Source organism: Solibacillus sp. R5-41, assembly GCF_002736105.1.
Lineage (GTDB): Bacteria > Bacillota > Bacilli > Bacillales_A > Planococcaceae > Solibacillus.
This window is the reverse complement of record NZ_CP024123.1, coordinates 2,200,830-2,258,500: the sequence shown is the minus strand read 5'-3', so window position 1 is coordinate 2,258,500 and position 57,671 is coordinate 2,200,830. Positions and strand designations below refer to the sequence as shown.

Annotated in this window: 68 protein-coding genes, 1 pseudogene and 1 other annotated feature (1 of these 70 only partly in view); of the genes and pseudogenes, 58 read left to right on the top strand and 11 right to left on the bottom strand. The window is 34.6% G+C overall.

The window, feature by feature from the left end:
- Nucleotides 1–136 precede the first annotated feature (136 nt).
- The 6 genes and pseudogenes from CSE16_RS10930 to CSE16_RS10905 form a co-directional block, all read left to right on the top strand.
- Complete coding sequence (locus tag CSE16_RS10930; RefSeq protein ID WP_216641119.1) at nt 137–1,045, top strand: hypothetical protein; 909 nt, start codon at nt 137–139, stop codon at nt 1,043–1,045.
- A gap of 276 nt (nt 1,046–1,321) precedes the next feature.
- Nucleotides 1,322–1,948 (top strand): GyrI-like domain-containing protein, encoded by a 627-nt coding sequence (locus CSE16_RS10925; RefSeq protein ID WP_099423929.1) that lies wholly within the window; start codon nt 1,322–1,324, stop codon nt 1,946–1,948.
- Nucleotides 1,949–2,185: 237 nt separating this feature from the next.
- Nucleotides 2,186–3,097, top strand: coding sequence for a hypothetical protein (locus tag CSE16_RS10920; protein WP_157764796.1), 912 nt, complete (start codon nt 2,186–2,188; stop codon nt 3,095–3,097).
- Between the two features lie 405 nt (nt 3,098–3,502).
- A complete protein-coding gene (locus CSE16_RS10915; protein WP_099423927.1) occupies nt 3,503–3,958 on the top strand; it encodes a hypothetical protein in 456 nt (151 codons plus the stop codon).
- Between the two features lie 68 nt (nt 3,959–4,026).
- Nucleotides 4,027–4,353, top strand: a complete 327-nt coding sequence (locus CSE16_RS10910; protein WP_099423926.1) for a hypothetical protein — start codon at nt 4,027–4,029, stop codon at nt 4,351–4,353.
- 145 nt (nt 4,354–4,498) lie between these two features.
- Nucleotides 4,499–4,650 (top strand): annotated as a pseudogene (locus tag CSE16_RS10905) (IS6 family transposase); the annotation flags it as partial.
- A gap of 8 nt (nt 4,651–4,658) precedes the next feature.
- Here CSE16_RS10905 and CSE16_RS10900 read toward each other — a convergent pair.
- Nucleotides 4,659–5,258 (bottom strand): TetR/AcrR family transcriptional regulator, encoded by a 600-nt coding sequence (locus CSE16_RS10900; protein ID WP_099423925.1) that lies wholly within the window; start codon nt 5,256–5,258, stop codon nt 4,659–4,661.
- A gap of 101 nt (nt 5,259–5,359) precedes the next feature.
- Here CSE16_RS10900 and CSE16_RS10895 point away from each other — a divergent pair, with 101 nt between their 5' ends.
- The 10 genes from CSE16_RS10895 (at nt 5,360) to CSE16_RS10845 (ending at nt 15,820) form a co-directional block, all read left to right on the top strand.
- Nucleotides 5,360–6,046: a CoA transferase subunit A gene (locus CSE16_RS10895; RefSeq protein ID WP_099423924.1), complete on the top strand. Its 687-nt coding sequence runs from the start codon at nt 5,360–5,362 to the stop codon at nt 6,044–6,046.
- Nucleotides 6,033–6,674 carry a 3-oxoacid CoA-transferase subunit B gene (locus CSE16_RS10890; protein ID WP_099423923.1) on the top strand — a complete coding sequence of 214 codons (642 nt, stop codon included), beginning with the start codon at nt 6,033–6,035 and terminating at the stop codon, nt 6,672–6,674. The genes CSE16_RS10895 and CSE16_RS10890 overlap by 14 nt, the downstream gene beginning before the upstream one ends.
- A 17-nt stretch (nt 6,675–6,691) precedes the next feature.
- Nucleotides 6,692–8,002 carry a GntP family permease gene (locus CSE16_RS10885; protein ID WP_099423922.1) on the top strand — a complete coding sequence of 437 codons (1,311 nt, stop codon included), beginning with the start codon at nt 6,692–6,694 and terminating at the stop codon, nt 8,000–8,002.
- A gap of 18 nt (nt 8,003–8,020) precedes the next feature.
- Nucleotides 8,021–8,986 carry a 3-hydroxyacyl-CoA dehydrogenase family protein gene (locus CSE16_RS10880; protein WP_099423921.1) on the top strand — a complete coding sequence of 322 codons (966 nt, stop codon included), beginning with the start codon at nt 8,021–8,023 and terminating at the stop codon, nt 8,984–8,986.
- Entirely contained in the window at nt 8,979–9,725 is a 747-nt protein-coding gene (locus tag CSE16_RS10875; RefSeq protein ID WP_253896066.1) for a 3-hydroxybutyrate dehydrogenase, read from the top strand. Before CSE16_RS10880 ends, CSE16_RS10875 begins: the two co-directional genes overlap by 8 nt.
- Nucleotides 9,726–9,734: 9 nt before the next feature.
- Entirely contained in the window at nt 9,735–10,919 is a 1,185-nt protein-coding gene (locus tag CSE16_RS10870; RefSeq protein ID WP_099423919.1) for a thiolase family protein, read from the top strand.
- A gap of 936 nt (nt 10,920–11,855) precedes the next feature.
- Nucleotides 11,856–12,338 (top strand): DUF2975 domain-containing protein, encoded by a 483-nt coding sequence (locus tag CSE16_RS10860; protein WP_099423918.1) that lies wholly within the window; start codon nt 11,856–11,858, stop codon nt 12,336–12,338.
- A gap of 11 nt (nt 12,339–12,349) precedes the next feature.
- Entirely contained in the window at nt 12,350–12,565 is a 216-nt protein-coding gene (locus tag CSE16_RS10855) for a helix-turn-helix domain-containing protein (protein ID WP_099423917.1), read from the top strand.
- Nucleotides 12,566–12,613: 48 nt separating this feature from the next.
- Entirely contained in the window at nt 12,614–13,861 is a 1,248-nt protein-coding gene (locus CSE16_RS10850) for a DUF4153 domain-containing protein (RefSeq protein WP_099423916.1), read from the top strand.
- A 465-nt stretch (nt 13,862–14,326) separates the two neighbouring features.
- Entirely contained in the window at nt 14,327–15,820 is a 1,494-nt protein-coding gene (locus CSE16_RS10845) for a serine hydrolase domain-containing protein (RefSeq protein ID WP_099425815.1), read from the top strand.
- Between the two features lie 20 nt (nt 15,821–15,840).
- Here CSE16_RS10845 and CSE16_RS10840 read toward each other — a convergent pair whose 3' ends face one another.
- Complete coding sequence (locus CSE16_RS10840) at nt 15,841–16,248, bottom strand: tyrosine-type recombinase/integrase (RefSeq protein WP_256376326.1); 408 nt, start codon at nt 16,246–16,248, stop codon at nt 15,841–15,843.
- 337 nt (nt 16,249–16,585) lie between these two features.
- On the opposite strand from CSE16_RS10840, the gene CSE16_RS10835 reads away from it, so the two are divergent.
- The 19 genes from CSE16_RS10835 (at nt 16,586) to CSE16_RS10745 (ending at nt 32,665) form a co-directional block, all read left to right on the top strand.
- Nucleotides 16,586–17,020, top strand: coding sequence for an NUDIX domain-containing protein (locus tag CSE16_RS10835; RefSeq protein WP_099423914.1), 435 nt, complete (start codon nt 16,586–16,588; stop codon nt 17,018–17,020).
- Between the two features lie 98 nt (nt 17,021–17,118).
- Entirely contained in the window at nt 17,119–17,283 is a 165-nt protein-coding gene (locus CSE16_RS21375; RefSeq protein ID WP_157764795.1) for a hypothetical protein, read from the top strand.
- A 677-nt stretch (nt 17,284–17,960) separates the two neighbouring features.
- Nucleotides 17,961–19,910: a lipoteichoic acid synthase gene (locus CSE16_RS10830; RefSeq protein ID WP_099423913.1), complete on the top strand. Its 1,950-nt coding sequence runs from the start codon at nt 17,961–17,963 to the stop codon at nt 19,908–19,910.
- Nucleotides 19,911–20,220: 310 nt separating this feature from the next.
- Nucleotides 20,221–20,388, top strand: a complete 168-nt coding sequence (locus CSE16_RS10825) for a helix-turn-helix domain-containing protein (RefSeq protein ID WP_099423912.1) — start codon at nt 20,221–20,223, stop codon at nt 20,386–20,388.
- A 197-nt stretch (nt 20,389–20,585) separates the two neighbouring features.
- Entirely contained in the window at nt 20,586–20,984 is a 399-nt protein-coding gene (locus CSE16_RS10820; RefSeq protein ID WP_099423911.1) for a DUF1963 domain-containing protein, read from the top strand.
- 201 nt (nt 20,985–21,185) lie between these two features.
- Nucleotides 21,186–21,458, top strand: a complete 273-nt coding sequence (locus CSE16_RS10815) for a YesK family protein (RefSeq protein WP_099423910.1) — start codon at nt 21,186–21,188, stop codon at nt 21,456–21,458.
- A gap of 745 nt (nt 21,459–22,203) precedes the next feature.
- Entirely contained in the window at nt 22,204–22,710 is a 507-nt protein-coding gene (locus CSE16_RS10805) for an RNA polymerase sigma factor (RefSeq protein WP_099423908.1), read from the top strand.
- Entirely contained in the window at nt 22,697–23,713 is a 1,017-nt protein-coding gene (locus CSE16_RS10800) for an anti sigma factor C-terminal domain-containing protein (RefSeq protein ID WP_099423907.1), read from the top strand. Before CSE16_RS10805 ends, CSE16_RS10800 begins: the two co-directional genes overlap by 14 nt.
- A gap of 270 nt (nt 23,714–23,983) precedes the next feature.
- Nucleotides 23,984–24,397 carry a hypothetical protein gene (locus CSE16_RS10795; protein WP_099423906.1) on the top strand — a complete coding sequence of 138 codons (414 nt, stop codon included), beginning with the start codon at nt 23,984–23,986 and terminating at the stop codon, nt 24,395–24,397.
- Between the two features lie 294 nt (nt 24,398–24,691).
- Complete coding sequence (locus CSE16_RS10790; protein ID WP_099423905.1) at nt 24,692–25,348, top strand: CPBP family intramembrane glutamic endopeptidase; 657 nt, start codon at nt 24,692–24,694, stop codon at nt 25,346–25,348.
- A gap of 437 nt (nt 25,349–25,785) precedes the next feature.
- Nucleotides 25,786–26,190, top strand: a complete 405-nt coding sequence (locus CSE16_RS10785) for an HIT family protein (protein ID WP_099423904.1) — start codon at nt 25,786–25,788, stop codon at nt 26,188–26,190.
- A 43-nt stretch (nt 26,191–26,233) separates the two neighbouring features.
- Entirely contained in the window at nt 26,234–26,533 is a 300-nt protein-coding gene (locus tag CSE16_RS10780) for a hypothetical protein (RefSeq protein WP_099423903.1), read from the top strand.
- A gap of 122 nt (nt 26,534–26,655) precedes the next feature.
- Entirely contained in the window at nt 26,656–27,129 is a 474-nt protein-coding gene (locus CSE16_RS10775) for a hypothetical protein (protein WP_099423902.1), read from the top strand.
- A 171-nt stretch (nt 27,130–27,300) separates the two neighbouring features.
- A complete protein-coding gene (locus CSE16_RS10770; protein ID WP_099423901.1) occupies nt 27,301–27,897 on the top strand; it encodes a DUF6891 domain-containing protein in 597 nt (198 codons plus the stop codon).
- Nucleotides 27,898–28,030: 133 nt separating this feature from the next.
- Nucleotides 28,031–28,588, top strand: a complete 558-nt coding sequence (locus CSE16_RS10765; RefSeq protein ID WP_099423900.1) for a cysteine hydrolase family protein — start codon at nt 28,031–28,033, stop codon at nt 28,586–28,588.
- A gap of 391 nt (nt 28,589–28,979) precedes the next feature.
- Complete coding sequence (locus tag CSE16_RS10760) at nt 28,980–29,780, top strand: putative protein N(5)-glutamine methyltransferase (RefSeq protein ID WP_371514650.1); 801 nt, start codon at nt 28,980–28,982, stop codon at nt 29,778–29,780.
- Nucleotides 29,781–30,070: 290 nt separating this feature from the next.
- On the top strand, nt 30,071–31,207 hold the full coding sequence (locus CSE16_RS10755; RefSeq protein WP_253896261.1) for a DUF6688 domain-containing protein: 1,137 nt from the start codon (nt 30,071–30,073) through the stop codon (nt 31,205–31,207).
- 297 nt (nt 31,208–31,504) lie between these two features.
- Complete coding sequence (locus CSE16_RS10750) at nt 31,505–31,942, top strand: GNAT family N-acetyltransferase (RefSeq protein ID WP_253896064.1); 438 nt, start codon at nt 31,505–31,507, stop codon at nt 31,940–31,942.
- A 285-nt stretch (nt 31,943–32,227) separates the two neighbouring features.
- Nucleotides 32,228–32,665, top strand: a complete 438-nt coding sequence (locus CSE16_RS10745; protein WP_099423898.1) for a replication initiation and membrane attachment family protein — start codon at nt 32,228–32,230, stop codon at nt 32,663–32,665.
- Between the two features lie 154 nt (nt 32,666–32,819).
- Here CSE16_RS10745 and CSE16_RS21565 read toward each other — a convergent pair whose 3' ends face one another.
- Nucleotides 32,820–32,993, bottom strand: a complete 174-nt coding sequence (locus CSE16_RS21565) for a hypothetical protein (protein WP_172954379.1) — start codon at nt 32,991–32,993, stop codon at nt 32,820–32,822.
- A gap of 276 nt (nt 32,994–33,269) precedes the next feature.
- Between CSE16_RS21565 and CSE16_RS10740 the strand changes: the two genes are divergently transcribed.
- Nucleotides 33,270–33,689, top strand: a complete 420-nt coding sequence (locus tag CSE16_RS10740) for an NUDIX hydrolase (protein ID WP_099423897.1) — start codon at nt 33,270–33,272, stop codon at nt 33,687–33,689.
- Here CSE16_RS10740 and CSE16_RS22055 read toward each other — a convergent pair.
- Nucleotides 33,675–33,809, bottom strand: a complete 135-nt coding sequence (locus CSE16_RS22055; protein ID WP_256376285.1) for a hypothetical protein — start codon at nt 33,807–33,809, stop codon at nt 33,675–33,677. The genes CSE16_RS10740 and CSE16_RS22055 overlap by 15 nt on opposite strands.
- A 427-nt stretch (nt 33,810–34,236) precedes the next feature.
- Here CSE16_RS22055 and CSE16_RS10735 point away from each other — a divergent pair, with 427 nt between their 5' ends.
- The 20 genes from CSE16_RS10735 (at nt 34,237) to CSE16_RS10645 (ending at nt 49,631) form a co-directional block, all read left to right on the top strand.
- Nucleotides 34,237–34,857 (top strand): cysteine peptidase family C39 domain-containing protein, encoded by a 621-nt coding sequence (locus CSE16_RS10735; protein ID WP_099423896.1) that lies wholly within the window; start codon nt 34,237–34,239, stop codon nt 34,855–34,857.
- Nucleotides 34,858–35,167: 310 nt separating this feature from the next.
- Nucleotides 35,168–35,359, top strand: coding sequence for a sigma factor (locus CSE16_RS21875; RefSeq protein WP_371514474.1), 192 nt, complete (start codon nt 35,168–35,170; stop codon nt 35,357–35,359).
- A gap of 47 nt (nt 35,360–35,406) precedes the next feature.
- Nucleotides 35,407–35,544: an RNA polymerase sigma factor gene (locus CSE16_RS21870; protein ID WP_253896063.1), complete on the top strand. Its 138-nt coding sequence runs from the start codon at nt 35,407–35,409 to the stop codon at nt 35,542–35,544.
- On the top strand, nt 35,541–36,860 hold the full coding sequence (locus tag CSE16_RS10725; RefSeq protein WP_157764794.1) for a DUF4179 domain-containing protein: 1,320 nt from the start codon (nt 35,541–35,543) through the stop codon (nt 36,858–36,860). Before CSE16_RS21870 ends, CSE16_RS10725 begins: the two co-directional genes overlap by 4 nt.
- A gap of 146 nt (nt 36,861–37,006) precedes the next feature.
- Nucleotides 37,007–37,224, top strand: a binding site (T-box leader).
- A gap of 43 nt (nt 37,225–37,267) precedes the next feature.
- On the top strand, nt 37,268–38,941 hold the full coding sequence (argS, locus tag CSE16_RS10720) for an arginine--tRNA ligase (RefSeq protein ID WP_099423894.1): 1,674 nt from the start codon (nt 37,268–37,270) through the stop codon (nt 38,939–38,941).
- Nucleotides 38,942–39,345: 404 nt separating this feature from the next.
- A complete protein-coding gene (locus tag CSE16_RS10715) occupies nt 39,346–40,332 on the top strand; it encodes an alpha/beta fold hydrolase (RefSeq protein ID WP_099423893.1) in 987 nt (328 codons plus the stop codon).
- Nucleotides 40,332–41,003: a response regulator transcription factor gene (locus CSE16_RS10710; RefSeq protein WP_099423892.1), complete on the top strand. Its 672-nt coding sequence runs from the start codon at nt 40,332–40,334 to the stop codon at nt 41,001–41,003. Before CSE16_RS10715 ends, CSE16_RS10710 begins: the two co-directional genes overlap by 1 nt.
- Nucleotides 41,000–41,995, top strand: a complete 996-nt coding sequence (locus CSE16_RS10705; protein ID WP_099423891.1) for a HAMP domain-containing sensor histidine kinase — start codon at nt 41,000–41,002, stop codon at nt 41,993–41,995. The genes CSE16_RS10710 and CSE16_RS10705 overlap by 4 nt, the downstream gene beginning before the upstream one ends.
- Before the next feature lie 344 nt (nt 41,996–42,339).
- Nucleotides 42,340–42,600: a metal-sensitive transcriptional regulator gene (locus CSE16_RS10700; RefSeq protein WP_099423890.1), complete on the top strand. Its 261-nt coding sequence runs from the start codon at nt 42,340–42,342 to the stop codon at nt 42,598–42,600.
- A gap of 63 nt (nt 42,601–42,663) precedes the next feature.
- Entirely contained in the window at nt 42,664–43,140 is a 477-nt protein-coding gene (locus CSE16_RS10695; RefSeq protein ID WP_099423889.1) for a DsrE/DsrF/DrsH-like family protein, read from the top strand.
- Nucleotides 43,141–43,151: 11 nt separating this feature from the next.
- A complete protein-coding gene (locus CSE16_RS10690) occupies nt 43,152–43,493 on the top strand; it encodes a rhodanese-like domain-containing protein (RefSeq protein ID WP_099423888.1) in 342 nt (113 codons plus the stop codon).
- A 181-nt stretch (nt 43,494–43,674) separates the two neighbouring features.
- Nucleotides 43,675–43,971 (top strand): rhodanese-like domain-containing protein, encoded by a 297-nt coding sequence (locus CSE16_RS10685; protein ID WP_099423887.1) that lies wholly within the window; start codon nt 43,675–43,677, stop codon nt 43,969–43,971.
- 90 nt (nt 43,972–44,061) lie between these two features.
- Nucleotides 44,062–44,622, top strand: a complete 561-nt coding sequence (locus tag CSE16_RS10680) for a sulfurtransferase TusA family protein (protein WP_099423886.1) — start codon at nt 44,062–44,064, stop codon at nt 44,620–44,622.
- A 28-nt stretch (nt 44,623–44,650) separates the two neighbouring features.
- Entirely contained in the window at nt 44,651–45,046 is a 396-nt protein-coding gene (locus CSE16_RS10675; RefSeq protein ID WP_099423885.1) for a DsrE/DsrF/DrsH-like family protein, read from the top strand.
- 73 nt (nt 45,047–45,119) lie between these two features.
- Nucleotides 45,120–46,247, top strand: coding sequence for an MBL fold metallo-hydrolase (locus CSE16_RS10670; protein ID WP_099423884.1), 1,128 nt, complete (start codon nt 45,120–45,122; stop codon nt 46,245–46,247).
- Nucleotides 46,248–46,413: 166 nt separating this feature from the next.
- A complete protein-coding gene (locus CSE16_RS10665) occupies nt 46,414–46,641 on the top strand; it encodes a sulfurtransferase TusA family protein (protein WP_099423883.1) in 228 nt (75 codons plus the stop codon).
- Between the two features lie 60 nt (nt 46,642–46,701).
- On the top strand, nt 46,702–47,487 hold the full coding sequence (locus CSE16_RS10660) for a sulfite exporter TauE/SafE family protein (protein WP_099423882.1): 786 nt from the start codon (nt 46,702–46,704) through the stop codon (nt 47,485–47,487).
- Between the two features lie 86 nt (nt 47,488–47,573).
- Nucleotides 47,574–48,023 (top strand): nucleoside deaminase, encoded by a 450-nt coding sequence (locus CSE16_RS10655; RefSeq protein ID WP_099423881.1) that lies wholly within the window; start codon nt 47,574–47,576, stop codon nt 48,021–48,023.
- A gap of 257 nt (nt 48,024–48,280) precedes the next feature.
- Nucleotides 48,281–48,784, top strand: a complete 504-nt coding sequence (locus CSE16_RS10650; protein ID WP_099423880.1) for an RNA polymerase sigma factor SigV — start codon at nt 48,281–48,283, stop codon at nt 48,782–48,784.
- Nucleotides 48,777–49,631: an anti-sigma-V factor RsiV gene (locus CSE16_RS10645; RefSeq protein WP_099423879.1), complete on the top strand. Its 855-nt coding sequence runs from the start codon at nt 48,777–48,779 to the stop codon at nt 49,629–49,631. Before CSE16_RS10650 ends, CSE16_RS10645 begins: the two co-directional genes overlap by 8 nt.
- Nucleotides 49,632–49,730: 99 nt before the next feature.
- Here CSE16_RS10645 and CSE16_RS10640 read toward each other — a convergent pair whose 3' ends face one another.
- The 4 genes from CSE16_RS10640 to CSE16_RS10625 form a co-directional block, all read right to left on the bottom strand.
- Nucleotides 49,731–50,114, bottom strand: coding sequence for a VOC family protein (locus tag CSE16_RS10640; protein ID WP_099423878.1), 384 nt, complete (start codon nt 50,112–50,114; stop codon nt 49,731–49,733).
- A gap of 486 nt (nt 50,115–50,600) precedes the next feature.
- A complete protein-coding gene (locus tag CSE16_RS10635; protein WP_099423877.1) occupies nt 50,601–50,915 on the bottom strand; it encodes a DMT family transporter in 315 nt (104 codons plus the stop codon).
- Complete coding sequence (locus tag CSE16_RS10630) at nt 50,915–51,253, bottom strand: DMT family transporter (RefSeq protein WP_099423876.1); 339 nt, start codon at nt 51,251–51,253, stop codon at nt 50,915–50,917. Before CSE16_RS10630 ends, CSE16_RS10635 begins: the two co-directional genes overlap by 1 nt.
- An 11-nt stretch (nt 51,254–51,264) precedes the next feature.
- Complete coding sequence (locus CSE16_RS10625) at nt 51,265–51,825, bottom strand: TetR/AcrR family transcriptional regulator (protein WP_099423875.1); 561 nt, start codon at nt 51,823–51,825, stop codon at nt 51,265–51,267.
- Between the two features lie 113 nt (nt 51,826–51,938).
- On the opposite strand from CSE16_RS10625, the gene CSE16_RS10620 reads away from it, so the two are divergent.
- Together CSE16_RS10620 and CSE16_RS10615 are read left to right on the top strand one after the other, a co-directional pair.
- Nucleotides 51,939–52,493 carry a DNA-3-methyladenine glycosylase I gene (locus CSE16_RS10620; protein ID WP_099423874.1) on the top strand — a complete coding sequence of 185 codons (555 nt, stop codon included), beginning with the start codon at nt 51,939–51,941 and terminating at the stop codon, nt 52,491–52,493.
- A 372-nt stretch (nt 52,494–52,865) separates the two neighbouring features.
- A complete protein-coding gene (locus CSE16_RS10615; RefSeq protein ID WP_099423873.1) occupies nt 52,866–54,704 on the top strand; it encodes a GTPase in 1,839 nt (612 codons plus the stop codon).
- 183 nt (nt 54,705–54,887) lie between these two features.
- On the opposite strand, the gene yfkAB is transcribed toward CSE16_RS10615, so the two are convergent.
- The 3 genes from yfkAB to CSE16_RS10600 all read right to left on the bottom strand — a co-directional run.
- Entirely contained in the window at nt 54,888–55,997 is a 1,110-nt protein-coding gene (gene yfkAB / locus CSE16_RS10610; RefSeq protein ID WP_099423872.1) for a radical SAM/CxCxxxxC motif protein YfkAB, read from the bottom strand.
- Nucleotides 55,998–56,217: 220 nt separating this feature from the next.
- Nucleotides 56,218–56,955 (bottom strand): DUF4184 family protein, encoded by a 738-nt coding sequence (locus CSE16_RS10605; RefSeq protein ID WP_099423871.1) that lies wholly within the window; start codon nt 56,953–56,955, stop codon nt 56,218–56,220.
- A gap of 510 nt (nt 56,956–57,465) precedes the next feature.
- On the bottom strand, nt 57,466–57,671 hold the 3' portion of the coding sequence (locus tag CSE16_RS10600; RefSeq protein WP_099423870.1) for a right-handed parallel beta-helix repeat-containing protein. It continues 1,732 nt past the right edge of the window; only the last 206 of its 1,938 coding nucleotides appear in the window; its start codon lies off the right edge, out of view — the gene reads right to left on this strand; it ends in the stop codon at nt 57,466–57,468.

Here is a 57,671-nt window from a genome sequence, read left to right as displayed (position 1 = left end):
TTTAGAAATCCATTGTGAAATGTTATTTGAAAAATATCTAAAATGAACCTTTCGAAAACTACTATATCAATCCCAACGAAAACGTACTACAAAATGTAGGATAATACTCAAATAATAATAGTGGAGGAAATAATCTATGAACTATCAAATGAATGATAAACTACTAAAAATATTAAAAAAAGTTTACAACAAAAAGAGATATGATAAAGACGAAAAAGGTTATTATCGTGAAATTGATCATGGAGATGAATGGGATAATGAAAGAGCTGTTTATATTTTTTCAACAAATATTTTAAAAGATGAGGAAAAGATATATTTGGAAGAAAGTTCTTATCCATTAAAAGAGATTGAGCATTTTACTCACGATAAAGTGATTGATGAATTTAAGATATTAACCAAAAATTTCAATGTAACGATGGATAAAGCACTTCAAGCTTATGTAGCAGGTATGAATAGTTTTCCAAGGGGAAGACAACCAATATTAAGCTATCTTTATGCCCATCAGTGTAAAAATCATACCTACCTAAGCGAAACAGATTACTGTCAAAAATGCAGTGTTAAAAAAGAAAAATACTTAAATGTGGGAGAAGTGTTATTCAGTTATTATTATGGTGGTTCATGGAATGAAGGTGTTGAATTAATGTTGATAGAATTAAGAGAGTTTTCACAGCTAGATGTTCCAACCCCAACAGAAGATGATATCGTAATCTTTAGAAAGTTAATAGATATAATCAGAAATGCCCCTCAAGGAGAAACGCCAGGAAAGTTAGAACAGCGAATAAAATCGGAAAAGGTATTTCCTAAGTTCAGTAAATATAGTGTTCGTGGGCAGCTCTTATCCTTAGCAGAACTTGGAATAATGCCAAATGATTTTTATCCGCCAATGGTTGATAGATTCGTAGATCCCTTTGAAAGAATGAAACTTTATGAGAAGGCAAAAGGCTCCCCACGTTCCGATATTATACTTCCACTAGCTGCTTGGCGTGGAGAGTATGGAATTGATGAAGAACGATTAGATAAATATTTCGGAAAGTATAGTAAATAATTTTAGCTAGGAAGAATAAGAGAAGTTTTTACGAATCGGATTTTAATCTTAAAACTAGATGGCGCGCTAGGTTATCTTCTAAAAAGGCGTAATAAGGAATGTGAAGTATTGTACTTAAAGTAACGGGTGCTTTATCTGAACAAGGCTGCCTTTAGGGTAGCTTTTTCTTATTGAATAAACGAGGCAGTTTAATACAAAAAGATGGTTTATTTAGAAGGACGTTGTAAGTAGTACTCATACATAATGAAAATCATATAGAGAAGGGAACACAAGCTAATGAAATACGAATGGAGAAAACAAGAGAAGAATTTATATATCCCAAAACAAAAACCTGAACTTGTAACAATTCCAGAACAGAAATTTTTATTGATAAAGGGAAAAGGCAATCCAAATGAGCATGAATTCGCTGAGAAGATAGGTGTTCTTTATTCTTTGGCTTATGCGGTCAGAATGATGCCGAAGCAAGGATATACTCCAGATGGTTATTTTGAATATACTGTATATCCATTAGAAGGCATTTGGGATTTAACTGAAAAAGGAAGAAAATTAGACTCATTAAATAAAGATGAATTATTATATACTATTATGATCAGACAACCAGATTTTGTAACAAAAGAAATAGTAGAGAGAGCATTTGAAAACGTAGAAAAAAAGAAACCACATCCATTCTTGCATGATGTAACGTTCGATATAGTTCAAGATGGTTTATCTGTACAAATGCTTCATATTGGTCCATATGATGACGAACCACAGAGTTTTGAATTGATGAATGAATTCATTAAAAATAATAATCTTGAAAGAACTTCATTACAACATAGGGAGATATATCTTTCAGATTTTAGAAAAGTTGCACCTGAAAAATTAAAAACAGTTTTGAGATATAATGTTAAGTCAATAGAATAGTGGAAACTTTTAACTCTTTCGGGGCAGTTTAGTTGAAAAAGGATTTTCACTTTTAATTAAGAATTTAAAAATAAGAGTGGATACTGTTATGCAGCTAAAATATAAACAATGCAATTTGCTGATGTTCTTTTTTATACTTTTAGTACTACAATTCATAATAAAGAAAGGGCTGATTCGTTGAGCATTTATGAGAAATTCAATCATTTACTTGTAGATGAAAAGCACGAGGAAATCTTAATGCTATTAGAAGTATTTCGTAATAGCAGAACACTCACAGTTGAAGAAAAAGCATGGGTATATTGGAACATTTCCGATAGACTTGCTATCATGCGTAAACCCCGCCAAGAATATGAGATTCACTGTGAATTTGTTAAATGGGGAAAGATAGCTTTAGCACCTGATAAACTGCACTGGTTTGTTTCGGATAACACACAATCTTTAACATTATCATTAGGTAATTATTTTGAAGAATGGTATGACTGGTACTTATATGCATGTGAGCATTCTTTAAGAAACGAAAGTAACAGAGGAGTAAGATTTGAAAGTCATCGTGCAGCAGTCTCTTCTCTTTTAATGTTGAAGAAGTTTTCAAGCATTGACGTCCCCCTTATTAATATGTTGGACTTGATACAAGAGGACAGTGAATGGGAAAACAATCCTTTTGCAGAATTAACCTATTATTCGTTTCTATTAGATAAAGCTTCTAAACTAGAAGAACAAGAATTGATCAAAGAGTCATCTGAAAAAATTGCTCATTTGATTAATCATAAGCTCTTAGAAATACTCGATGATTCAATTATTCCAATGGAGAGTGATCCCTTTGTTTTAGGTAGTTGGGAGCAATTAAACACGTCCCGTCTTACAAAGCGTTCTATTACAATAGCTTTAAATAATTTAGGTTGTACATTAACCAAACTTAAAATGCATGAAGAAAGTGTTAGAATATTTAACTTAGCTATACAGTATAAGCTTAAATTTAATGAATATGGATTGTCTTTATATCTTTTATCAATCTGGAGCCTTCATAATTGTAGTTTAAAAGTGGTGAAAGCTTGGAAGAGAAATGGAGGGAAAATTTCGAATATAAACGAGTTACTACTAATTGCACCTGAATTGAAAAATGTAGATTGGGATATTAGAGCTTTGTGATTTTCATTTCAAGGGAGAGCGAATCTTAAATATGTTTCTGCCAGTCTTACTCCGTTAGAAATGACTTTTAGAGTATCTATGAATCATAGATACTCAATAAATATCTTCCGTTAAAGGGCGCGATTGTTGAATAAGCTTTACTTCCCTTTTTAAACTAACGAGGGCTTTACTTGAAGATCATTGTGTTGCTTATGCAGCTCTTTTTTCTTATTGAACTAACACAGCAGGATAGTTCAATAAGCATAACTAGATTTTTGTTAACTCATTATGGTAAATGCATTAATAATTAGAGCTTATGTTCGTATCGGACGTTTTAAAGTAAAGGTGGATTTTACTTAAATAAGTATAGAAACTTTTAATCTCTCACATGGGGTTTAAAAGTAAAACTAATGGGAGGTGGAGGTTATGAAAAAAGAAGTCGTCGTTTTACTAAGTATGTTATTTGGATTGATTGTTTCGGCTATCGTATCCATTTCGATTCTTTTCGCAACTAAATTCTTTACGGGAGGCGTTATGGATTTTGGAGCAGATAAATGGATGTACATGACATTAACGATCCCTGTCGTAATTGGGTTTGGTGTGTTGGGTGCATATTTTTACAACCATGCAAATCTAAGTAATAAACAGATGTGGAAGATTACTCTAATAAGCGTACTCGCTATTAGTTTGCTTAGTGGAACTGTTGGTACGATTATCAGTGATGTATTGATTTATGGCAGCGAAGGCGTAAATTTTGATGGGCGCATCATTTGGGGTGTATTATATTCGATTTTTGCATTACCGATTACCTTATTTATTGGTAAATTACTCATCGAAATATTGGCGGAATTCGTTGCATCGGTGAAGAAAAAAGATGCTTGAACAGCATCTAAACACACGAACTAATTATTGTAAAAAAAGGAATTCGAAAAATTGAACGGGGTGAAAAAATGTATTGGGAGAGTTTACCGAAATTATTTTGGATAATTTACTATTTATTTTTAATAACGACGCTTGGAACAGCAATTTTTAATGTTATTCGAATGAAAATGATAAGTTTGTCCGTTATTACTATCGTTTTTACAGTAAGTGTTCCGATAATTAGCTTTGCAAACAGTATTGGGAGAGAAAAAGGAGTTAACGAGTTTGAACATTTAGTTACTCAATTACAACAAGGTTCTTTCTGGTCTATTTTTGTAATCATCGCTTTTTTATATCTTCTTGTTTGGTGGGGTATGTTTTTAATCAAAAATGTAAAAAAGGAAGTGTCTTATTAAGCAAACTGGTGCTTCGTATGGTTCTGGTGCAAAAACTTCAAGACAATGGCAATTAAAATCTAAATCTTGGACATACTGATACTATTACTCTAAAAAAGGTGAGTGATCAGTATCGAAAAGCAAAATGTATTCAAGTGGCAACATTATCAGGAATATCGTAGAGCAGGGTCATCGCTTTATTAAAAAACGAATTCGCCCGATGCTTGGATAGAGGCTATGCACATGATCAAAAAAGGACAGACTCTCCAAGGGGAAAAGTCCGTCCAAAATCAAAAAGAATTCATCCATCAACTGTAGCTAAGTTTTCATTTGTAAGCTTTTACTATTTGTTGAATGAGAGGAGTTCCGGTTTCTACTAAAGATTGATTATCATATTTAAGTCCCCAATAATAAATAGTTCCCATTAAAGTTTGGATAATCACTTGGAAAAATTGTTTTTTTGAAACAATTTTTTTTAATGATCCATCCTTATTTCCATCCTCTATAATTTCTAAAATAATTTTAAAAAGTTTTCGATCTTCGTTTGTAAAAAATGTATGCTTTTGGTCAACAATCGCTGCAGAATATATAACCCTCATTAATTCCTTTCCCATCTCTTTTTCAATGCTCGCATAAACGGATAAACAAAATGCTTCTAAACGATCAATTGCCAACTGGTGTTCTAATCTAATTTGAGAATATATATTTACATAGCTTTCATCCATTTCCATAAAGCGCATCATAAAAATACTAGACTTCGATGGAAAGTGTTGATAAAAGGAACCTTTAGAAGTATCACTTTCTTTGACAATACGATCAACAGAAATTTTATCATAGCCATACTTTTCAAAAAGAGCTAGTGCAACAGTCATTATATGCTGTTGTTTCTGAATCCCGCTCTCAGTTTTATTATCGGTATTGTACATATTATCTCCTTTAAGTGTTTATTTTGTAAAAAATAATTGACTTACTATAATTACCATTATATCATTAGACTACAGTCTGGTCTATGGAGGGGATGAGAATAATGAAAAAGCTTAGAAAGCCAGAAGAGTTATCTATACTTTTTGAAGACTCTATGCGTTTACTTGTTGGGGGCTTTGGTATTTCCGGCACACCACTAACAGTTTTAGACGCCCTTGCTAAATTTGAAGCAGGTAACTATGAAGTTGTTAGTAATAACCTAGGGGACAGTGGAAAAGGATTACACAAAGTTTTTATGGCTGGGAAAATCGACAAAGCTATTGGATCCTTTTTCACAATTAATAAAGAAGCCATAGAAGCATGGTCAAAGGGAGAATTAAAAATTGAGCTTTTACCTCAAGGTACTTTAGCAGAAGCAATTCGTTGTGGAGGCGCTGGCATTGGTGGTTTTTATACCCCAACAGCATTAGGTACTAAATTGGCCGAAGGAAAAGAAGTACGTGAAATTGACGGTGTTCGCTACTTATTTGAAAAAGCAATCAAAGGGGACATAGCATTAATAAAAGCGGATAAGGCGGATAAAGCAGGTAATCTAGTTTACCATTCAACAGCACGTAACTTTAATCCAATGATGGCAACAGCAGCTAAAATTGTTATTGCTGAAGTTGATGAAATTGTTGAAATTGGCGAAATTAGCCCAGAAGAAATTGTAACTCCACATATTTATGTAGATTATATAGTGAAAAGTAAATATGTAAAGCAAGGAGGGAGTTACATTGAAGCTAGATAATAGAGAACTAATTGCTAAAAAAATAGCAGAAGAATTACAAGATGGAGATGTTGTGAATTTAGGGGTAGGAATTCCAACTCTCGTAGCAAAATATATTGAAAATCACAATGTTTATTTGCAAACTGAAAATGGTTTAATTGGGATGGGACCACCGCCAGATAAAGATAACATTGATATTGATCTAATTGATGCTAGTAAATCACCAGTAACAATTACACCTGAAGCGGCATATTTTGATAGCGCATTTTCTTTTGGAATGATTCGTGGAGGACATGTAGATGTAGCAGTTTTAGGGACGTTAGAAGTAGATTGTTATGGGGAGATTGCCAACTGGGCTGTGCCAAATCAACCAATTTTAGGAGTTGGTGGAGCGATGGATTTAGTTGCAGGTGCAAAAAAAGTAATCGTTGCTAGTACCTTGTTTACAAAAGACGGTTCATCAAAATTAGTAAAAAAACTAACATTAGACTCCAGTGGAGAAAGAAAAGTTGATCAATTCGTAACAGAATATGCAAATTTCATGTTTCAAGATGGCGAAGTGATTGTAAAAGATATTTACGGATCATTGAGCTTTGAAGAACTTGAAGAAAAAATTGGTTTTCCTTTAAAACTAAAAATAACTAAATAAGTTAGGGAGGATTAGCTATGTGGAGTTTAATTACAATCGTTATCTCATTAATACTACTAATTGTATTAGCACTTCGTGGTTATAGTATCATTATTATTGCTCCAGTTGTCAGTTTGTTTGTAATGGTAACAAATGGATTTCCAATATTAGAAACATTCCAAGAAACATATATGTCCGGATTTATAAATTATGTAAAAAATTACTTCCTTATATTCTTATTTGCCGCAATATTCGGAAAGTTGATGGATGATAGTGGTGCTGCTCGTCAAATTGCTAACTTACTACTAAAAGTTGTTGGTAAAGATAGCAAATATAAAGTATTAGTTGCAATAATGATTATTTGTGCATTTTTAACATATGGTGGCATTAGTCTATTCGTAGTTATTTTCGCAGTATTACCGATTGCTAAGCCCCTGTTTAAAGAATTAGAAATTCCTTGGCATCTGTTTATGGCTCCATTCTTTACTGGGATAGGAACATTTACAATGACGATGTTACCAGGTACACCATCTGTTCAGAACATCATTCCGACTAAATATTTAGGTACAACTGTAACAGCTGCCCCATTATTAGGAATTATCGCTGCGGTATTTGTTATTGCGATTAACTTATGGTATATGAAGTATGCATTAAAACGCTCTGAAGCAAGAGGCGAAACATATTCTGGTATGAAAAACCCTGATAACGATGAAAAAGGAAGTATTAAAGATATTTATGAAGGGCGTAAATTACCGAATCCAATTATTAGTTTAATCCCACCTATTGCTTTATTAGTCATTTTAAATTTATTTGAAGTTCAAATTATCTATACATTAATGGGAGTTGTTGTATTAACTACAATTTTATTCTGGAAATATATCGAAATCAAAAAAGATACAATTAATAATGGTGCTACTTCAGCAATATTACCAATTATTAATACAAGTGCAGATGTTGGTTACGGTTCAGTAATTGCGATTACAGCAGGCTTCACAATATTTAATGATGCTATGGCAGATATTCCAGGAAGCCCATTAATTTCACTATTTATCGCGACTACTGCATTGGCTGGTATCACTGGTTCATCAAGTGGTGGTTTAGCAATTGCTATGGAAGCTCTTTCCCAAACATATTTAAACCTAGGATTAAATCCAGAAGCTATGCACCGAGTGGCTTCGGTCGCCTCTGGAGGATTAGATTCATTACCACATAATGGTGCTGTAATTACGATTTTAGTAGCTTCTAAATTAACTCATAAGGAAGCATATAAGCATATTTTTGCAGTATCAGTAATTGCACCACTAATTGCTTCGATTCCAATGTTAATTGCTGCAGTTTTATTATACTAATTTTTGGGAGGTAACAGCATGGTGGAAAATGTAGGTGTTATCGGGTCTGGAACAATGGGATTCGGAATTGCGTTTCAATTCATAACAAATGGTACGCAAGTTACTATTCAAGACATTCGTAGTGAAGCGTTTGAACTTGCTAAAGAAAAGTTAAAGACGTACTTAACAATCTTTCGTGAAGAGGGCGTTTTATTTACTGATACTGAAGAAGTAATTATAGATCGCTTAAAATTTACTACAAAGATTGAAGATTTAAAGCATTGCAATTTAATAATTGAATCAGCGACTGAAAATTTAGAACTGAAACAGAAAATTTTCAAACAATTGGATGAAGTTTGTGATGAAAAAACAATTTTAACGTCAAATACATCAAGTTTAAAATTATCGGAAATTACTAGGGATATTAGTGAATCAAGAAAGCAACGTGTTCTTTTAACTCACTTTTTTAATCCTGCTCATATTGTACCTTTAGTTGAATTATTAAAAGCACCTGAAACATCACAAGAAGTATATAACGAAGTAGATACTTTTATGAAAAAAGTAGGTAAGGTGACGATTGAAGTTAAAAAAGAAGTACCAGGTTTAGTTGCAAACCGTATTCAAACAGCACTTGCAAGAGAAGCTCTTGCGTTACTTGAAGATGGCATTGTATCAGAGCAAGATTTAGAGAATGCAATTTTTGCTGGTCCAGGTTTTAGATTCTCAACTAGTGGATTATTGAAAATAATGGACTTTGGGGGTTTAGATGTTTGGAACATCGTTTTAGATCAGTTACAACCTGTTCTAGAATCTAATATCCGTTCATTTGAAGTTTTAAAAGACAAAGTACAAGCTAATAAATTCGGAGTTAAAACGTCTCAGGGCTTCTTTGAATACCCAGGTAAAAGCTTGGATAGCTACGTGGTCGAAAGAGATCGTTCGTTAGTACAGCAATTAAACACTTTCAAAAAAATATTTAATGCGAAGGAGCATGAGCATGCGTAATGTTTTAATTACAGGTGCAGCAGGTGGTTTAGGTCAAGCGATGGTAAAAAAATTCATAGATGAAGGTGATTATGTTTTCGCTGCTGATTTGGCTATCGATGAATTAAATAAATTGGTAGAAGCATTTCCTGGAAAAGTAACTGCTGTTGAACTTGATGTAACAAGTGCCCAATCAGTACAAAATGTAATTGATTCCATTTGTAAGAAACAAGAGTTACATGTCGTTGTTAATAATGCCGGTTTACAACACAGAGATAAGATTGAAGATTTCCCAGAAGAAAAGTGGGATTTATTGCAAAATGTAATGTTAAAGGGTCCATTTTTAATGACTAAATACGTATTCCCATATATGAAAAAACAAAATTACGGAAGAATTGTAAATATTTCTTCTGTGCATGGTGAGATGGCTACACCTGAAAAAGTAGCTTACGTTGCTGCTAAGCATGGGGTTATTGGGTTAACGCGCGTTGCAGCACTTGAAGGAGCTGCCCATGGTATTACGGTTAATGCAGTATTACCGGGACCTGTAAAAACGCCATTACTCCAAAAGCAATTAAATGATTTAGCTGAAAATAAAGGTATGTCTGAAGCAGAAGCATTAAGTGAAATTGTTTATCCTAGGCAAGCAATGGAACGCTTCATCACAGCAGAAGAAATTGCAGATGGTGTTTATTTCATTTCATCAAAACATGCAACAGGTATTACGGGTGAACTGTTAAATGTTTCGGGTGGAATGTAAAGGAGGAATATTATGACAGCTTATATTATTAGTGGTAGTCGAACTGCTTTTGGTACATTTGGTGGTTCATTAGCGAATACAACCGATATAGATTTAGGTGTAGTTGCAACAAAAGAAGCAATTAATCGCTCGAAAATATCTACTGAAGATATAGGTGAAATTGTCTTCGGTAATATTATTCAAACAAATGAGTCTTCGGCATATTTAGCTAGACATATCGGCTTAAAGAGTGGATTAGCTTACGAAAGCTCAGCATTAACTGTTAATCGTTTATGTGGATCTGGTCTACAGGCTATTGTAACAGTTGCTAAAGAAATTAATTTAGGAACATACGATGTTGGTGTGGCTGGGGGTACTGAAAATATGAGTCAAGCGCCCCATGTTTTACAGGGTACACGCTTTGGGTCTCCTAATAAGGCGCCTAACGTAGTAGATATGCTTTGGTCCACTTTACATGATACTGTAGCTGGTTGTGGCATGGGGATGACAGCTGAAAATTTGGCTGAAAAATACTCAATTTCACAAGAAGAACAGGATCAATTTGCATTTGAATCACATAAACGAGCAGCAACAGCTCAGAAGTCGGGTAGATTTGAAGAAGAAATTGTACCTGTAACAATCAAAAGGGGTAAGAAAAGTCTAGAATTTAAAGAAGACGAACATATTCGAGCAGAAATATCCGTTGAAAAATTAGCTACATTAAAGCCGGCATTTAAGAAAGATGGTACAGTTACTGCTGGTAATTCGAGTGGAATCAATGATGGTGCAGCAGCAGTTGTCATAGTTTCAGATGCGTATTTACAACAGCATCAGTTAAAACCATTAGCAAAAATTGTAGCATCTGCAACTGCAGGTGTTGATCCGACAATTATGGGAATTGGTCCAGTTCCAGCAATTCAAAAGCTATTAAAGCAAACAAATTTAACAACTGATGACATCGGGTTGTTTGAATTAAATGAGGCGTTTGCTGCACAGTCTTTAGCTGTCATAAAGGAGTTAGGGTTAAACAGTAAAATTGTGAATGTAAACGGAGGTGCTGTAGCTTTAGGTCATCCAGTAGGAGCAAGTGGTGCTAGAATTGCATACTCACTCTCATTAGAGATGCAAAAACGAGGTGTAAAATATGGTGTCGCTAGTCTTTGCATTGGCGGTGGTCAGGGTATCGCAGTACTTTTAGAAAATCCTTCAGTGTAAAAATATGTGTTTCTCAAATAATTCCCCAAAAGGTACTGGTGCAAACACTTGAAGAAAATATAAAAAAGTGAATGATTTCTAGTGACCCCTGGTCTTAAGGAACTAATCCAAACAGTTGATGGATGAGTTCTTTTTGATTTTGGACGGACTTCTCCCCTTGGAGAGTCTGTCCTTTTTTAGAGTAATAGGATCAATATGTCCAAGATTTAAAGTTAATTGCCATTGTCTTGAAGTTTTTGCACCAGAACCCTTTACTGGATATAGCGTAACTAACGGTTAAGAGTAATAAAGGGTATAACTTCCAAAAAAAATGGAGGGCTATTTGTCATGCTCAAAATAGTATAACATAAGGTTAATTAGAAAGATGTAAAATCAAAAAACTGCATCCATTTGGATGCAGTCTTATTTTTTTCTTAACAGTTTATCTCCAAGAGGGATTCCAACCACAACAACCAAAACCGTTAGAATTACCAGGGCTTTAAAAATAAAATACGCAATTTGATCAAACATCGTAACTCTCCTCTTTTCTTAATAATTCTTACGTTATATTCTGTAATTATCCATCTCCTATAGTTTAGTTTACTTCATTACAACTTATGTATGCAGTCGTCACTTTTTATATTTTGTGATCTTCAACATTAGGGCGCGATTGTTTAATAAGCTTCGCTGTTCTTCTTCAACAAACGGGACAGGTTAGTTTAACAAGATTATGGCTTTTAATAGTAATTTTTATTTGTTAAGGGGAGGTTAGTTGTACAAGTTATAAATTTAATGGTTTAAAGTTATAGAGCATTTCTTTGAATGAGGAATGCTTTTTATTTTTGCTTATTACAAAAAAATACAATAAAAATTTTATAATAATCAATAAAAATTTATTGAAAAACGATAAATTATATATTAGAATCAAAATAAGAATAAATAAGTGAGGTGCTTTTTATGGGAAAAGTAACAACGTTATTTTTAAAAATAGCTGTTATTCTTTTAGGAGTCCCAGTTCTTGCTCTGTGCATCTTTTTTGTGCCTGAGATGGCGAATTTTGCAGCAAAATTGCTACCAGAGTTTGCTTTTATAAAACATTTTGTTTTCAGCGCTTTTGATGCATCGGCGATACCTTTTTACTTTGCTTTGTATCAGGCTTTCAAACTCTTACGCTATATTGACAAAGATAAAGCTTTCTCAGATTTATCTGTAAAAGCTTTAAAGAAAATCAAATACTGTGCCATCACAATCAGTATTTTGCATGTGCTAGTTTGGCCGCTCTTCTTTATCTTTGCGGAAGTAGACGACGCACCAGGAGTTGTTTTTGTCGGATTAGTTGTTCCTTTTGCTTCGATGGTTATTGCAGTCTTTGCGGCTGTTCTGCAAAAACTTTTACAAGAAGCAATTAATATCAAATCAGAGAATGATTTAACGGTCTGAGGTGAATAACAATGGCAATTATAATCAATATTGATGTGATGTTAGCAAAAAGGAAAATGAGTGTAACAGAACTTTCGGAGAAGGTTGGAATAACAATGGCGAACCTTTCTATATTGAAAAAGGGGAAGGCAAAAGCGATTCGATTATCCACTTTAGAGGCAATTTGTAAGACTTTAGAATGTCAGCCTGGAGATATTTTAGAATGCAAATTTGACGAGGACAGTTAAACATTGTGGAGGAAACTAAATAAAACAATTATTAGGGGAGGTATAAGGATGGACATTAACAATTTGATTATTGAAAATATTAATAACCCTCATGAGCTGGAGAGAATGTATAGAAACGACCCGAAAGCTTTTAAAAAGTCATTCTCACACGCATGGGAACAAAATCCTGATTCTCAGGTTCTTGGTATTTGGTATGAAAGATTGCATTTCAAGGAGACGGCAAATACAGAAAAATCTACCTTGCTTCAAAAAGGTTTCTTATTCATGGGCATATTATCTATTCTAGCCGGAATAAGCACCAGGATTATTTTCCATTTCGTCGAACAGGGAGCAATTGCTCCAATTAACCTGGCTTTTGGTATCATTCCCTTTATTGCTGCCTATTTTGTTTACAATAATACTCCGAAAAAAAGTGTTATTTATTCCATTGCAGCGTTGTTCATAATTTCTGGGATTTATCTTAATATGCTACCATTAAATTATAAAGACAGTATTATCCTTGCTTATTTACATCTTCCTATATTCTTATGGGTATTGGTAGGGCTTGCATTTACAGGAAATGAATATTCAAAAGGTAGTACAAGATTAGCCTATATTAAATTTAATTTGGAATATTGTATTCTATACGCCAGCATGGCAGTTAGCGGAATGGTACTAGCAGCATTAACCATGCAGTTATTTAGCTTTGTTGGTCTGGATATAGAAGAGTTCTATTTTAGTAATGTCGTTTTATTTGGTGCTGCCGCTCTTGCTATTGTGGCTGCATACCTGGTATCAATGAATCTTAAACTTGCTAAGAATATTACACCATATATAGCTAAAATTTTTAGTCCTCTTGTCCTGGTCACATTGTTGGTCTATCTTATAACGGTTATATGGGTCGGAAAAAATCCATTCTTGGACCGCAATTTCCTGATAGCCTTCAACGGTATACTCCTTGGTGTATTGGCCGTTACGATATTTTCCATTATCGAGAGCGACTCAGACGAGAAAAAGAACATTTCAGATTATATAAATTTTGCCTTAATTGTTCTTGCGCTTATCATTGATAGTGTGGCTTTGTCAGCCATCGTGTTCAGACTTTCTTCTTATGGAATTACGCCTAATAGACTTGCTGTTTTAGGAGTAAACATACTTATCTGGGCAAATCTAATTTGGATTATGCTCTCCTATATGCGTTTTCTACAAAACAAATCTGGACCTTCAACTATCCAAGATGCAGTTACTAAGTATTTGCCGATCTACGGACTTTGGGCAGCTTTCGTTATATTTACTTTTCCTTTAATTTTTAATTAGAAAGGCTCTGTATGTAACGAAAAGCTAATCTTCTATATCTTATAAAATCCTTAAAGCCGAAATTATGCAACTTTTTTCCACAAAGTTGCATAGTTTTGGCTTATTTTCATTATTAAAGTAAAAAGAGGTTATTCAAACTAGAAGACATATTATATTGTTGCAACTGGATTCTTTAAAATATGTCCAGTTTCTTGTGCTAAACGAAAAAGGACTTCATGAAACGTATTTGATAGGCTAAACTTAGGTATTAATTTTGAGTTTGATATAGATTAAATGTGAAAAGATGTACTTACACTAAAGTACATAATTTTATGGATATATCCTTTACTTCTACCTAAGACTAAAGTGACGAGAATGTAACATTAATCATCACATTGTAACAGTAATCGATGGTATATCTTATTTCAGTTTAATATATTTAACCTATAGTAAGGGGGAACGAAAAAGTTGAAAAAAATAATTTTAATGATTGCTATAATAATTTTATCACTAAATGCTTTGATTCCAGTAGTCCACGCAGACTCAAATGATAAAATTCAAAAGATTGAACGATTTGTTGAAGAACAAAAGGAGATTAGTAAAATTCCTGGGATATCGTTAGTAATAGTAGAAAAGGGGAAAATAGTTTATCAAAAAGGGTTTGGATATGCGGATGTAAAGGAGAAAACTCCGGTAACTTCTCATACCTTATTTGAACTGGGATCGACCGCGAAGGCATTTACTGGTCTAGCTATTTTACAATTAGAAGAAAAAGGGTTGTTAAAACGAACTGACGATGTTAGAAACTATATCCCATGGCTAGAGTTGAAATATAATGGAGAACCGCAAACGATTACTATAAATCAATTGCTTCATCATACCAGTGGGATCGCTTGGAACTCTATTGTACATATTCCTGAAAGTAACGCAGATAATGCACTTGAATTAACAGTAAGAACCCTACTTGAACAACCATTGAATCGTAAACCTGGTAGCTCATTTGAATACGCTACGATCAATTATGATATTTTGGGTCTCATCATCCAGAATCTTTCTAAACAGCCTTATGATTTGTATTTAAAACAACAATTATTAGAACAAATAGGTATGAAAGACTCGTTTGTTGGCTTACATCAAGTTAAGTCGGATGAGTTGGCGACAGGTAATAAAATAGGATTCATGAGAGAACAAAAATATACTCCGCCTATTTATCGTGGTAATATACCTGCTGGTTATATAGTTAGCAACACAAACGATATCGCAAAATGGATGAACGTACAGTTAGGTTCCGAACAGAATGACACGATTAGCGAACAAGTTATAAAAGAATCTCACATTCCTGACAAATCCGTGGAGCCTTTCGATCAAGACACCTACTATGCAAGTGGGTGGGGCATTTTGAAAAAAGGTGACAATCAATACATCCTCCACGCTGGCGAAAATCCTACATTTACCTCTTATTTCATCATGCAACCGGATGAGCAATTAGGGGTAGCCGTACTCTCTAATATGAATTCAACCTTTACAACTGCAATAGGTCAAGGCGTGATGGATTTGTGGGAAGGAAATAACGTAAAAATTAGTCATTCTGACGTGTACCAAAAATTAGATAAAATTATGACGATACTGTGTATTATTGTCGGCTGTTTAGGTTTAATTTTCAGTATTTTATTGCTAAGAAGCCTATGGAAATTAAATAGAAAGCAACGAACTTTGATAGCGGTAAAAGGAAAGAGGATGTTTCTATTATTGTTTCATTCATTGTTTGTAGCTGCGATTTTGATACTTATGCTGATAGCTCCCAAAATATTGCTAGGAATGAGCTGGGAGTTTATTAGAATTTGGGGCCCAACTACAATTTCCGCGGTTTATTATAGTGTAATAGCAACGATCATTATTTTTTACATTTTTGTATCATTACTTATTATAACAAAAAAGGTGATTTCAATAGATTTAAAGCAGGACTCTCAAATAAAATAATACACTATTTTATAATTGAACTAATTGTACTCGTCAAGTAGAGCAACGTCTTTCAAGACGTTGCTCCTTTTACATTTAAGGTACTTTTGATAATACTCTTTCTGTAGTTTTCCACTTAATTGAGCGTATATCCTTGTGGTTTCACTTTTCTCATGCCCCATAAGACTTTGAATGACTTCAATAGGAGCGCCATTATTCAACAAGTGAGTTGCATATCTGTGGATGAATGTCTTTTTTAATTTCAGCACGATTGGAGATCCGCTTGTGATGTATCGCATTTGGGCAACACTCATTTTATGTGGCTGCCTTGCTGTTACAAAGATGGAAGGATTATTGTCATTCCAACTTTCAATATACCTTTTAAGCCATATGTCGCAACGTATATTAAAATAAACTTCCCTCTCCTTATCACCTTTACCTCTAACAATCGCGGATTGATTCGACCAAAGATAGAGGAATATAATGAGCCTTTATCGTTATTTTGCTTCAAAAAAGCCTTTACCGACTGTTCAACGAAAACCCCTAAAGGAAGATTCCTTTTTTAATAAAAGTGTCGCACTAGAAGCGAATGTTGAAAATTCAATTTAGGGGAACAGTTTGAAGTTTTTCCTTGTAGAAAAAATCCTCCTATAGCAGCAGGGGGGTAAATTCAAAATCTTTATATCTTTAAGGTGAGAGGGAATACAAATGAAACGTTTTTAAACCAACTTGTTGACTATATTAATGTTATAATATTTACTTAAAATTACAATTAGGAGGCGGGCAATGAAAACTTTTGGTAATCGTAATTATGATTTAAATTATTGGAAAAGAACTGGAGCTTATGCTGTCATTCAAAATGACCATCTACAATTTTTATGTGTAGAAGATTTGGACGGGAATTTGTTTTTAGTTGGCGGAGGGGTTGAAGCAGATGAATCTCCTGAATGTGCGCTATTAAGAGAGAGTATTGAAGAAACAGGGCATAAAATTCAAATCGTTAAGATTATAGGAAAAGCTGAAAGACATTGGGTTTCAGCAAGATATCCTCGTGACTCTCAACACAATATCGGAATATTATACGCATGTGAACTATTAGAAAAGATTGCAGAACCAGTTGAAAAAGAAACAATGCGCTGGGTTGATTTCAATGATTTAGAAAAGCATCTTTTCCATGAACATCATTTATACTTAATAAAACAGTACTTAAATATTATTTAATCAGTTAATATAAAGCTTTATACATAAAATGTTCCCGAATAAAACTTGAACTACACCCCAATTGTTAGACACAACTAACAAGGAGGTGCAGTTTTTCTATGGCTAAAATTAGTGCAGAAGAAAAATTAGCAGCGGTTCAAAGATATGTAAATGGAAAAGAAAGTTCAAGAACAGTAGCGGCAGATATAGGTGTGTCCTATCGTTACCTATTAACTTGTGTAAAACAATATAAATACAATGGCGTAGAAGGTGAATTCCCATAGCGTAGAAGAAATTCAGGAAAGTATTAATAAAGCGGAACGCCTAAATAATTTTTTGGAAGAAATGCCGTTGAAAACTCCAACAATGGCATGAAGGAAGTTGGAAATTTTCGCTTTAATTGTTTACTCGATTCCAGTGCTTTTTCTACTAGGGTTGATTTTTACTTCCAATATTATATTTATTGAAGCAATAATCGAGTATGTTCTTTGTAAGAAGATGGTGAAGTTATTGCACTTTAACTAATAGAAACTTTAGTTGAAGGAAAAACTGTTTGAAGATAAATAAAAAAGGCTAAGTTCTACTATGGTAGGACCTAGCCAATTACTTAAACCCACCAGCACCCTTGTATTGCCACATACACTCGACACATTGTGAAACGATTGCGTGGTTGAACTTAACGGAGTTGTAAAAGAAAGAATTATGGTTTGAAATACCCCGTAAATGTTAGTTAAAAAACTAACGTTTCCGGGGTATTTTTATGACAAAATTTAAAAATAGAAGAAACTATTCTAATTGTCTTTCGTTATATTAACTGCTTGACAGAAGTGTAAATGGGGAGTAAGCTACATTAGCTATTAAAAAAGCTATTGTGAAGTAGCTTTTTTCTGAATTTTATACTTATTGTCTAAATTAATATAAATCTAGATTTAAATTTAAATAAGTAAAGGTTGGTGCAAAAATGAAAAGTCTAATAAGTAAAAAAGATGACCTATTAAACAACTTTTTAGGGGTATATATATTAGCTGTTTTGATGTTATGGATTAAAACATACATCACTCAAGTAACACAATTTGAACTAGGTGTAGAAGGGTTCCTTCAACAATTCATTTTAATGCTAAATCCACTAGGATCAGCTATGCTATTTCTAGGATTTTCATTTTTATTTAGAGGAAAGAGAAAGTATACATCACTAGTTGTAGTTTACGCTCTAATGTCTATTCTTTTATATTCCAATGTTGTTTATTACCGATTTTTTAGTGATTTTATTACATTACCTACAATTATCCAAACGCAGAACTTCGGAGATTTAGGTGGAAGTATTCTTTCTTTATTAAAACCTTATGATATCTTGTTCTTTGTGGATGTCTTTGTAATGTTTTACCTACGATTCTCAAAAAAAGTGCAAAAAGAAACAAATCGTTTTGGATATAAAAAAGCAATAGCAATTATAGCTCTTGCACTCGTAGTATCAATCGTAAATTTAGGACTAGCCGAAATTAGTCGTCCACAACTATTAAGTCGAGGTTTTGATAGAAACTATATTGTGAAATATCTAGGAATGTATAACTATACGATTTATGACTCAGTAGAAACTCTGAAAGCATCATCACAGAGAGTTTTGGCGGATAGTAGTGATATTACAGAAGTGGTTAACTATACAAACTCTACCTACGCCAACCCTAATGCAAAATATTTTGGTGCAGCACAAGGAATGAACGTCATCTATTTACATTTAGAATCATTCCAAAACTTTCTTATCGACTATAAATTAAACGGTGAAGAAGTTACACCATTTTTAAATTCATTAGCAAAAGATGAGAATACAATGTATTTTGATAATTTCTTCCATCAAACAGGTCAAGGTAAAACTTCCGATGCAGAATTTATGCTGGAAAACTCTTTATTTGGGTTGCCACAAGGGTCTGCTTATATTACAAAAGCACAAAATACGTACCAAGCAGCTCCTAGTATTTTAAAAGATTATGGTTATACATCAGCTGTCTTCCATGGTAATATCGGAAGCTTCTGGAATCGGGATGAAATTTATAAATCATTTGGATACGATAAATTTTTTGATGGTAGTTATTATGACACGAGTGCTTCAGAAGAGATGGCTGACTATGGTTTATTAGATAAACCATTCTTTAAACAATCTGAAAGTCTTTTAAGTTCGTTACCACAACCTTTTTATACAAAATTTATTACGGTAGGGAACCACCATCCATATAAAATGAACCAAGACTTAGTAACAATTGATAAAGCTGATACTGGAGATGCAAGTGTTGATAATTATTTCCAAACAGCGCGTTATGCAGATGAAGCAATCGAACAGGTCTTCAATCAATTAAAAGAATTAGGCTTATATGATAATACGATGATTGTTCTTTATGGTGACCATTATGGTATTTCAGATAATCATAATGAAGCGATGGAACAAGTAATTGGAAAAGAAATTACACCATATGAAAGTACTAATTTACAACGAGTACCATTATTAATACATGCTCCAGGAATGCAAGGTGGAACCAACCATACTTATGGTGGGCAAATAGACCTTCTTCCAACGGTATTACATTTACTAGGAATTGATACGCAAAACTTTATTCAATTTGGCTCAGACTTATTATCAGAAAAGCATAATGAAGTAGTACCATTTAGAAATGGCGATTTTGTCAGTCCTACGATTTATTCAATTAATGAAAAGTTTTATGATAATAAAACAGGTTTACTACTAGATGATAGTCAATTAGAATCGGCGAAAGCTATCAAGGATGAAGTAGATTATAAAATGGGGTTATCTGACAGAGTAGTGAATGGTGATTTATTGAGATTCTATACGCCAACAGGTTTTACTCCAGTTGATCCTTCGCAGTACAATTACAAAAAAGAGAATGTAGAATCTAATTAGTTGTTGAAATTTAGTGGGCAGTTCAAGAAGAAGTGTTTGATATCAAAGAGTTTATGATCCGATTGCTTTATGATATCTTACTGTTAACTTGAATTGCCTTATTTAAATGTTATTTTTGGATAAGAACTAAAAAAGTAAAGCCACCAGCACCCATGTGTAGCCACATACACTCCGCACAATGCGAAGCTATCACGTTGTTGGAATTAGTATAATGAAAAAAGAACGAATTTGGTACAGCACCCCAAAAGTTAGAGTAAAAAATCTAACCTTTGGGGTGTTTTTATATGGCAAAAAATAGCGATGAATTTAAATGGGAATTGTACTAGAGTATATAGAAGGGCGTCTTTCTTATCATGCATTAGCTAGGAAGTATGGAATTCCAAGCAAATCTCTAATCTTACAATGGGTTCGTACATTTAAGGAACTTGGTGAAGTTGGATTGCTTAGTAAGTATACGAAACAAGTTTATTCTGTTTAATTAAATAACGATATTTTACATCGCTATAAATAGTTGGCATTCCAGAGGCTACATATCACTATCAAGAACGAAGAAGCTCATTTTCGCGTACTAACTGTACTTCGCGAGATAATTGTTTTTCTTGCTTGATTCGGTCTACTAAAACAAGAGATGTATTATGGGGAGAAATTAATGTCGTATGGACCTAAAGCAAAAGATTGAAAAGTATATCCATTTTAGATGAAACACAAAAGATAAATGAACAGTCTGCAAGAATAAAACCATTTCCATTAAATCCTTTATTTATCGATAATGATACACCTGCTTGGGATTCAGATGATATTGACCCAAAACTTCAAGATGAAATATTACGTCTTGAATTTGAAGATGGTATTGAATATTACGATGATATTGTCGAAAAAATATATTCAACGCATAAATTGGGCGGGTATCCTTCTTTTACTCAAGGTGGAGTCTCTTTTGGGGAAGATTACCCATTTGTATTTCAAATAAGTTCTGATGAAAAGGCTCGCTTCAACATTGTTGATAGTGGTAGTTTTTATTTTTTCTACAATCAAGAAAAACGGGACTGGATTGTGTACTGCGATTTTTACTAGTGTTTTTTGTAGAAGCTATTGAACTAACGTAGCAGTTTAGTTCAATAAGCAGGGATTTATTATTTGGAGATTTACCTAAAAATGGAACCTATTTTAGTTTCAAACGTATTTTAGTAAATGGGCAGGTTACGTTAGCGAAAGAAGGATTTCCCATTTGATATAAAAAAAGTAGTCATAACACAGTAATAGAGGAGGTACCAAATGGATGGATTTAAAGTCTTTATTTATATTAGCTTGGGAGTTACGATATTATTTGTTATTGCCTCAATGCTTTTGAAAAAAAATAAATATGACAAGTACATTAGTATAGTGTTTGCTTGGTTGCTTTTGATAAGTATAGGAATCATCGTTATCAGTTTGATTGTTGGTGGTTGGACAGGAATGGGATATGGCTTTATTGGTCTTTCTATTCTTATTGGTACAATTATAGGTGGTTTAATATTTAGTGTGATTAAGTATTTCGGAAAGACTTGAACAAAAAAAACAAGATATTCTAATTGTACTAACGGGGGCTTTACTTAAAGATCATTGAGCAGCTTAAGGCAGCTCTTTTTCTTTTTGTACTAACGAAGCAGTTTAGTTCAATAAGGTATCATAATTATTTGGAAAAAAATGGTATTATATTAAGGTATAGCAGAATTGCTAAAGTACATTAATAGAACTGTAAGGATACAAGTTATTTTGTGGAGGGTAAAAATGAAATTTTTCAGAACAACGTCTAAATTGGAGCAAAATAATTGGAGAAAAGGAGCAATACTGGGTTTTTACACGTATATGCTGCTATTATTTGTAAATTATATTTACTTTTTTATATATAGAAGTGAGCCTTTTACTTCAGTTTTAATTTTTTGGACTGGATTGTTAGTAGCTTTTGGGTACGAATTTATCTTAAATTTAAAGTCTAAGATGAAAGTAAAAAAATGAATTAATAGCGATACAACTAATAAGTCAAACTTTTACTTATTGAAGTAACGGGGGCTTTAGTGCAACAAGGATTTCAAATGGTCCTCAAACGACGCTTTGGGTACGTTTTCATTTCCTCTACAATCGGACCATTATCTTGAAAAAACATTTAGTCATATGTCAACTTCATATGATTAAATGTTTTTTTATTTCTATAAAAATTTTGAGAAATTTGTATACTTTTTTGTTTTACAATTGTTATATAGGTGAGTGATCACTACGAACTAAAAATGGATATCCAAAAGTTGGTGAAGTTTTGAATAATATATGGGAGCAAATACTCCTTGAGCATGCAAAAATTGTATTTAAATATCTAATTAAAATTGGAGCAACGAGAGAAGATGCAGAAGATATTACACAAGAAACAATCATGAAAACTATTGAATGCCTCCAACAAATTGAACCTAAGAAAATGCGGGCATGGATGTTTAAAGTGGCAATTAATCGCTACTATTCTCTTTATAACAAAAATACATCCGTGGTTACGTTAAGCGAGGTAGATTTAGAACGTTTATTGCCAGTGTTTGAACATGTAGAGAGCAATATATTAACGAAAGAGAAAGCAAGCGAATTGGAAGAAGTGTTGCATGTACTTAAGCCAATATTTCAGCAGCTACTCATTTTGAAGTATTACATGGAACTGTCGTATAAAGAAATCAGTGAGATTTTAGATGTGAAAGAAACACAAGTAAAGACGTATTTACAACGTGCGCGAAAAAGTTTTAAAAAGATTTGGGAGGAAAAGGGATATGAGCAACGATAAAATAGATGATCTTTTCGATGTTAATAAAATGGAAAAAACGATAAGAAAAGCAAAGTGGAAGTCAAATTGGAAAATGGTTATGATTTCCAGTATCGTTCTAATTGTTGTCATCATTGTAGGTTCCATTTTAAATCGGTTTATTACACAAAAATTGGAAAATCCTGTTCAATTTTCTGCTAGTGGATTTTATGAAATATCTGCACCGAATGAATTTATGGGAAAAATCGAACGTTATCAAGGATTTTTAGGGGGAGAAAATCGTTACACAACTTATAAAATCATTGAAGGAAAAGTTATTTATACAGGTCAAGAAAGATTTGAATATGGACTTTTCCGTGATGAAAATTTAAATCGGGTAGATATTACATCTCCAATTCTAATTGGTCAAACTTTGCATGAAGGAGATTTACAAAATCAGCACTATAACGAATTAGGACAACGAGAAATGGTGTTTTTCTATCCGTTTTTGCAATATAAAACATATCGTAATGATTTAGCATTGCTTGATGATATTGGGGAGGACAAAATAATGGAAGTCGCCCTATCTTTTGATCAGGGCTATACATTTGACGAGGTGCAATCAATGATTTCAAATAATGTAACACTCACTTGGCTTTGGGTGGATGATGTTAATGAAGACACAGATGATTTTCAATATAAATATGTAGATGGAAACGGTGAAGTGATTGTATTAGGTAATTTACTTCGTTCAGAACACTCTGTCTATGGTCTTTCTCTGCTCGATGAAAATGGGGATAAAAAAGATGAGCCCGTTCTTCGCTTTATTGGAGCGATTGAGGCAAATCAACAATTTAAAGCCTTCTGGCAAGGAGAATTTAAACGCTTATATGAGACTCTTAGTGGTGAAGACGGTCAATTAACTGCAGATGACTTGCAATATTATGGCGCAGTTGTCACAGGAGATGCACAAACCTTAACACAATTAAATGATCTACCTTTTATTAAAGCTTCAACGATTGGAGTAATTACGGATAAGTACTAAAAATTTGGAGAGAAACGAAAAAACGTCCCTATCCTTATTAAATTCAATATTATCTAGTTCATTAAAAACTTATAAATTATGCAAAATGAACCTAAATAACGTTCCCAAATACGACTTTGGTAACTCTACAAAGAAAGCTTTCCAAATGACGCTTTAGGTGTTGCCTTTAACCCTTTGGATTTCGTACTGTCCAAAGGGTTTTTTGATGGTAAATATAGAAGTGGTTTTTGAATTAAATGCCATTTAGTTTTATGTGGGGGGAATATAACTATGAAATTTAATAAAATATATATTGATAACTTCTTTAACAACATCAATGATTATCATTCAATGGTTGAATTGTTTATTATTGCTTATGGTGAATTAAGAGAACAAAGCACCTTGCCTGATTGGTATGTTGAATTAAGAGAGATTATGAATTGGCAATCACATTCTGATAGGTCGGGAGTTTGGACATATTATGAAATATTAAATGATTCTTCAGCTGCCACACTTATAGGTAAACTTAAAGTAAAAGAAGAAAATGAAATCCTTACTTTGTATATGATGGGGATAAATAAATATAGTGATGAAACCATAATGGAACATATTGATAAATGGATTTGGGAAAATGAAGAAAGAATTTACCGATATTTAACTGATGTGCTTATAAGCAATAAAGAATGGTTTTATAACCTAACTTAAAACTATTAAAGTACGGCAGTTTTGCATAATTCTACTTAAACTGTTTTGGTGCAACAAAAATTAATAAAGCATACATAGCCATGCAAAATAACGTTCCTAAATGAAAGTTAGGGAATTACCCCCATTCAATTGAATGGGGGATTTTGGCTGCTTAGGAACCGCATGAAACCAAACGATGGTTTGGGAGCTTTAATTATCAAATGGATATTTATGTTAAAATAAATATTAAGATTATGTAAAAAGTACTTAAACTAATGCAGCGAGATTATTGAAGAAGAAAAGGGGGAATTTCCGATGGATTTAAAAGTAAATAAAAATTACATTTGGGTATATTTCATAATATTTTTTGCCCTATGGTGTATTAGAGAATTATGGTTAGTTCAATATTTAGATTTGATGGATTCCATTCCAAGGGCTATAACATCAGCCGTTATTAAAGTAGTTATTTGGATAATTCCAGTTTTATTATTAGTTAAAGTTATGGAAAAAGGGGTTCCACTTTCCTATTTAGGGTTACGTCATAACTTTAAAAATGGATTAAAGTGGACAGCTTGGGCATCCTTGATATTCGTATCTTATTTCATAGTTTTAAATTTCACTATTTTAGATAATAATGTCGATTTTCAAATAGGGTTTAACGAATGGATAAATACTATTCTAATAGTTGGCCTAACTGAAGAAATTGTCTTTAGAGGTTTTTTGTTAAGAAAACTTATGGATTCTTTTAAATTTTGGATAGCTAATACCATTACATCTATACTTTTTGTATTAATTCATTTTCCTATTTGGTTTTATAAAGGGCTTTTCGAATTACCCTATTTTTTAACTGCCTCATTAACAGTTTTTATATTGGGCATTATATTCGGCTATGTGTATAAGAAAAGCGGCTCTCTTTGGTCGGTAATCGTTATCCACTCTTTGTATAATTTGTTAGTATCGCTCTTCTACTAACTAATACTTTATTCAAATAACGTTCGAATGCAGACCGGGGTAAACTTACATAAGTACGGAATTATTTGATTGAATGGAGTTACTACCGAATGAAAAAAATATTATCGATGGTTTATTGTTCTGTCAGCATTGTATACTTTAGGACATTTGCTATTTGGTTTTGATGAAACACGGTTGTTGAGAGTTATTACGAGTACAATTGGTGCGGCTTTCTGTGTCAGTGTTCTTCTCTATATGAATATAAAAGAACGAGATGAAGAGATTTCTTAATTAACAGTTTGGTTCAACTTTACAATAAATTTCTTCAACTAACGGGGGCTTAGTTCAAGATTATTCGGTTACTTAGGCAACTCTTTTTCCTTATTGAAATAACGGAACAGGTTAGTGTAATAACAAGGTTAAAATAGAAAATAACGAACAGGGAGAAGGAGATTTGAATGAAAGATTGTATATTTTGTAATCTAGAATTAGAACCAACCCAGAAAGTCATTTTAAGCAACGAGTATTGTATGTTTTTACAGTTAGAACAAGCACAAGAGAAAGGTATTCAGCTTGAAGGTGCTGGGCTAATTGTACCTAAAAAACATAGGGAAACTGCATTTGACTTAACGATAGAAGAATGGAATGCAACCTATACGCTTCTTCAAGATGTAAAAAATTTCTTAAATGAAAGGTATCAACCCCAAGGATATAACCTCGGATGGAATTGTGGCGTGATTGGAGGACAACATATATTTCATTCTCATTTTCATGTATTACCAAGGTATGAAGATGAACCACTTGCGGGTAAAGGTATTAGGTATATGTTTAAAAGTGCTGATAATAAAAGGATAAATTATTAAGCTAACGGGGGCTTAGATAAACATGGAAAGGTAGGGGGACACCATGAACAAAAAATATAGCAAGTGGTCTGCCATATTAAGTATTATTTGTGCAATAACTATTTTTACTTCTTATGCAATTGCACCACCAGAGCCTGAAGGCTCGATGGTTGTACTTCTAAAAGTATTATTTTTCACTTCCATTATAGGGGGCGGTCTTAGTCTGATACTTAGCTATTTGGCGTTTAAAAACCAAGAAGAAGGCTTTTCGAAGAAGATAGCTCCTATTATAATTTTATTGATATTATTAGTGTTCGCCCTTTCATTTATTGGAATAATAGTAAGTCTAGGTGATCTATTTTAATGTCGTTAATTGCATTAACGGGGGCTTTACTTGAAGATCGTTGAGTTGCTTATGCAGCTCTTTTTTCTTATTGAACTAACGGGGCAGGTTAGTTTAATAAGATAACTAAAGGAGTGGTTTTTTTGGAAAACCAATATACATGTCGTTTTGATATAGATTTTAGAAATGGAGATGTTGAAATCAAATTAAATGGAGAAGGTCAAGATATCTATTTCAATTTTAAGATTGCATTCTATTCTATACCTTCGTTTTTCTTTGTACTCTTACATCTATGGAATGGAAAAACGAACAAAACTGAAATAGACGGTTTCGGTTTTGCGGTGAAATATTATTTAACTGTAGAAGAGAAAAATCTATGTATTGAACATTTAACTTATTACAAATATGATCAACCACCCATTACTTACAATTATAAATTTGATTTTGAGAAATTTGCTAAAGCATTATATAAAGGATTTTCTGAGTATCTTCAAGAACAAAGTAAAAAAGGAATACTTCCTCTTAAAGTTGAAGAACCTTCTCACCCCTTATCGAAGCAAGTAATTAAAGAATACGAAGAATTTTCGACCATCATCAATGAGAAGAAAGGTAAATGATGTATTTAGTAGAAACAGTCGGTAGGTACTCATGCTGTTATATATTTGGACGGATATTTAACTTAGTTGTATTGAGTTAAGATGTAATTATAGACCGATTACGTGGAGGTTATGTACAATAAAGGAATTAACTAACAAATAAATAAATTGGAAATAGGGAGGAACATAAACATGGAATGGAAAAAACTTTTGGACGAATGTTGTGCAAATGAATTGGAAGGTTTGATAACAGACAATATTAAAGCTGGCTTTTTGTCAAATGAGGAAATTCAAGAGGAGTGTAAATTGTACATAGAAGATAATTATCCTGATGATGAAGGAAAAATAATAGATGATGACTTTTCAGCAATAATTGCAGAGTTACGTGATAAATTTCAGAATGTCGGCACACAAGAAAATTTTATGAAATTGGATTTAGCCTTTGATAACATGGAAAAGCGTGGAGTTGTTACAAAGCATTGTGCAGGATACACCCTATCGGACGGATTTGATGATTGTAACGAATATGCTACTGAATGCTATGAAAAAGGCGAAAAAATAGTTGGTTGTTGTTTTTATACAATGCAAGATTTGGAACATATATTTCACGATGATACAACGGTACTTTACTTTGCTTTTGGTAATTACTTTGATAAGCCAACAGCAGAAGAAATCGGTCAAATTATTGTTGAAGAATTAGAAATTACAGGATTTTCTATAAAATGGAATGGGTCTGCTGATGAAAGAATAGCGATTACAAACTTAGTGTGGGACAAGAAGTATCATTAATTATACGGTATTTGTTAACGACGCTTTGAGAACTTACGAAGGTAATTATTGTAAGTTTAAAGAGAGATTCTATATAATTAAATTTACGATTTAAATGATGGAAGAATAACTTTAATTGAAAAGGGGTTTTTTATTGAACCAGGCTTTATTAGTAATCGATGCACAACAAGAATTGATTGATGGTAACGAAAAAGAAAAAGCCGTTTTTAACCAGTCTACTCTGCTAAATAATATTAATTCAGTGATAAAAAAGGCAATGGTTTCAAATAGCTTAGTCGTTTTCATAAGAGACAAAGATGTTGCTGAAGGAAGTGGTGAGGGTTTCGAGATTCATCAGGATATTGATATTCCAGCAAAGGCAACGATATTTGATAAAGAGGCGACGAATTCTTTTTACGGGACGCCATTATTGAAATTTTTACAAGATAACCAGATTAAGCATCTTGTTGTGATGGGATGCAAGACAGAGCATTGTATTGATACAGCAGTTAGAATGGCAACCGTAAGTGGTTTTGATGTCACGCTTGTGGAGGATGGTCATTCAACGACGGATTCTCAATCTTTAACAGCCGAGCAGATTATTAATCATCATAATGAAATCCTTCATGGGCATTATAATGTTGATAATTTTTCAGTGGTTAGAAAAGCTGTCGAGAATTTATTTCAACCTACTCATAATGAGTATCGCTAGATGAGCTTTAGATAATAAAGTGCATCGTTATACAATGTCACATCCATAAAATGTTCCCAAATGCAAGTTTGGTTACACCATAAAACACATAAAACGTTGAGCTATAAATGTTTTATGTGTTTTTCTGTATTTCATTCGTATACACCTTTTTATCCACTATCGTTTGAACTTAGATCCAACAAAGCTTTCAATTTTGTTCAAAAGAAATTACACTGGATCTTATTTTGAATAAAATCGTATATATACAGCCGATACCTTAACGTTATAAATCAACATTTTCCTATAAGCCTTTTTCTTTATTAAACAAACGGGCATGTTAGTTGAAGAAGGACAATATATTATTTCTAGAATAAAAAGATAAATAATTGGGATTAAGGAAGCGGTGAGATTAATAGCACAGAAAATCAATTTATTTTTAGATAATAAAACTGAAAGAAGCATAATCAACAGACTACGGAGTGAGGGTTGTGTCTTTGCTGTAGAAGAAACACAGTTACTTACCTCTGAAGCTAGAAGTATAGAGGATTTAATGAAAATGGTAGAAAAACGAGTAAGTGGTTTACCGCTTGAATACGCGCTTGGGTTTACGAAGTTTTGTGGGCTACGAATAGAAGTAGAACGGGGAGTTTTTATACCACGTCGACGTACGGAGTTTCTAGTTCAACAAGCAAAAATTTTAACCCGCCCATATGATATTGTTTTGGATTTATGTTGCGGGTCTGGTGCTATTGGCGCTGCAATTGCAACCGACCTTAAAAAGATTTTATTACACTCCGTTGATATTGACCCCGTTGCTGTACGATGTACTTCCCGTAACATAACTAAGATCGGTGGTCACGTCTATCAAGGTGACTTATATGATGCTTTAGCTGATTCATTGAGAGGTCGAGTGAACATCATAGTGGCTAACGCACCTTACGTTCCTACTGATTCAATAAAGCTGCTTCCTCAAGAAGCACGTTTATATGAACCGAAAGTGTCGCTTGATGGAGGGAAGGATGGACTAGACCTTCAGCGAAAGGTTGTAGAAAAGGCTTCTCACTGGCTTATTCCTGGAGGACATCTATTGATAGAGACGAGTGAAATTCAGGCTACTCAAACTTTAGAAATTTTTGCAAATGTTGGGCTAATTACCAAAATAGCTAGAGATGATAAATTAGATGCAACAGTTGTTATTGGAAGAAATCCTTAAACTAATGATGACACGTAAATTTGAAATTAACCCCAAATCCTTGTTCAACTAAAGGGGACATTAGATTAACAAGACATGTATTTATGATCTTCCACAAAAGGGCGCTTTCCTGTAACAAGGACGAGTGCTTATTTTCATTTTAGGACCATATAATGGCGTAAGAAGTTATTGAACGGACAGGTTAGTTTAATAAAAACACATAGATAGTTTTATGTATTTTTATGGTACATTCTAGTAGTAGGGTATTGTTCCAAATTTAATTGCTTGGGAGGAGGTTGCGTTTGTTGATAATGATAATGATACTTTTAATTATTTCAATTTCAGTTCCTTTATATGCCTTTATCAGAATGGTTCGGAGTTTTACTAGGAAGACGAAGTCACATGATGTTAAGGGTGGGTCAGTCAAAATTAAAGCAATTGATTGCTATTATTCCATGGTAATTTTATGTTTATTTATGTTTGGTTTTTTTCTAAATGGTAGTGCCGTGGATGCTGGTGAGCAATTGCATATATTTGATTTAAATGGTGTAAAGGTAGATGGATATGCTTCTCTTTCCAACGAATATATAGCATCTGTTGTTGTCTTATTGACATTGGGTATGTTTTCCTTTTGGGTCGTAAGTCTTAACGATGGGTCACTTTCGCCGGTTGTGTATGTGATATGTAGTACATTAATGATATCTAATATCATATTTGCAATTGTCTATCTTACTCATACAGGTTTTTCACATGATGGTGAAGAACTTACGGTCCTCCTACTGCAAATTAGCTTTTTATCATTATTATTTTTATATATCGCAAGGTTGAAAGATTCTCTGAATAATTTTCTTGATAGCCAGAATGAAAAAGAGGCAGAGGACAATAATAAATTCATTTTATTTCTCTACAGAATATCTAATAACTATCAAAGGATGTCAAAAATATGGGCAATATGTTTTTTTCCAATTTTGGTCATCATCCAATTAATTTTGATCTTGTTTGGACAACGACCAGATAGCTTTATCCGGGTGTTCCTTGAGACAAGCTCTTTCAACTATTCGAATATCCCTGCGCCAAAACCAGTGATAGTAGAGGGTGACGGGCATTATTTGTGTACGGTCTCTGCTAAAGGGCATAAAAACTTGGTCAATCCGATCAGAGCTGGCATTAGAAGAGGACAAAGAATCCCCGTGAATCGCCAGCTGCTGATTGCTAACGCATTCGAGAACATTCTAGAACAATATATGCCAAGCTTCCATAAAGTCATCCGTAACTTTTACGACAGATATGGCTATCCAATAAGTAGGCATATAAATTCAAAATGGTCCGCAGACATCATTTATCTCTTAATGAAGCCTTTAGAATGGTTCTTCATTGTTGTGCTATATACGGTAGACAAAAAACCAGAAAACAGAATTCATATGCAATATAGTGAGTTGAGAAAGTGAAAGAAATAAAACGGTTCACATTGTGGTATTCGCTTTTTATTAAGTAGTTTATTTAATGATTGATTAGATATGATGAGAGAAGAATGGATGAGTAAATATAATAAAAAGTTGCTTTTAATGGCCGTTGCTATTCAACAAACGAGGCAAAAACGGAAAATCATAATGTATGTCTTTCAGATTATCTCGATATCGAGTCTTCAAGAAAAGGGCGCGATTCTGTAACAAGGATTTGCATCTATTTCTTTATTGGGCCGCATCATTTGTCAATTACTTTAAGTATCATGGAAGGTGAAATTAATGACTATCGAGATTAGAACCATTCAACCTTCAGATTATAAATATCTAGTCGATCTGTTGAGTGAATTAGGTTATCCAACAACTTTAGAAGATTTAAATATGAGATTTGATTTATTACAAAAACATGGAGATTATGAAACTTTAGTGGCTGTAAAAAATAATCAAGTTTTAGGTTTTGCAGGGGTATGTAAGGCACTTGCTTTTGAATTCAGTGGTATATATGTCCGTATACTTGCTTTTATTGTAAGTTCAAATCAACGAAAGCAAGGAATAGGAACAAAGCTATTAAAAGCCTGTGAAGAATGGGCAATCATGCAAGGTGCGGAAACAATAACTTTAAATAGCGGCAATCGAGAAGAACGTCAAATGGCACATAACTTTTACGTAAGTAATGGTTATGTAGGTAAAAGTACAGGATTTTCAAAAAAGATAAATTAAGTTATAACTCTACAAGAATCGGTCGCGATTTTTGTATAAGCTCTACTTTTCTGATTCAACTAACGTGTGCTTAAATTCTACAGGATTTATAAAGCATACAAAATAAACCTAATAAACGTTCACAAATCAAAGTCAGGTAACAAAACACCCAATACAATTGAATTAGGTGTTTTCTTTTGGCTGCTTATAATCAGTATGTCCCAAAATCTCGTTTTGGTAGCTTTTTGTTCAACTAACGAAGCAGTTTAGCTGAAGTAGAAATAAGTTCAAAAGGGGTGAAATGGAGTGAGTAAAAATAAAAAACGATATAAAAAAGTAAGTGGCAAAGTAATACATGGCACGACTGCTGAAGAACGATTTAAAGAAATTCACGGAGTAACAATTGAGGAATGGAATGCAAAACAAGAAGAAGAGTTTATAGCTAAAACAGGAATGAGTTACGATGAATGGTATATAAAACAGGTTAATTCTTCAACACCAATTGATTATCTTAAAAATCGTAATGGTGCTGTTTCACAGGATGATGTAGAACTGGTGAAGGATTTACAAAAGTTAGGTTTGAATGATTGTGTGATAAATGTATTACTGGATTATGTGAAAATTGTTAGTAAAATTGGCTTTATTCACTCGTTGGTAAGAGAAATGGGTGAAATTTGGCTCAAGAAAAATGTCTTAACTATTGAAAGTGCAATAGCCTTTGTTAGGGAAGAATGGAAGAACTAGAGTCTCAAAAATACATTCTCCAACTTCAGGTGCCTTATTGAACAAACGGAGCAGATTATTTGAAGAAGAAAATGGGAGTTTTTATATCGCATTTGACTCAAATTGCGAAACAAAAAAATGAACTGTGCCAAAAGGACAGTTCAATCTATAGGTATTATTTTACATTCTTTAGAGGGGAAATGATATTGTTATAAAAAAACCTTTCCCATTTAGCTAACAAACCTTTCCCATTTTCACCACGTTGTATTTCAATTTCATGGTTTTTATGAAATTCTGCTATTCGTTTATTATGTTTTTTATGCCATTGATGGAGAGCTGCTTGTTTCATTTTTATTCCTCCTCCGATTATTACTATAATTATATCTCTAGGATTGATAATTACAAAGTTATATTAACCAACAAGTTTTGATAAAAAGAAGCAAAATTTATGGAGAAAATTACGCAACGAAATACGGAGGTGCGTTATTGGGAATAGAACATGAAGAAGAACAATTTCGTAGTACGACCATAATGTGTAATAAATGAGAAATTGCTTATTCAACTAACGCGGCAGGATAGTTGAATAAGATCAGATAAAAGAAAAACTAAGTGAGGATTGATTGCTTTGAATTCGATTAGAAAAGCCTACGGTTATGTAACAAGAATTAAAGATGGAAAAATACAGGTATTAGTTTTTCAACATCCGATTTCTGAAGCAGGGATACAGATACCTAAAGGTACAGTAAATGCCGAAGAAGATACTTATAATGCAGTAATTAGGGAAGTTAAAGAAGAAACAGGATTAATAAACTTTGAGGTTGAGAACTTAATTGCAGAAGATTATTGGGAAAATGATGATGGTGCTGTACATAATAGGTTTTTTTACAAGATAAATGTATCAAGTAATTTAGATATGTGGGATTACGAACCGACAGGGGGAGGGGATGAAGAAGGACTAACGTTCCATTATTTTTGGATATCATCAAAGGATGAGGTTGAACTTATACGAGGGCACGGTGATTATTTAAACCTAATCTTTATCTAATTCTTCTTCAAGTAACAGAGGCGATTGTTCAATTAGAGCAGTCGCTTCTTGTGCTAACGCAGCAGTTAAATTTAATATAATAATTGGTGAAATTAAATTAAATATGTTAAAATTATCCAAATAGGGATGTTCCTGAATCCATTTTAGCTGAAATTAAACAATAGATACTTCACAAACGGATTGCTTTAGGATAGCCTTTTCTTCTTGAACTAACGTGGCAGGTTAGTTGAACAAATACATTGAATTAGCTAATCAATTTGAAGTAAAAAGTAAAGGATGATGATAATTATAGAAGCATTTGATGGATTTTTTTATGGTCTAATACAAAAACGTTAGAAAAATTAACAGATAAGATTTTAGAGAAACAAGAAATGCAGTATAAATTATTAGGAAATAAAATCGAACTTAATTGATAAATTAGAATAGAAGATTGTATTTTATAAAAGGCATAATAATATTTTTCCTAATTCAACTAACGGAGCAGATTAGTGATAGAAGGACTTAGAATCTTGTTTAGATATGGATATAAAGAAATGGGGGAAGTAGTATGTTCATAATTAGAACAATTATTTTATGGATTATTATATCAACTATCATTAATGCATATTTAATGACATTACCCATACCTGTTTTACGAAAAAGAAATTATCCGGCTAACTATCTAATTAAACGAAATAATAGGATAGAAATACAAAAAAATAGGGAGTGTGCAGCATTTTCAACAGCGTATGTGCTGCGTCATTTTGGAATGGAGGCCGATGGTGAAGAGTTATATACTAATTTCCCTAGTAAAACGAGGTCAGGCAATGTATATCCAAAGGGAATCCGTACGGTGTTAAGAAAAAAGGGATATAAAACAAACTATTATAAAGGAAATATTAATACATTAAAGTACGAAGTTAGTAAAGGAACTCCCGTAATTGTTTTTATTAAAGTACATAAGAATCACAATAATTTGCATTTTGTCCCTGTCGTAGGGTATGACAAGGAGTATATCTATCTTTCAGAATCATTAAGGCATCTGGTGAGTTGTAATGATGATAACAATAGCTATAATCGAAAAGTTCCTATTAATGAATTTGGGGAATTGTGGGATATAAAAAATATTAATATGCTTCTTTATAGCAATACTTATATAACCGTAGACGCAACACAGAGCAAATATTAAGGAAGCTTGCAGTGATAAACTTTTTGTAGTAGTGAATGAGTTCATATGTTGTATTAAAGGGTAGATGTATATACAGGTATACACTCTGGTTTATCTATTAAAATCTTTAATTTTCTTATAGAAATAACAGGACAGCAATCCTGTAAAAAAATATGAACGTTTTACTCCTGTCATCAGTCTAATAAGTAAAGGGGGCGAGAAAATAGACGAACGCGAGCTAGCAAAGCGTGCAATTGCTGGAGATGAACAGGCATTTCTACAGCTTCTTTCCCTTTATGAAGGTGCATTATATCGTACATCACATAGCTATTTGAAAAATGAACATGATGCCATTGAAGCATATCAAGAAATGACATACCGCAGCTTAAAAAATATACATAAGTTGAAAGAACCGAACTATTTAAAAACGTGGTTAATTCGCATCTTGATCAATATTTGCCTTGATATGAAATTAAAGCAATCACGTTTGGTATTAACAAATGAAATCGAGCAAATGATTTAGCCGATATCATTACGAAACTTCCACTAGCGGAGCAGCAACTCATCCATTTGAAATATTTTGAGCAATACAAGAACAGTGAAATCGCGGAAGTTCAAAATATTCCAGAAGGTACAGTGAAATCTAGGCTCCATAAAACATTGCGTAAATTGCGTGGCATGGTTGGGGAAAGGAGTGAATGGGAATGACGAACTGGGACGATGAAAAAATGCACCAACTGACTGAACAACTAAATGAAATTTCTGTACCAAAACAGGCGTTAGAGCAAGCGCGTATCAATGCCCAACGACAAAATCGACGGCACCGAAAAAAAATCCGTCGTACGTGGCAAACGGTGGCTCTTATAGTGACAATCTTCTTTGTTTTTGTTACATCTGTTCGTGTATCACCAGCCTTTGCAAATGCGGTGTCCAAAATTCCTGGTTTGTCGCCAATCATCGAATTGATAGCGTTTGACAAAGGTTTAGAGGATATTGTCGCGAATGACTACTACGAGGAAATCTTAATGAGTGAAACCCAAAATGAACTGACTTTTACGTTACTTGGTGTCATTGCGGATGAAACCGGCATGCTGCTCTCTTACAAAATCGCATCACCAAATGATTTACAAGGACTAACATTAGACCATTTAGAACTGGAACTAATGCACGGTGGTAATCCGATCGAGGCGGGTGTTGGCTATGGCTGGACTGCACATTATGAGCCTATATATGAAATCGAAAATACAATTAATGTGACCGCAACAGAGCCAATAGATTATTCAAATCGAAATTTTGAACTAAACTTTAAATTGCAAAAAGGGCAGGAAATGACTTTTAGTATTCCATTTACATTAAAAAAAGAAATTGTTAAAACGAAACATTATGTAGTGGATGAAAAAGTAATGGTGGATGGGCAAACAATCGAAGTAAAAAGCCTAGAGATATCGCCGTTGCGTGCCGGGATTAAAATTGCCATAGATCCGAATAATACGATGCAAATTTTACAATTTAACGAAATGAAGCTGATTGATGAAAAAGGCGAGGATTGGGGAAAGATTCAAAATGGTACAATAGGGTTCGGTGGAATTCGAGACGGAGTGGTCACTCTTTTTATGCAAAGTAATTATTTCCGTGAGCCTAAAAATTTGACGCTTGTTATTCCTGAAATAGAGGCATTGCCAAAAGGCGAGGATTTCATTACGGTTGATTTTGACAAACAACAAGTGCTGTATCAACCTGAAATACTTGATTTTACGATTCAATTTAAAAATAGAAATACGTTTTTCTATCTGATTCGTGATGTTAATAAACAGACAACTTTCTTTAGCCAAGGCGTAGATGCTGAAGGCAAAGCTGTATTTGAGCGTTCGAGTTGGCGTAGTGAATCCGACAATCTATACGAAGTTGGTTCTCAATTTGAAGCAAATGAAGGAGTAATGATAAATCCGGTTAAGATAATGGTCAATAGTTTCCCGAATTATTTAAAAGGGGAGTTAAAGGTGGAAGTGCCGTTAGGGGAATAACTGTATATTTTCCATATAAAACCCCGCTACACAATTCAACAACTATGGTTCTTAGGCAAGTATATAATTTGAAAAAGAGACGGAAATTTCAAAATCCACTTGCTTTTTAAAATCCACTTATGTAAAATGAATTCTAATTTAATCTAATAAATTCGATGAAAAAGAAAAGTAATCTATCTGGGATGTCAAGCGAGTTAGGGTTGGTGTGAGCCTAATACTGAAAAGATGGACGAAACGCACTTTGGAGAAATTTCTTGAAATAAAGTAGAGAAAATCGGGGAAGTCACCTCGTTAATAACAGAAAGCGGTCACTTTTGTGGCAACTAGAGTGGTACCACGGGAATCCAAGCTTCTCGTCTCTTTTATTTAGAGACGGGGAGCTTTTTTATTTTGGGGAGGAAAATGACATGAAGACAAAATTAGCACAGGTTATCGCAACTGCACTACAAGACAGCTTGACGATTGAAGAAGTGGAAGCGTTACTCGAAACACCGAAGCATGCTCAGTTAGGCGATGTGGCATTTCCTTGTTTTATTTTAGCGAAAAAATATAAAAAATCACCGCATACCATTGCAAGCGAATTAGCTATAAAAATCCATGGGACATTTATTCAAGAAGTACGTGTGGAAAATGCCTATATCAATGTATTTTACAATCAATTACAAATCGCGCAGGACATTGTAACACAAGTGCTAGTGCAACAAAGTCGTTATGGCACGAAAGAAAAAAATGGCCAAAAAGTGGCGATAGATTTTTCGTCGCCGAATATTGCCAAGCCATTCTCAATGGGCCATTTGCGTTCAACAGTGATTGGTCATGCACTTGCGAATATCGCGGAGAAGCAGGGCTATGAAGCGAATCGTATCAATCATTTAGGAGACTGGGGCACGCAATTTGGAAAGTTGATTGTTGCGTATAAATTATGGGGCAATAAAGAAGCAATCGAACAAAATCCAATTACTGAATTACTGAAAATTTATGTAAAATTCCATGATGAAGCAGAGCAAGATGACGCGCTAAATGATCAAGCGCGACAGGCATTTAAGGCACTAGAAGATGGAAATGAAGAAGCAACGGCATTGTGGAAGTGGTTCCGAGATGCATCTTTAAGTGAATTTAATGCGATTTATTCGATGCTCGGTGTACACTTTGATTCTTATAATGGAGAGGCATTCTATAATGATAAAATGCAGCCTGTCGTTGAGGAATTAACAGCGAAGGCTTTGCTCGAACAATCTGATGGCGCGATGGTTGTTAAGTTGGAGGGTATGCCACCTTCTTTAATTATGAAAAAGGATGGTGCAACATTGTATGCGACACGTGATTTAGCGGCTGCGATTTATCGTTACAACACGTATCAACCTGCAAAAGTATATTATGTAGTAGGCAATGAACAATCACTTCATTTCAAGCAATTATTTGCAGTGTTACAAAAAATGGGCCATACTTGGGCAGCGAATTATGAGCATATACCATTTGGGATGATGTTAAAAGACGGCAAGAAAATGTCGACACGTAAAGGAAAAGTAGTACTGCTTGCAGATGTGTTACGCGAAACGATTGAGGCAGTGACAAAAAATATTGAAGTGAAAAATCCACAGTTGCCGAATAAAGCACAAGTAGCAAATGAAATTGGTATTGGCGCGGTGATTTTTAATGACCTAAAAAATGATCGTATGAATGATATCGAATTTTCAATTGAAAAAATGGTGACATTTGAGGGGGAAACAGGCCCTTATGTGCAATATACGAATGCACGAATCCAAACACTACTCAGCAAAGGGCATTTTGAACTGGATGCCGAGCCGATTTTGCGTTTAGACGAGGAAGCATGGGAAATTATAAAGCTTTTAGGAACGTTTCCAGCAGTTATTGAGACGGCCTTCATACAAGCAAGCCCAGCTGTTATTGCGAAGTTTAGCTTAGGTTTATCAAGAAGTTTCAATAAATATTACGCCAACACGAAATTTTTAACAAATGATCTGCAGGAAAAAGATCGTTTGAAAATAGCGAATACTGTGTCGATCCTTTTAGAAGAAAGTTTACGTTTGTTGGGGATTAAAGCGCCAAAAGAGATGTAGGGTGTCATCTTCCTTACCGTGTAAACGAACTTTCTAAGGGCAATGCTATTGTGACAATTAGCCGCGGATAATAAATTTGAATTAAAAATGTTTGAACTAGAGGGAATCCTATGTGAGATCAATCTTGCATAGGGAATCTTTTTTTTATGTCGTATTAGGCATAATGCTAGTATCGTACACGGGTGCATTTATGATAGATTTCGAACTAAGTGTACAGCGTAGGTAAAGTAAATCCGTTGAAATCTAAATCAAAGATGCGACATCCATTTCAATGTCGGCATTTTTTGCATACATATAACAATCGATGCTTTTTTAGTCTGTAAATTTCAGTAAAGATATAAAAATTAATTAGAAATTTATTTTTATATTTTATTCTTATTATTATAAACTGAAAGGAGTAGTCTATGAAAAAAGTATTGAGAGTGATAAAGAAAATAGCTGTGTTGTTTATTGCCACCATCTTGCTTGGGTTAGTATCGATTTTTATTTATCATAATTATCAGTTAGGAAAAGAAGCAACACTTATTAAAAGTAAGGGAACCCTCGTTAATGTAAATAATAAAAATATTAACGTTTATAATGAAGGTAATGGTAAGGACACGTATGTATTTATGTCGGGTTCCGGGATTGCTGCGCCTGTTTATGAAATGAAGGGCCTTTATAGCAAGTTTTCACAAGAAAATAAGATTGCTGTTGTTGAAAGAGCAGGATATGGCTATAGTGATGTTTCTAACGATGGTCGAGACATTGATAAAATACTAGAGCAAACTCGAAAAGTACTCATTCAAAGTGGAAATAACCCCCCGTACGTTTTAGTGCCACACTCGTTATCAGGATTGGAAGCAATTTACTGGGCTCAAAAATATCCAGATGAAGTGAAAAGTATTATTGCATTGGATATTGGTTTACCGCATCAATATGTAACACATAAAATGGGCCTAGTTGATTCATTAGCCGTAAGAGGCATCAATATGTTAACCAAAATTGGTGTTCATCGACTTTTTCCTTCTACTACTTTTAATCCTGAAGTGATCGAGCAAGATTTTTTAACTGATCATGAAAAAGAACTCTATAAAGCGCTATCCTTTAAGCAAACCTTTAATGATGATATGGTGCAAGAGCTTTTACAGAGTTACGAAAATAGCAAAAAATCGGTTAACCTACCGATACCAAAGGAAACACCTATCTTATTTTTAGATGCGGTTGCTGATCAAAATAAAAATTCGAAATATACAAAGCAAAAAAGTAAAGATTATGAAGAATTTGCAGAACAATTAAATGTAGCAGATGTTATAAAAATTGAAGGTACGCACAGCATTTATTTATACGAGCCAGAAGAGATTTATAAGCTGTCTACCAAATTTATTAAAAAAAATGAAAGGCCTATGTGATGAAAGAATACAATATTTTAGTTGTTGAAGACGATGTAATGATTGGCGATTTATTGCAAAAAATTTTGCAACGCGAAGGATACCATGTATGTTGGAAATCAGATGGAAAAGAAGTGCTTGATATCATTCATAAGATGGATTTAGTCATTATGGATGTAATGTTGCCAGGTGATGATGGCTATCAAATGACCAAGAAAATAAAAAAGCTAGGATTAAATATTCCGATTATTTTTCTATCTGCCCGCAATGATATGGAGAGTAAACTACAAGGTTTGACAATTGGAGAGGATTATATGAGTAAGCCTTTCGATCCTAGAGAACTTCTTTTAAGAATAAAGAAAATGCTCGAAAACCAATATGGTACATTTACACAAATAAGACATTTATCTATTGATGCTGAGCTTAGAAGGGTGTTCAGCGAAAGTCTGCATAATGAAGTTGCCTTTACTGCCATTGAACGAAAGATATTTTTCTATTTATATGAAAATAGGGATAGAATTTTGACGAAGGATCATTTCTTTGAATATTTATGGCCTCTCGAAGATAGAAATCAAAATATCGTGAATGTTCACATGAAAAAAATCAGAACAAAAATCAATGATAACTCAGGTGAAATACTTCAAAATATATATGGAGAAGGGTATAGATTAAATACCTATAAGAAGAAATGAAACTAAAAAAGAAATATCGGCTATTATTACTCTCAGCCATTATCAGTGTGCCGTTGTTATTACTAGCAATTAGTGTTTTTATGTCAATCATTTATGAAGTTGTTTTTAAAACGAAAAACAAGGGTATTCCATTTCATGAATCTTTTGCTTATCCCACAATGCTAGTCGTATTCTGTCTATCGCTTTTATTATTAGCCTTGTTGTTTTCGAAATCGATTAACGCACTCCTAAATAAAATTAATATATTGAATACAACGATTCGCGATTTAGCAAGTGATGAAAAGATTCCAAGTACATTAGAGGTTACCAATAATGATGAAATAGGAGAACTTATCCGGTCGGTCAATGTATTAATCGAAAGAACAACGTATAGAGAGTTGGAAATGAAGCAACAAGCAGAAATACAAAAAGAGCTGCTAAACAAATTAAGGCACGACATCAATACACCGTTAACAGCTATCAAATTACAATTATTTTATTTAGAAGGTCAATATACACTTTCAGCACCGATACTAGATTCACTCTATCAACAAATACAATATATTGCTGATTTAACGAATGAATTTAATATACAAAACACAGATACGTTAGAAAGTTCATATATTTTGAATGATGAAGTTAACCTAAATGATTTAGTAGAAACCATGCTTAAAAAGTGGAGTTATTTGTATAGTATCCATGATATTGAATTAATATATCAACCAGTAAATAAAGGTTTGATATGGACGAGTAGCGAGCTATGGATACAAAGGATATTTGATAACATTTTTCAAAATACATTGAAGCATGCAAAAGCTACCAAACTTGAGGTGAGCATTGAAAATAATGTTGTTATTTTAAGTGATAATGGTATTGGTTTTGATGTTAATCGTAAACATGAGGGGCTAGGATTAAAGATTATTGAGGATATCACAAGAATTCTCAATATAAACTATACTGTACAGTCGAATGAAAATGGGACTATTTATAGAATACAGAAACCTGGTAAATGAACAATACACGCGCACTGCTGCGGGAAGTATGGACATTAAACTATACGAATGGTGCGGAAATTCGTGAGGAGGATGAAATCATGTTGGAGTCATTCAAATGAGATTCCGCACCGGTGTTGTTACGGATCCTACTGCCCAAATCATGAAGAAGAATACAAGAAGATCTGCATTCGTTAATTTTCAGACTGGCAGGTCTTTTAATTTTGTCCTCATTAAAAAGAAAATTCAACTCGCAATAAAAAGAAAATAAAAAATGATTCTTTGCCGTTGACATTATACCTTGCGGGGTATATTATAAGTCATGTAAGCAAGAGCAATACGCTTTTGAAGAAAGGGTGAGGACATTGCAATATGATCCAAAAGTTTCTCATCGCTTAAATAGAATTGAAGGGCAGCTTCGTGGAGTACTTCGTATGATGGAAGAAGAACAAGATTGTAAGGAAGTCATTACACAGCTCAGTGCTATTCGTTCCGGTGTTGACCGGACAATCGGTGTCATTGTAACAAACAATTTAATGGATTGTGTCGTCAATGCGGAAGGTGACGAGGCACAGCTGAATACAGTCGTCCAGCAAGCGATGGATTTAGTTATAAAAAGTCGATAACCTCGGCTATATATTTTTCACAAAAATTATACCTATACGGGTATATGGGTACAGGAGGAAGGAATGGAAAAGAAAAGAACGACAATCGTTTTATTTAGTGGAGATTACGATAAAGCGATGGCCGCTTACATTATTGCGAATGGTGCAGCAGCCTATGATCATGAAGTAACAATCTTCCATACATTCTGGGGAATTAATGCATTGCGTAAACAAGAGTCAGAAGAAGTGAAAAAAGGGTTCTTAGAAAAAATGTTCGCTAAAATGATGCCAAAAGGTGCTGAAAAATTAGGTTTATCTAAAATGCAAATGTTGGGCATGGGTCCTAAAATGATCAAGCATGTGATGAAAAAGCATAATGCACTAACTTTAACGCAGCTGATCGATATGGCTCAAGAGCAAGACATAAAACTTGTAACATGTACGATGACAATGGATTTACTAGGACTTCAACAAGAAGAACTAATTGATAATATCGATTATGCAGGAGTCGCCGCGTATTTAGCTGATGCTGAAGAAGGTACAGTCAACCTGTTCATTTAAAGGAGGAACCTATGGAAACACTCATTATTATTGCAATAGTTGTCGCCTTCTTCGTTTGGAGAATGAAACCAGCTAAAGGAACGAAAGCAATTTCTACGAGCGAACTCAAAACCATTTTAAATGACAAAGATAAATATTTCCTTGATGTGCGTACACCAGCTGAATTTAAAGGGCGTAACATTAAGCAATTTAAAAATATGCCATTAGGTTCAGATTTTTCGAAAGTGCCAAAAGATAAGGAAATCGTTGTTATTTGTCAAAGTGGCATACGCTCAAGTCAAGCGTGCAAACAGTTAAAAAAATTGGGGTATGAAAAAGTAACAAATGTCCGTGGCGGCATGAGTGCCTTTTAACTTGCTTCAGCAGAAGGTTCCTACTTCTATAAGTGAGGGATGAATGTTAAATATACAAATTTATTCAGTGGGGATTCGAACCCCGGCGGATGTCACAGATTTTTTGTGAGTGCTTTCGAGCAAGCTCGAAAAAAATCTGGACGCAATTACGCCGAGGCGTAATTGATAGGAGGAAATGAAATTGAAATCAATGACAACAACAGAACTACAGCAACGTTTAGAAGCTGGGGAACAAATCCATTTAATCGACGTACGTGAAGTGGGCGAGGTACAAGAAGGGCATATTCCAGGTATCGTTAATATTCCACTTGGATTATTAGAATTCCGTATGCATGAACTTGATAAAAGTAAAGCGTATGTAATGGTTTGTCGTTCTGGAGGGCGCAGTGGTCAAGCTACATCAATTTTAGACGCACAAGGCTATGATGTAACAAATATGACAGGTGGCATGCTTAATTGGGCTGGAGAAGTGAAATGATTTTCTAGTTAAAAATCTCCAGATGTTTCGTACATCTGGAGTAAATTATAAATAAAAACATACCCCATGCGGTATTTAGGAGAGAATATAATGGCAATTAAAGCAGATATGCAATTGGATGCAAAGGGTTTAGCATGTCCAATGCCGATCGTTCGCACAAAAAAGGCGATGAATGAGTTAACTGAAGGCCAGGTTTTAGAAGTGCTAGCAACAGATAAAGGCTCAAAAGCGGATTTAGCTGCATGGTCTAAAACAGTTGGCCATCAATATATCGGCACAACGGAAGACGGCGACGTTCTGATTCATTACATTCGTAAATGCAATCCTGAAACGAGTGAAGTGGCTGAAAAAACATTCGAACAAACGATTTCAAATGAAGATATCGTTGGGAAAAAAGGCATCGTACTAGATGTTCGTGAAGCAGCTGAATATGCATTCGGTCACGTTTCAGGTGCCGTTTCTATGCCAATTGGTGAGCTAGAAGCACGCATGAAGGAACTCGACATGGATCAAGAAATTTATGTCATTTGCCGTACAGGTACACGTTCTGATATGGGCGCACAAACTTTAGCAAACGCAGGCTATACAAAGGTTTACAATGTACTACCAGGAATGACCGGCTGGACTGGCGAATTAGAAACATCTATTTAATAGTATTAAATCATAGGAGGAATTGATAATGTCAAACAAAGTGGCAATCATCGCATCTAACGGTGGATTATTCGATGCGTATAAAGTATTCAATATTGCAACAGCAGCGGCAGCTACTGAAAAGGAAGTACAAATTTTCTTTACTTTTGAAGGATTAAACTTAATCCATAAGCAAGCAATGCATGTATTAAAAATGCCAGCGGGTAAAGAGCATTTTGCACAAGGTTTTGCAGATGCAAACGTACCATCCATTTCACAATTAGTTGAAATGGCACAACAATTAGGCGTTAAATTTATCGCATGCCAAATGACAATGGACGTAATGGGCTTAACCAAAACGGATTTCGTTGAAGATATTGAAGTGGGCGGCGCAGTAACATTCCTAGAATTTGCGAAAGATGCAGCGCCAGCGTTAACGTTCTAATGAAAAGGCAGTGAGTGAAAGTTTGCTCACTGCAAAAAAATCCAAAAAATAATACCTGCGGAGGTAATTCTACATGACAGTAGCTAAATGGACGGCGGCAGATGTAGCGCGTAAAGTAATCGATAATCAAGAATTATTCATTTTAGACGTGCGTAATGCAGATGCATTTGAAGACTGGAAAATCGATGGTCACCAATTTGACTATTTAAACATTCCTTACTTCGATTTATTAGACGGAGTAGAAGAAGTTTTATCTGAAATACCTACAAATAAAGACGTATTAGTCGTTTGTGCAAAGGAAGGCTCTTCTATTATGATCGCTGAAATGCTATCAGAGGCTGGTCGTGAAGTGGCGTATTTAGAAGGGGGGATGAAATCTTGGTCGATGTACCTAGAGCCAATTAAGGTAGGCGGTCTTCAAAATGGAGGGGAACTATACCAATTCGTGCGCTTAGGGAAAGGTTGTCTTTCTTACATGGTCATTTCTGAAGGAGAAGCGGCATTAATCGACGCAGTCCGCTTTACTGAAGTATTTACGAAATTTGCTGAAGAAAAAAATGTGATAATTACGCATGTATTTGATACGCATTTACACGCAGATCATATTTCTGGCGGTCGTCAAATTGCAGAGGTAACAGGTGCAACGTATTACTTACCAGAAAAAGATGCAAAAGAAGTCGTATTTGACTATACAAAATTAGAAGATGGTTTAACTGTACAGATCGGTGCTTCGAAAATTGATGTAGGTGCACTTTATTCACCAGGTCACACAATTGGCTCAACATCGTTCGTTGTCGATCACAAATATTTATTAACAGGTGATATTTTATTTATCGATTCGATTGGTCGTCCAGACTTAGCGGGCTTGGCAGAGGACTGGGTTGGTGATTTACGCGAAACATTATATAAACGTTACCGTACATTAGCGAAGGATTTAATCGTATTACCTGCACACTTCATGATCATTGAAGAGTTAAATGAAGACGGAACTGTGTCGAAACGTTTAGGTGACTTATTCGCGGAAAATCACGGTTTAAATGTGGAGGACGAGGCGATATTCCGTTCAATGGTAACGGATAATTTACCACCACAGCCAAATGCGTACCAAGAAATTCGCCATGTGAATATGGGGAAAATCACACCATCTGATGAAGAGCAAACGGAAATGGAGATTGGACCGAATCGTTGTGCTGTGCGTTAACACCGTTGATCACAAAAGCATTGCAACGCATTTGTTCCACGAGTAGTAATCTAAATTGAAATGTTATACCAATGCATGCCTTGCGCTCATAAGGCATGCAACCGTAATACACGGAAAAATCGAAAATCGCTTACAAAACAAATCAAAACGAAAAGAGGAATTTATTATGAATATAACACAAACATTAGACGCAAAAGGCTTTGCTTGTCCTATGCCAATCGTACGTACAAAAAAGGCGATTGATACTTTGAACTCGGGTGAAATTTTAGAAGTTTTAGTAACAGATAAAGGTGCAATTAATGACTTTGCTGCTTGGTCAAAAGCTGGCAGTCATACAATTTTAGAACAAAAAGAAGTAGATGGTGTCATTTATTTTTATATTCAAAAAGCATAAATGAAAATAGCGAGTAGCACGTACTACTCGCTTTTTCTAATAGAAGGAAGGTAACAAAAGATGGATTTCACCATTACGTATATTTTAGTTATTTTCGCCATCGGTTTTGTCGGTTCATTTGTATCGGGGATGCTAGGTGTTGGAGGCTCTATTATTAAATACCCGATGCTGTTATACATTCCACCAATATTCGGACTCGCATCATTTACCGCACACGAAGTATCAGGAATTAGCGCGGTGCAAGTGCTTTTTGCATCGATGGCAGGCGTATGGGCTTATCGTAAAGGTGGCTTATTAAATAAACAGTTAATTATTTATATGGGAGGAGCAATTTTAGTCGGTAGCTTCATCGGTAGTTATGGTTCAGGATTTTTGTCGGAAGAAGCGGTGAATATCGTTTACGGCACGCTTGCACTAATCGCGGCCGTGATGATGTTTGTACCAAAAAAACAGCTGGATGATCAACCGTTAAATGAAGTGACATTTAATAAACCACTTGCAGCAGGCTTAGCGCTTGTTGTAGGTATGTGTTCGGGAATTGTCGGGGCAGCAGGAGGTTTTTTACTCGTACCGATCATGCTCACTGTATTAAAAATTCCAACGCGTATGACGATAGCCACAAGTTTAGCCGTCACATTTATTTCATCCATTGGTGGAAGTGTCGGGAAATTGATGACAGGGCAAGTGGAATATTGGCCAGCATTTATAATGATTATTGCTAGTATTTTAGCAGCCCCACTCGGCGCAAAAATGGGGAAAACAATGAATACGAAAGTGCTTCAAAGCTTTTTAGCAATCCTAATTGCCGCAACAGCGATTAAAATTTGGACGGATATTCTACTTTAATTTCATTTTTCCATGGGTATCTAGCCACTTTCTAGCAAACTCAATATTTGTTATGATTGCCATATAATGAATAGGGGGCAACGAGAATGAAACAATTTATGGAGCGAGCGGTGCAATTAGCAATCGCAAATGTTCAAGAAGGTGGACAACCGTTTGGCGCAGTACTCGTAATGGATGAACAAATCATTGCAGAAGGTGTGAATGAGCTTCATGTTGTCCATGATGTAAGTGGACATGCAGAATTATTAGCAATTCGCCGCGCACAACAGCAATTACAAACGAATGATTTATCTGGTTTTACGATGTATGCAAGTGGTGAACCATGTGCGATGTGCTTAAGTGCGATGTATTTTGCGAATATAAAGGATATTTATTATTGCGAATCCGTTAAGCAAGCAGCAAAAGTTGGACTAGATAAATCAAAATTTATTTACAATGAATTAAAAAAAGACCGAGCTGAACGCACCGTCTCTATGCAACAAATACCATTAGAAAGCGAACAACAAAGCCCGATGAAGGTATGGGAAAGTAAATAATCATTGGACAAAGTGAGGATGTTACAAAACCTCCTCTAAACACAGAAATCCTCGAAATTTTACTGACAGTAAAATTATCGGGGATTTTTTGTATCCCTAAGATTTTATAATGACAAATGAATTCACTATTATTCCTTTTGTTTTTGGAAGCCTACTATTAATTCAAGTAATTAATAGTATTTTTGTTGTTGTTTAAACTTTTTCCTACCGCTCAACCGTCTTATAATTGTCGACAAATAAAAGAGAGGAACTTTGACATGGATGTTAAATTAGAACAATTGTTCACTGATTTCGTGCGGGACAACAAAAAACAACTATACTTATTCGCTTATAGCTATGTCAAAAATGAACAGGATGCGCTTGATATCATCCAAGACAGCATTCAAAAAGCATGGCTATCACTCCATACGCTTGAAAAAAAAGCGCAAATGAAAAGTTGGTTATTTCAAATTATTGCCCGTACTGCAATTGATTTTTTACGTAAGATGAAACGCATTCAAGTGATGGATGATGAAAAACTTAAGTACTTATCACCTCAGCAGCAAGATACATATGAGGATGTTGATTTAGAAAATGCGATGGATCACTTACCTTTACCTTTAAGGGAAGTCATTATTTTAAGGTATTTTGAGGATTTAAAATTAGAAGATGTAGCCATTATTTTAAACATCCCATTAAGTACAGCAAAATCTAGACTTTATAAGGCATTAAAATTATTAAAAATTGAATTAAGTGATGAAGGGAGCAAGGAATATGGATGACAAATTAAAAAAAATAAAAAAGCAATACGAGGATGTGCCAATCCCAAAAGAGTTGGATGAGGTCATTGAAAACAGTTTAAAACGCAAACCGAAAAAACGTAATAAAGTGAGCTGGTTACTTGGTTCTGCCGCTGCGGCGAGCATAATTTTTATTGGAGGTATTAATGCGAGTCCAGCCATGGCAAAAAGTTTAGCCCAAATTCCGGTGCTTTCTGCTGTCGTTGAAGTATTAACATTTACTGAATATGAAGTGAAAGACGGGAATTATGAGGCGAATATTAAAGTGCCACAAATTACGGGAGATTCTGACGAAATCCAGGCCTTAAATGCGCAATTTGAGGCGGAAGGTAAAGCTTTATACGAGGAATTTACAGAGGAAATAAGCTATATGGACGGAGGACATTTAGGGATTGATAGTGGATACATCGTTGAAACGGATACTGATCAATTGCTGTCGATGGGGCGCTATGTTGTGAATACGGTTGGTTCGTCTTCAACAGTTATGCAGTACACAACGATTGATAAAGAGAAACAAATCGCCCTAACATTACCGAGCCTATTTAAAGATGCGAGTTATATCCCTGCTATAAGTGAATATATTCAGCAACAAATGCGTGATGAAATGATCGAGACAAATGGGGAATCTACGTATTGGTTAGTTGAAACCGACTCTATGGGATTTGAGGAAATTACAAAAGAGCAAAACTTCTTCATTACCGAACAAGGGAAATTAGTCATTGCCTTTGATAAATATGAAGTGGCACCAGGTTATATGGGGCTTGTGAAATTTGAAATACCAACTGAATTGATTCAAGAAATGCTTGTAAGCTATGTTTATATTCATTAATAAATAAGAAAAAGGGATGTGGAGTAGTTAAAACCGCATCCCTTTTCTATTTAAACATGTATAACCCCAATCTAAGAACAGGTTAAGGTTAACAATTAGTTATTTCTGTATTATTTGAATTAGATTGCCACATGTATCATCGAAGACAGCTATTGTGAAATCGCCCATTTTTGTTGGTTCCATAGTAAACTTTACGCCGCTTTCAGATAAACGTTTGTACTCATCATGAATATCTTCAACGCCAAACATTGTTGCTGGGATACCCTGAGCAACTAAATTTGTTTGATAATTTTTGGCGGTCGGATTCTCATTAGGTTCAAGAACAAGCTCGGTGCCTCCTTGATTTTCAGAAGAGACGAGCGTAATCCACCTAAATTTCCCACTTGGAACGTCATGCTTTTTTACAAATCCAAGCGTTTCTGTATAAAACTTTAGTGCCTTTTCTTGATCTTCCACGAATAAACTAGTAACAATGATATTCATACTATTATTGCCTCCTTTGAAATTTTCGGTGGATGGTGCTGGCTAATAATCTGACAGTAAGTAAAAAAACAACACGTTCGTCAGAAGTACTGTTCCTATAATACCCTTTTTTAGAACCATTAAAAACAATTTATTAACTTGACCATTTTATCGAGATAAATACACAATTTCTACTATAATTCTTAATTACTTTAGTAGCGCTTGGGTAACTATAAAAATTACACCATTTAAAGAAGTTATTTGATAGGAAAATTTTTTTTCTAATTAACCCATATTAGAATTCATAGAAAACAGCAATTTGGCATTACTATGAAAATCCAGTAAGAAGACTCGATAAAATATCATCACCTCCCATGCGAACGATGTACTTTATGGAAGAAAATTTAGAATCTCAAATAAAAAAACGCTGATCGTAACTGCTTTTAAGCAGAACGGCAGCGTATTTTCTAAAGTAATATTATTTATCCTGCTTAAATGGTCAGTAACTTATTGCGTTACTTTAAGTCCTACAACGGCAATTATGATAAACGAAATAAATAAAATACGTTTCCAGTTTTTTGATTCTTTATAAAACAGCATCCCGACCAATGTGCCACCCACAGTGCCAATGCCGGTCCAAACAGCATAGGACAGCCCCATTGGTAATGTTTTCATGGCCAGCGCAAGCAATGTAAAACTACAAGTGAATGAACCAAATAAAATAGCAAATGCTCCAATAGAACGCTTTTGAACTACTTTATTCATACCAATAACGCCACCAACTTCAAATAATCCTGCAAAAATTAAATATACCCAAGCCATTATGCATCCCTCGTTTCTTGTGGTTCATCGGATACAAGTTTTAGTCCGATAACCCCAACGAGTAGAAGAGCAATAAATCCAATTTTTGAGAAACTAATTGGTTCGTTGAAAAGTATCGTTTCCACAATGACCGTTCCTGCGGTTCCAATCCCGGTAAATACTGCATAAACCGTTGCGACAGGAAGTTTGTCATTCGCTAAGATTAAAATATAAAACGATAGGATAATAAGTACTACGACCCCGCCCCACATCCAAATGGTGGACGCGTATTTTAAACCCATTGCCCAAATAATTTCAATTAGGCCAGCTAATAATACAAGTAGCCAATATTTCGTCATGATGTTTCACCTCAATTTGTTAGTCCTCGATAAAATACAGTCCAGCTCGCGTGCAATCTCTTTTCAAAGCGCGCTTGACCCCCGTAAAGTAATTCAACAAATAAGCTATCGAGCAAAGCTAAATAACTAATGGCTGCTTCATTTGGGGTAACGGCGATCGATTGCAACTTAAAATAGTGCGTAAACTGTTGTTCAAGGCTGTCTAAATAAAAATAAATGTGTCCGTTAAGCTGTTTTTCTAAATGCGGCGGTACAAAAAAAGAGGACCGTAAAAAGAATTTCGTAACATCTTGCCCGGTATAGCGCAATTCGCAAGCATGTAAAAGTTGAAATAAAGTCTCCTCCATCTCTTCCTTTTTATTTTCTTCGATGAACTGTTCGACAAAGGCAAGTTCGAATTCCATTGCTTCTTTTGAAAGGGTCGTATAAAGCTCATCTTTACTTTTAAAATACGTATAGATGGATTGCTTTTTAATGCCAACCTCTTCTGCAATTTGCGCTAATGAACCGCCATTATAGCCATTTACAGCAAAGTTTTTGAATGCTGCAGCTTTAATTTTTTGAATGGTCAACTAATCACCTTCCTAACGTTCGTCAGTTAAAAATAACATAATGCGATTGTTATTGCAAGGCTAATGCTTTACATTGTATAAGAGGTTATTATTTCCAAAAAAGAGGTGTAAAAATGAATCGATGTGCGTGGGTCAAACTAGATGAACCAATTTATGTTGCGTATCATGACGAGGAATGGGGCGTGCCTGTTTATGAGGATCGCCACCTTTTTGAAATGATTTGCTTAGAAGGTGCGCAAGCAGGACTAAGCTGGCTGACAATTTTAAAAAAGAGAGAGGGGTACCGCCAAGCATTTGATCAATTTGATGCAGAAAAAATCATTCACTATGATGCTGTAAAATTGGCCGAATTAAAAGAAAATTCAGCAATCATACGAAATCGTTTAAAAATTCAAAGTGTCGTTACAAATGCCAATGCCTTTTTAGCGATGCAGCAAAAGCACGGCTCCTTTTCCAACTATATATGGTCTTTTGTAGACGGAAAACCGATCATCAATCATTGGAAAAGTATTGCGGAAGTACCAATCACGACGGAAATTAGTGACCGCATGAGCAAACAATTAAAAAAAGATGGCTTCAAATTTGTAGGCAGTACGATTTGCTACTCCTTTATGCAAGCAGTTGGCATGGTCAATGATCATACGACGGATTGTCTCTGTCGAAAATAGGGAATAACACAGCAATTTATGCCAAGTACTTTAATCAATTCCCCCTTGGCTAACTCTTGTCCAGATTTTTTTCGAACTCGCTAGAAAAGCGCCATTTCAAAATCTAAGGCATCACTTGATTCAGCAAGTTATGAATCCCACTGGATTCAAGGCATACTTGGCATGCATTCCTTACTTTTGGAGTAGGTATTTCCGCTGAAGTAAGTTAAAAAATAATGTTATTCGCTTCCTTTCATTATGAACTAATACCTAAATTTGAAAAATATGACTGTGTCGCATGACTCAATTTTCGCTCTTTTCGCAATTTTCTCCTTCAACAAAAAGTGATCCCGCTTATAATTGAAGTAATGAAGTAGTAGGGGAGTATGGCACATGACTGAAGAAATAACTATTGAAACACTTGTTAAAGAAAATCCACCACCTTTGCACCAATTGATTGAACGTCTAAAGCCATTACATTTAATTTTATCGCAAAATTCTTACGTGAAAGATACGACACGTCGACTTAAACGAATGATTGATGATTCGGAAAGTCAGCCTATGTTGGTCTTATTAGGGAAAGAACGCGTAGGAAAAACAACATTAATTAACAGTCTATTAGGACGTGCATTATTTACAGTGGGTAATAGCCAACCGACGAATATTAGTACATTTATTCGGTTTGGTGAACAGGAATGCATTAAAGCCTTTTTCTTAGATGGCGTCATTGCCACGTTTGATATTTCGAAGCTGCATTTAATTACCGTTTCAGATACGTTTAGTGCCCAAATAATTCGTGAACATTTAGATTATATTGAAGTGTATATTAAACATGATTTATTAAAGGACGTCACGCTTGTTGATTCTGTTGCACTTGAAGTAGGTCCGAATAATACTGCTTATTTTTCACAAACATTACTACAACGAGTGGATGAAGTATTTTGGGTACTTCGAAATGGTTCGCCTGCAACGGAGGATGAAGTCAATTTATTAAAGAAGATGAAAACTTTTGCGATTGAGCCTCATTTTATTATAAATGGGATTGACGAAGCTGATGTAGATGTTACACAATTTATTGCATCGGAAAAGGCACGCTATGGGCATTTAATTGGTGACGTGTTAGCGGTATCGGCAGAGCAGGCGTTAGAAGCCCGAAAGACGCATAATATGCAGCTTTTAATTGATTCACGTATTACAGAGCTGTCACAATTAATTCAACGCATCGTAAGTAATCAGGTAAAGAAAACACGTCATGTTTCAGAACAATTTATTCATTGGTTGGAGCGACTTCGCAAAGAGGTTGAAATGATTCCAACACGCGAACCTTATTTATCTGCATTTGAAAATGTGGAACGCTATAATTCCGAGGCAGAGTTTGAGTTCACTCGCCAACAGCGGGATAAGGCACTGATTTCTTCCTATGAAGAAGAGTATGAAAATGTAAGTGGCATCTTTCATAACGTTCAAACGTTATATCAATTGCTTCAAAAATTAGCAAGTGAATTATATTTACGAGATGCACAAGTTGAAAAATATGAAGGAAATGCGGCGTTATATCAACAATTCGTGCGGGATTATCGTAAGTTGCACGGTGAATATTCGATGGAGTTTACGCGTTTTGAAAAGCAATATAAAAAAATGACGGGGAAATCTTTGTCCTTCCCAATCAATGAACCTGAAATTGCAGGGTTCGTAAAGGAACGCATCGCGACACTTAATAAAATGCAACAACAATGTACTGAAAAATTAGAAGCGATTCAAAAATATGAGGTATATGTTTGCGAGAATTTATATGCGGTGCAAAATCGATTAAATGACCTTGCTGCCAAACGATTAAAATCGATTATTACACAGTTAAGTGATTTAAATATTCAACGAAAAAATGAACGAGTTTCATTAAAGTCCTATGTCGATAAGTTAGCTGAATTTAATTGTATTGTGGAAGCACAAGGTTTTTTACGAGAGGCGGTATTACCTTATATAGAAGGGGAGCAATTGCCACTTTCCGAGCAGGAAAAACAGCATATTCGCAATACAATTGATTGCATTTGCGCGGTAGATTTAACGCATGAAGCATTGTATAAGCGCTCCACAATTCCAGAACCAGACGACTTAATGACTCAGTTTGAATTTGAATCTAAATATAAATTAATCGGTCTTAGCTTAACGGAATCGGATGTCAAGTCCGACCTGCCAGAATTGCCGACTGAAATCAATTACGGCTTGGCGTAATTGATTTTAGATTTTTTTCGAGCAAGCACGAAAAATTCCTCTATAAATCTGTGACATCCACCGGGGGTATGGGCCAACACGATGTTGGTCACTCAGTCGTTGCCGCACGACGCAGCGTTCTCATGAAAAATAAAAGCCGCCAGTACAGGATAATCTCCTTACTGACGGCTTTGTTTCATTCATCTATTTGGCGGAACCACTAATAAAGGCTTCATTTTCATAATACATATTTTTCACTAACACATTTGGACCTAAGCACTTCACAGCGGGACAGTGGCAATTCAAGCTTTTCGCAAGGTCTGTAGTGAGCCATTTATCAAAAACGGCTGGTAGGGAATCGGTTTGAATATTGCCAAGCGCAGGCGTATCGCCAAAATCAGTGACGATCACATCGCCTGTAAAAATATTTATATTTAAACGCGAGCGTCCATCAGGATCATTGCGCAATGTGACGTTTTTCGCTTCACGAAGACGCGTTAATAACTTTTGATCTTCCTCATTTGAACTACATGGGTAGAATGGCAGTGTCCCAAATAACATCCACGTATTTTCATCGCGAACATCCAGTATATGATGAATCGCTTCACGTGTTTCATTTAGGGATAGCGAGCTAAGTGCAGAAGCGAAATCGGAAGGGTACATCGGGTGTATTTCATGTCTTGCACACTTCATTTCCTCCACAATTTGGCGGTGGATATGGTCTAAATAAGGCAATGTTTTTTTATTGAGCATCGTTTCAGCGGATACCATTACACCATTTTCAGCGAGCATTTTTGAATTATCAATCATGCGTTGGAACAGTGCTGCTCTTTGCTCAACAGTTGGTTTTCGATCCATCATAGCAAAGCCTGTCTCCACAAATTCTTCAATCGTACCCCAGTTATGCGAAATATGTAGCACATCTAAATACGGTGCAATTTCTAAATAACGCGTGCCCTCGATTGTTAAATTGGAGTTCATCTGTGTTCGGACGCCTCGTTCATGAGCATATTTTAATAACGGTAACACATAATTTTGAATCGACTTTTTACTCATCATTGGTTCGCCGCCTGTAATGGAGAGCGTTTGTAAATGTGGAATTTCGTCTAAGCGCTTTAAAATTAATTCAATTGGTAATGCGTCTGGGTCTTTCGTTTGAAGGGTGTAACCGACAGCGCAATGTGCACAGCGCATATTACAAAGATTCGTCGTTGTAAATTCGATATTCGATAGGGTCATTTGTCCGTGTTTTTCGATATCTAAATACGCTTCCCACGGATCGTAGCTTGGCGTGATTTTAGTTAAAGTCGTCATAATTTGTACAATCTTCCTTTCTAACTTTCTATCTTTATTCAGTAGGCGTTTGGACACCAACTGAATGAAGATAGAGCCTCCGGCGGATGTCACAGATTTTAAGGGGAGCTTTTCGGATAGGCCCGAAATAAATCTGGACGCAATTATGCCGAGGCATAATTGATTTTCTCATAAAATACTAACTTTGCAAATGAAAGTCTACTGATATTCACTTCGTTTGCTATCTTTTTTGAATAAATTTATAAAATAATGAAATGATTAATAAACTAATGAAAAATGAATCGATTATTCTAACGACAACGATTCCATAGCTTAAAATCGAAACATAGTCTATAACATACCAGAAAAATACGATGAATAGCGTTAAAAGAATAAGAGATAACCAAAAAGTGAGCTTTTGTTTCGTAGGAATGTTCATCTTTTTTTGTTTTTGAGATAAAGTCCTGAAATACACATAACCAACGATTAAAATTAGACCGAATAATGTCCCCCCATGTTGTAAAAATTTATACAATGGGATTTCAAAACGATCAATGGTAAACGTGTTTGCCAAAATCGTTGGGAATTTTTGAACCATATAACCATTTTTATGTGTAAAAGAATCCCATGCGACATGCGTCAACATACCAAGCAATGCAGAATAAATAAAAATGACTACCTTTAATACATTGTTAGTATGTATACGGTTTTTAGAGGAGTCTTGTAGAAACGCTGGCAAATGATTAATTAATGTTTGATGAATAAAGTAATGATAAATCAAGTAAATAAATGCAACGAGAGGGAGATTGTAATACAAAAATCCCGAAAAGGTGTGCCCAATTGCCCCGATTGGTTGCCCCCTTAAAAAATATTCAAAATCAGGAGCCATACTACCTAAAACTAATGCAGAAAAATGTATGTATTTGCTTTTTCTAGAGAATGGTAATACGGCTGCTGGATGTGCAAAAGTTAATGGCATTACTATAAACTCCTCCATGTTTATTTCGCTTCGTTTAATGTGAGCGAACCGTCATTGCTTGTCTGAAAGAACTTTTTGATAGAACACGAACAGGAAAGGGTTCACTTGTGCTCAAAGTCAGCATCAATAAAGAATTATATCACCATTGCAGTCGGGTTTGCAGATTTTCTTTGATTATTAACAATGATATTGATTATTACATTTGTCCTTCGCTATATAAGGGTGTTGAACATTTGAAAATAACTTAATATTGCAATGGAAATCTAGAATAAGAATCAGCCGCCTCCCATGGTAGCGGCGCCCTATATCCAGAAAGCTCCAGTAAGACAAACCTTAAAAAGGATGGTCTTGCACAAAGCTGTGTGACTAATGTGCTCAGCCAGCCAAACAAGTACACACTCTATTAGAGTTCATAATAAAAAACTTACAACCATAGAATAGAATCTTTTGTTTAACTTATATATTTTAGAAAAGCATAAAAAAAGGATCACAATTTGTGACCCCAAGTATTCAATCATTTACCTCATCAAACGTATGGGAAATGTGGCTGTTGTTTTCGCTATAAAATTTTTCACCCATTGAATTTTCAACGGACGTTCGGACGAGTTCAATTTTAGAATGATTAATTGCTTGCACATTATAATTGAACCGATCATTTTGAACGATGCAATCTGTCGCGTACAGGAAAGAACGATTTTGTACATAAAAATCGGATT

What these genes read in the sequence shown, in the direction of transcription:
- CSE16_RS10735 (WP_099423896.1), top strand. Translation starts at nt 34,237, where the DNA reads ATGTTCATAATTAGAACAATTATTTTATGGATTATTATATCAACTATC.
- CSE16_RS10850 (WP_099423916.1), top strand. Translation starts at nt 12,614, where the DNA reads ATGGACATTAACAATTTGATTATTGAAAATATTAATAACCCTCATGAG.
- CSE16_RS10930 (WP_216641119.1), top strand. Translation starts at nt 137, where the DNA reads ATGAACTATCAAATGAATGATAAACTACTAAAAATATTAAAAAAAGTT.
- CSE16_RS10925 (WP_099423929.1), top strand. Translation starts at nt 1,322, where the DNA reads ATGAAATACGAATGGAGAAAACAAGAGAAGAATTTATATATCCCAAAA.
- CSE16_RS10845 (WP_099425815.1), top strand. Translation starts at nt 14,327, where the DNA reads ATGATTGCTATAATAATTTTATCACTAAATGCTTTGATTCCAGTAGTC.
- CSE16_RS10615 (WP_099423873.1), top strand. Translation starts at nt 52,866, where the DNA reads ATGACTGAAGAAATAACTATTGAAACACTTGTTAAAGAAAATCCACCA.
- CSE16_RS10725 (WP_157764794.1), top strand. Translation starts at nt 35,541, where the DNA reads ATGACGAACTGGGACGATGAAAAAATGCACCAACTGACTGAACAACTA.
- CSE16_RS10770 (WP_099423901.1), top strand. Translation starts at nt 27,301, where the DNA reads ATGGAATGGAAAAAACTTTTGGACGAATGTTGTGCAAATGAATTGGAA.
- CSE16_RS10620 (WP_099423874.1), top strand. Translation starts at nt 51,939, where the DNA reads ATGAATCGATGTGCGTGGGTCAAACTAGATGAACCAATTTATGTTGCG.
- CSE16_RS10895 (WP_099423924.1), top strand. Translation starts at nt 5,360, where the DNA reads ATGAAAAAGCTTAGAAAGCCAGAAGAGTTATCTATACTTTTTGAAGAC.
- CSE16_RS10640 (WP_099423878.1), bottom strand. Translation starts at nt 50,114, where the DNA reads ATGAATATCATTGTTACTAGTTTATTCGTGGAAGATCAAGAAAAGGCA.
- CSE16_RS10635 (WP_099423877.1), bottom strand. Translation starts at nt 50,915, where the DNA reads ATGGCTTGGGTATATTTAATTTTTGCAGGATTATTTGAAGTTGGTGGC.
- CSE16_RS10855 (WP_099423917.1), top strand. Translation starts at nt 12,350, where the DNA reads ATGGCAATTATAATCAATATTGATGTGATGTTAGCAAAAAGGAAAATG.
- CSE16_RS10605 (WP_099423871.1), bottom strand. Translation starts at nt 56,955, where the DNA reads ATGCCATTAACTTTTGCACATCCAGCAGCCGTATTACCATTCTCTAGA.
- CSE16_RS10710 (WP_099423892.1), top strand. Translation starts at nt 40,332, where the DNA reads ATGAAAGAATACAATATTTTAGTTGTTGAAGACGATGTAATGATTGGC.
- CSE16_RS10755 (WP_253896261.1), top strand. Translation starts at nt 30,071, where the DNA reads ATGATAATGATACTTTTAATTATTTCAATTTCAGTTCCTTTATATGCC.
- CSE16_RS10920 (WP_157764796.1), top strand. Translation starts at nt 2,186, where the DNA reads ATGCTATTAGAAGTATTTCGTAATAGCAGAACACTCACAGTTGAAGAA.
- CSE16_RS10780 (WP_099423903.1), top strand. Translation starts at nt 26,234, where the DNA reads ATGAACAAAAAATATAGCAAGTGGTCTGCCATATTAAGTATTATTTGT.
- CSE16_RS10660 (WP_099423882.1), top strand. Translation starts at nt 46,702, where the DNA reads ATGGATTTCACCATTACGTATATTTTAGTTATTTTCGCCATCGGTTTT.
- CSE16_RS10835 (WP_099423914.1), top strand. Translation starts at nt 16,586, where the DNA reads ATGAAAACTTTTGGTAATCGTAATTATGATTTAAATTATTGGAAAAGA.
- CSE16_RS21565 (WP_172954379.1), bottom strand. Translation starts at nt 32,993, where the DNA reads ATGAAACAAGCAGCTCTCCATCAATGGCATAAAAAACATAATAAACGA.
- CSE16_RS10655 (WP_099423881.1), top strand. Translation starts at nt 47,574, where the DNA reads ATGAAACAATTTATGGAGCGAGCGGTGCAATTAGCAATCGCAAATGTT.
- CSE16_RS10785 (WP_099423904.1), top strand. Translation starts at nt 25,786, where the DNA reads ATGAAAGATTGTATATTTTGTAATCTAGAATTAGAACCAACCCAGAAA.
- CSE16_RS10690 (WP_099423888.1), top strand. Translation starts at nt 43,152, where the DNA reads ATGGAAACACTCATTATTATTGCAATAGTTGTCGCCTTCTTCGTTTGG.
- CSE16_RS10815 (WP_099423910.1), top strand. Translation starts at nt 21,186, where the DNA reads ATGGATGGATTTAAAGTCTTTATTTATATTAGCTTGGGAGTTACGATA.
- CSE16_RS10650 (WP_099423880.1), top strand. Translation starts at nt 48,281, where the DNA reads ATGGATGTTAAATTAGAACAATTGTTCACTGATTTCGTGCGGGACAAC.
- CSE16_RS10900 (WP_099423925.1), bottom strand. Translation starts at nt 5,258, where the DNA reads ATGTACAATACCGATAATAAAACTGAGAGCGGGATTCAGAAACAACAG.
- CSE16_RS10645 (WP_099423879.1), top strand. Translation starts at nt 48,777, where the DNA reads ATGGATGACAAATTAAAAAAAATAAAAAAGCAATACGAGGATGTGCCA.
- argS (WP_099423894.1), top strand. Translation starts at nt 37,268, where the DNA reads ATGAAGACAAAATTAGCACAGGTTATCGCAACTGCACTACAAGACAGC.
- CSE16_RS10825 (WP_099423912.1), top strand. Translation starts at nt 20,221, where the DNA reads ATGGGAATTGTACTAGAGTATATAGAAGGGCGTCTTTCTTATCATGCA.
- CSE16_RS10915 (WP_099423927.1), top strand. Translation starts at nt 3,503, where the DNA reads ATGAAAAAAGAAGTCGTCGTTTTACTAAGTATGTTATTTGGATTGATT.
- CSE16_RS10705 (WP_099423891.1), top strand. Translation starts at nt 41,000, where the DNA reads ATGAAACTAAAAAAGAAATATCGGCTATTATTACTCTCAGCCATTATC.
- CSE16_RS10830 (WP_099423913.1), top strand. Translation starts at nt 17,961, where the DNA reads ATGAAAAGTCTAATAAGTAAAAAAGATGACCTATTAAACAACTTTTTA.
- CSE16_RS10875 (WP_253896066.1), top strand. Translation starts at nt 8,979, where the DNA reads ATGCGTAATGTTTTAATTACAGGTGCAGCAGGTGGTTTAGGTCAAGCG.
- CSE16_RS10750 (WP_253896064.1), top strand. Translation starts at nt 31,505, where the DNA reads ATGACTATCGAGATTAGAACCATTCAACCTTCAGATTATAAATATCTA.
- CSE16_RS10680 (WP_099423886.1), top strand. Translation starts at nt 44,062, where the DNA reads ATGGCAATTAAAGCAGATATGCAATTGGATGCAAAGGGTTTAGCATGT.
- CSE16_RS10670 (WP_099423884.1), top strand. Translation starts at nt 45,120, where the DNA reads ATGACAGTAGCTAAATGGACGGCGGCAGATGTAGCGCGTAAAGTAATC.
- CSE16_RS10630 (WP_099423876.1), bottom strand. Translation starts at nt 51,253, where the DNA reads ATGACGAAATATTGGCTACTTGTATTATTAGCTGGCCTAATTGAAATT.
- CSE16_RS10675 (WP_099423885.1), top strand. Translation starts at nt 44,651, where the DNA reads ATGTCAAACAAAGTGGCAATCATCGCATCTAACGGTGGATTATTCGAT.
- CSE16_RS10910 (WP_099423926.1), top strand. Translation starts at nt 4,027, where the DNA reads ATGTATTGGGAGAGTTTACCGAAATTATTTTGGATAATTTACTATTTA.
- CSE16_RS10665 (WP_099423883.1), top strand. Translation starts at nt 46,414, where the DNA reads ATGAATATAACACAAACATTAGACGCAAAAGGCTTTGCTTGTCCTATG.
- yfkAB (WP_099423872.1), bottom strand. Translation starts at nt 55,997, where the DNA reads ATGACGACTTTAACTAAAATCACGCCAAGCTACGATCCGTGGGAAGCG.
- CSE16_RS10795 (WP_099423906.1), top strand. Translation starts at nt 23,984, where the DNA reads ATGAAATTTAATAAAATATATATTGATAACTTCTTTAACAACATCAAT.
- CSE16_RS10885 (WP_099423922.1), top strand. Translation starts at nt 6,692, where the DNA reads ATGTGGAGTTTAATTACAATCGTTATCTCATTAATACTACTAATTGTA.
- CSE16_RS21375 (WP_157764795.1), top strand. Translation starts at nt 17,119, where the DNA reads ATGGCTAAAATTAGTGCAGAAGAAAAATTAGCAGCGGTTCAAAGATAT.
- CSE16_RS10860 (WP_099423918.1), top strand. Translation starts at nt 11,856, where the DNA reads ATGGGAAAAGTAACAACGTTATTTTTAAAAATAGCTGTTATTCTTTTA.
- CSE16_RS10800 (WP_099423907.1), top strand. Translation starts at nt 22,697, where the DNA reads ATGAGCAACGATAAAATAGATGATCTTTTCGATGTTAATAAAATGGAA.
- CSE16_RS10790 (WP_099423905.1), top strand. Translation starts at nt 24,692, where the DNA reads ATGGATTTAAAAGTAAATAAAAATTACATTTGGGTATATTTCATAATA.
- CSE16_RS10715 (WP_099423893.1), top strand. Translation starts at nt 39,346, where the DNA reads ATGAAAAAAGTATTGAGAGTGATAAAGAAAATAGCTGTGTTGTTTATT.
- CSE16_RS10880 (WP_099423921.1), top strand. Translation starts at nt 8,021, where the DNA reads ATGGTGGAAAATGTAGGTGTTATCGGGTCTGGAACAATGGGATTCGGA.
- CSE16_RS10695 (WP_099423889.1), top strand. Translation starts at nt 42,664, where the DNA reads ATGGAAAAGAAAAGAACGACAATCGTTTTATTTAGTGGAGATTACGAT.